The organism is Nocardioides secundeburneus (assembly GCF_039939255.1).
Lineage (GTDB): Bacteria > Actinomycetota > Actinomycetes > Propionibacteriales > Nocardioidaceae > Nocardioides.
In genome coordinates, this window is sequence record NZ_JBDUUE010000002.1 from 565,287 (window position 1) to 620,854 (window position 55,568).

General features: G+C 72.7%; 52 protein-coding genes and 1 tRNA gene (2 of these 53 cut by a window edge). 34 read left to right on the forward strand and 19 right to left on the reverse strand.

The features are described 5' to 3' along the window. On the forward strand, nt 1-272 hold the 3' portion of the coding sequence (locus tag ABFT23_RS07720; protein WP_347893886.1) for a MarR family winged helix-turn-helix transcriptional regulator. 49 nt of this gene lie to the left of the window's left edge; 272 of the gene's 321 nt are visible here — the last part of the coding sequence; its start codon lies off the left edge, out of view; it ends in the stop codon at nt 270-272. Between the two features lie 27 nt (nt 273-299). Here ABFT23_RS07720 and ABFT23_RS07725 read toward each other — a convergent pair whose 3' ends face one another. Genes ABFT23_RS07725 through ABFT23_RS07735 form a run of 3 tightly spaced genes read right to left on the reverse strand, consistent with a single transcriptional unit; the run spans nt 300 to nt 2,700 of the window. Beyond that, the gene (locus tag ABFT23_RS07725; RefSeq protein ID WP_347893888.1) at nt 300-758 is read right to left on the reverse strand and encodes an Lrp/AsnC family transcriptional regulator; all 459 of its coding nucleotides are present in this window, start codon (nt 756-758) and stop codon (nt 300-302) included. 2 nt (nt 759-760) lie between these two features. After that, nucleotides 761-1,186: a universal stress protein gene (locus ABFT23_RS07730; protein WP_347893890.1), complete on the reverse strand. Its 426-nt coding sequence runs from the start codon at nt 1,184-1,186 to the stop codon at nt 761-763. Continuing rightward, the gene (locus ABFT23_RS07735) at nt 1,183-2,700 is read right to left on the reverse strand and encodes an APC family permease (RefSeq protein WP_347893892.1); all 1,518 of its coding nucleotides are present in this window, start codon (nt 2,698-2,700) and stop codon (nt 1,183-1,185) included. The genes ABFT23_RS07730 and ABFT23_RS07735 overlap by 4 nt, the downstream gene beginning before the upstream one ends. A 199-nt stretch (nt 2,701-2,899) precedes the next feature. Between ABFT23_RS07735 and ABFT23_RS07740 the strand changes: the two genes are divergently transcribed. Genes ABFT23_RS07740 through ABFT23_RS07755 form a run of 4 tightly spaced genes read left to right on the forward strand, consistent with a single transcriptional unit; the run spans nt 2,900 to nt 8,356 of the window. Then, entirely contained in the window at nt 2,900-4,330 is a 1,431-nt protein-coding gene (locus ABFT23_RS07740; protein WP_347893893.1) for a gamma-aminobutyraldehyde dehydrogenase, read from the forward strand. 14 nt (nt 4,331-4,344) lie between these two features. Beyond that, entirely contained in the window at nt 4,345-5,559 is a 1,215-nt protein-coding gene (locus tag ABFT23_RS07745) for a saccharopine dehydrogenase family protein (protein WP_347893895.1), read from the forward strand. Next, nucleotides 5,556-6,935, forward strand: coding sequence for a flavin monoamine oxidase family protein (locus ABFT23_RS07750; RefSeq protein ID WP_347893897.1), 1,380 nt, complete (start codon nt 5,556-5,558; stop codon nt 6,933-6,935). The genes ABFT23_RS07745 and ABFT23_RS07750 overlap by 4 nt, the downstream gene beginning before the upstream one ends. After that, nucleotides 6,935-8,356, forward strand: coding sequence for an NAD(P)/FAD-dependent oxidoreductase (locus ABFT23_RS07755; RefSeq protein ID WP_347893899.1), 1,422 nt, complete (start codon nt 6,935-6,937; stop codon nt 8,354-8,356). The genes ABFT23_RS07750 and ABFT23_RS07755 overlap by 1 nt, the downstream gene beginning before the upstream one ends. Before the next feature lie 17 nt (nt 8,357-8,373). Here ABFT23_RS07755 and ABFT23_RS07760 read toward each other — a convergent pair whose 3' ends face one another. Next, nucleotides 8,374-9,249, reverse strand: coding sequence for an ATP-binding protein (locus ABFT23_RS07760; RefSeq protein WP_347893901.1), 876 nt, complete (start codon nt 9,247-9,249; stop codon nt 8,374-8,376). Between the two features lie 39 nt (nt 9,250-9,288). Further along, nucleotides 9,289-9,711 (reverse strand): Rid family hydrolase, encoded by a 423-nt coding sequence (locus tag ABFT23_RS07765; RefSeq protein ID WP_347893903.1) that lies wholly within the window; start codon nt 9,709-9,711, stop codon nt 9,289-9,291. A gap of 88 nt (nt 9,712-9,799) precedes the next feature. On the opposite strand from ABFT23_RS07765, the gene ABFT23_RS07770 reads away from it, so the two are divergent. Continuing rightward, nucleotides 9,800-10,297 carry a MarR family winged helix-turn-helix transcriptional regulator gene (locus tag ABFT23_RS07770; protein WP_347893904.1) on the forward strand — a complete coding sequence of 166 codons (498 nt, stop codon included), beginning with the start codon at nt 9,800-9,802 and terminating at the stop codon, nt 10,295-10,297. Between the two features lie 29 nt (nt 10,298-10,326). After that, nucleotides 10,327-10,707, forward strand: coding sequence for a hypothetical protein (locus tag ABFT23_RS07775; RefSeq protein WP_347893906.1), 381 nt, complete (start codon nt 10,327-10,329; stop codon nt 10,705-10,707). A gap of 27 nt (nt 10,708-10,734) precedes the next feature. Here ABFT23_RS07775 and ABFT23_RS07780 read toward each other — a convergent pair whose 3' ends face one another. After that, complete coding sequence (locus tag ABFT23_RS07780) at nt 10,735-11,835, reverse strand: carboxylate-amine ligase (protein WP_347893908.1); 1,101 nt, start codon at nt 11,833-11,835, stop codon at nt 10,735-10,737. A gap of 149 nt (nt 11,836-11,984) precedes the next feature. Here ABFT23_RS07780 and ABFT23_RS07785 point away from each other — a divergent pair, with 149 nt between their 5' ends. Continuing rightward, nucleotides 11,985-13,214 carry a glucose-1-phosphate adenylyltransferase family protein gene (locus ABFT23_RS07785; RefSeq protein ID WP_347893910.1) on the forward strand — a complete coding sequence of 410 codons (1,230 nt, stop codon included), beginning with the start codon at nt 11,985-11,987 and terminating at the stop codon, nt 13,212-13,214. A gap of 41 nt (nt 13,215-13,255) precedes the next feature. Continuing rightward, nucleotides 13,256-14,605 (forward strand): 4-aminobutyrate--2-oxoglutarate transaminase, encoded by a 1,350-nt coding sequence (gene gabT, locus ABFT23_RS07790; RefSeq protein ID WP_347893912.1) that lies wholly within the window; start codon nt 13,256-13,258, stop codon nt 14,603-14,605. On the opposite strand, the gene ABFT23_RS07795 is transcribed toward gabT, so the two are convergent. Beyond that, nucleotides 14,535-15,212 carry a 4'-phosphopantetheinyl transferase family protein gene (locus ABFT23_RS07795; RefSeq protein WP_347893914.1) on the reverse strand — a complete coding sequence of 226 codons (678 nt, stop codon included), beginning with the start codon at nt 15,210-15,212 and terminating at the stop codon, nt 14,535-14,537. The two genes, gabT and ABFT23_RS07795, sit on opposite strands and share 71 nt — an antisense overlap. A gap of 103 nt (nt 15,213-15,315) precedes the next feature. Between ABFT23_RS07795 and ABFT23_RS07800 the strand changes: the two genes are divergently transcribed. Further along, the gene (locus ABFT23_RS07800; RefSeq protein WP_347893916.1) at nt 15,316-17,217 is read left to right on the forward strand and encodes a hypothetical protein; all 1,902 of its coding nucleotides are present in this window, start codon (nt 15,316-15,318) and stop codon (nt 17,215-17,217) included. 92 nt (nt 17,218-17,309) lie between these two features. On the opposite strand, the gene ABFT23_RS07805 is transcribed toward ABFT23_RS07800, so the two are convergent. After that, nucleotides 17,310-18,149, reverse strand: coding sequence for a helix-turn-helix transcriptional regulator (locus tag ABFT23_RS07805; protein WP_347893917.1), 840 nt, complete (start codon nt 18,147-18,149; stop codon nt 17,310-17,312). Nucleotides 18,150-18,498: 349 nt separating this feature from the next. On the opposite strand from ABFT23_RS07805, the gene ABFT23_RS07810 reads away from it, so the two are divergent. The 4 genes from ABFT23_RS07810 (at nt 18,499) to ABFT23_RS07825 (ending at nt 24,967) form a co-directional block, all read left to right on the forward strand. Then, the gene (locus ABFT23_RS07810) at nt 18,499-19,197 is read left to right on the forward strand and encodes a (2Fe-2S)-binding protein (RefSeq protein ID WP_347893919.1); all 699 of its coding nucleotides are present in this window, start codon (nt 18,499-18,501) and stop codon (nt 19,195-19,197) included. After that, nucleotides 19,194-20,174 carry an FAD binding domain-containing protein gene (locus tag ABFT23_RS07815; RefSeq protein WP_347893921.1) on the forward strand — a complete coding sequence of 327 codons (981 nt, stop codon included), beginning with the start codon at nt 19,194-19,196 and terminating at the stop codon, nt 20,172-20,174. The genes ABFT23_RS07810 and ABFT23_RS07815 overlap by 4 nt, the downstream gene beginning before the upstream one ends. A gap of 37 nt (nt 20,175-20,211) precedes the next feature. Next, a complete protein-coding gene (locus ABFT23_RS07820) occupies nt 20,212-22,422 on the forward strand; it encodes a xanthine dehydrogenase family protein molybdopterin-binding subunit (RefSeq protein ID WP_347893922.1) in 2,211 nt (736 codons plus the stop codon). 211 nt (nt 22,423-22,633) lie between these two features. Further along, nucleotides 22,634-24,967: an MMPL family transporter gene (locus ABFT23_RS07825; protein WP_347893924.1), complete on the forward strand. Its 2,334-nt coding sequence runs from the start codon at nt 22,634-22,636 to the stop codon at nt 24,965-24,967. A gap of 6 nt (nt 24,968-24,973) precedes the next feature. On the opposite strand, the gene ABFT23_RS07830 is transcribed toward ABFT23_RS07825, so the two are convergent. Next, nucleotides 24,974-25,516, reverse strand: a complete 543-nt coding sequence (locus tag ABFT23_RS07830) for a TetR/AcrR family transcriptional regulator (RefSeq protein WP_347893926.1) — start codon at nt 25,514-25,516, stop codon at nt 24,974-24,976. A gap of 95 nt (nt 25,517-25,611) precedes the next feature. Here ABFT23_RS07830 and ABFT23_RS07835 point away from each other — a divergent pair, with 95 nt between their 5' ends. Continuing rightward, entirely contained in the window at nt 25,612-26,634 is a 1,023-nt protein-coding gene (locus ABFT23_RS07835; protein ID WP_347893928.1) for an aldo/keto reductase, read from the forward strand. Nucleotides 26,635-26,751: 117 nt separating this feature from the next. On the opposite strand, the gene ABFT23_RS07840 is transcribed toward ABFT23_RS07835, so the two are convergent. After that, nucleotides 26,752-27,402 (reverse strand): fasciclin domain-containing protein, encoded by a 651-nt coding sequence (locus ABFT23_RS07840; RefSeq protein WP_347893930.1) that lies wholly within the window; start codon nt 27,400-27,402, stop codon nt 26,752-26,754. Nucleotides 27,403-28,205: 803 nt separating this feature from the next. Here ABFT23_RS07840 and ABFT23_RS07845 point away from each other — a divergent pair. After that, nucleotides 28,206-31,754, forward strand: coding sequence for a glycosyl hydrolase (locus ABFT23_RS07845; protein ID WP_347893932.1), 3,549 nt, complete (start codon nt 28,206-28,208; stop codon nt 31,752-31,754). 275 nt (nt 31,755-32,029) lie between these two features. On the opposite strand, the gene ABFT23_RS07850 is transcribed toward ABFT23_RS07845, so the two are convergent. Continuing rightward, nucleotides 32,030-32,105 (reverse strand) — tRNA-Ala (locus tag ABFT23_RS07850). A 193-nt stretch (nt 32,106-32,298) separates the two neighbouring features. Here ABFT23_RS07850 and ABFT23_RS07855 point away from each other — a divergent pair. From ABFT23_RS07855 to ABFT23_RS07865, 3 genes are all read left to right on the forward strand, one after another. After that, nucleotides 32,299-33,105, forward strand: a complete 807-nt coding sequence (locus tag ABFT23_RS07855; protein ID WP_347893934.1) for a siderophore-interacting protein — start codon at nt 32,299-32,301, stop codon at nt 33,103-33,105. A 276-nt stretch (nt 33,106-33,381) separates the two neighbouring features. Then, nucleotides 33,382-35,529 carry a DEAD/DEAH box helicase gene (locus ABFT23_RS07860; protein ID WP_347893935.1) on the forward strand — a complete coding sequence of 716 codons (2,148 nt, stop codon included), beginning with the start codon at nt 33,382-33,384 and terminating at the stop codon, nt 35,527-35,529. A gap of 101 nt (nt 35,530-35,630) precedes the next feature. Next, complete coding sequence (locus ABFT23_RS07865) at nt 35,631-36,476, forward strand: alpha/beta hydrolase family protein (RefSeq protein ID WP_347893937.1); 846 nt, start codon at nt 35,631-35,633, stop codon at nt 36,474-36,476. On the opposite strand, the gene ABFT23_RS07870 is transcribed toward ABFT23_RS07865, so the two are convergent. After that, the gene (locus ABFT23_RS07870; RefSeq protein ID WP_347893939.1) at nt 36,477-36,902 is read right to left on the reverse strand and encodes a pyridoxamine 5'-phosphate oxidase family protein; all 426 of its coding nucleotides are present in this window, start codon (nt 36,900-36,902) and stop codon (nt 36,477-36,479) included. A gap of 25 nt (nt 36,903-36,927) precedes the next feature. Continuing rightward, nucleotides 36,928-38,688 (reverse strand): dolichyl-phosphate-mannose--protein mannosyltransferase, encoded by a 1,761-nt coding sequence (locus ABFT23_RS07875; RefSeq protein WP_347893941.1) that lies wholly within the window; start codon nt 38,686-38,688, stop codon nt 36,928-36,930. Nucleotides 38,689-38,734: 46 nt separating this feature from the next. Here ABFT23_RS07875 and rsmI point away from each other — a divergent pair, with 46 nt between their 5' ends. The 7 genes from rsmI to ABFT23_RS07910 all read left to right on the forward strand — a co-directional run bounded on the left by rsmI (nt 38,735) and on the right by ABFT23_RS07910 (nt 46,352). Beyond that, a complete protein-coding gene (gene rsmI / locus ABFT23_RS07880) occupies nt 38,735-39,601 on the forward strand; it encodes a 16S rRNA (cytidine(1402)-2'-O)-methyltransferase (protein WP_457623127.1) in 867 nt (288 codons plus the stop codon). After that, nucleotides 39,598-40,455, forward strand: coding sequence for an alpha/beta fold hydrolase (locus ABFT23_RS07885; RefSeq protein WP_347893943.1), 858 nt, complete (start codon nt 39,598-39,600; stop codon nt 40,453-40,455). Before rsmI ends, ABFT23_RS07885 begins: the two co-directional genes overlap by 4 nt. After that, nucleotides 40,452-41,285, forward strand: a complete 834-nt coding sequence (locus ABFT23_RS07890; protein ID WP_347893945.1) for a TatD family hydrolase — start codon at nt 40,452-40,454, stop codon at nt 41,283-41,285. Before ABFT23_RS07885 ends, ABFT23_RS07890 begins: the two co-directional genes overlap by 4 nt. A gap of 267 nt (nt 41,286-41,552) precedes the next feature. Beyond that, nucleotides 41,553-42,767 (forward strand): ubiquitin-like domain-containing protein, encoded by a 1,215-nt coding sequence (locus tag ABFT23_RS07895; RefSeq protein WP_347893946.1) that lies wholly within the window; start codon nt 41,553-41,555, stop codon nt 42,765-42,767. Between the two features lie 30 nt (nt 42,768-42,797). Further along, on the forward strand, nt 42,798-43,658 hold the full coding sequence (rsmA, locus tag ABFT23_RS07900) for a 16S rRNA (adenine(1518)-N(6)/adenine(1519)-N(6))-dimethyltransferase RsmA (RefSeq protein WP_347893948.1): 861 nt from the start codon (nt 42,798-42,800) through the stop codon (nt 43,656-43,658). Next, nucleotides 43,658-44,581 (forward strand): 4-(cytidine 5'-diphospho)-2-C-methyl-D-erythritol kinase, encoded by a 924-nt coding sequence (locus ABFT23_RS07905; protein ID WP_347893950.1) that lies wholly within the window; start codon nt 43,658-43,660, stop codon nt 44,579-44,581. The genes rsmA and ABFT23_RS07905 overlap by 1 nt, the downstream gene beginning before the upstream one ends. Next, the gene (locus ABFT23_RS07910; RefSeq protein ID WP_347893952.1) at nt 44,574-46,352 is read left to right on the forward strand and encodes an ABC-F family ATP-binding cassette domain-containing protein; all 1,779 of its coding nucleotides are present in this window, start codon (nt 44,574-44,576) and stop codon (nt 46,350-46,352) included. Before ABFT23_RS07905 ends, ABFT23_RS07910 begins: the two co-directional genes overlap by 8 nt. Here the strand turns inward: ABFT23_RS07910 and ABFT23_RS07915 are convergent, their stop codons facing one another. After that, nucleotides 46,353-46,862, reverse strand: coding sequence for a MarR family winged helix-turn-helix transcriptional regulator (locus ABFT23_RS07915; RefSeq protein ID WP_347893953.1), 510 nt, complete (start codon nt 46,860-46,862; stop codon nt 46,353-46,355). Between the two features lie 47 nt (nt 46,863-46,909). Here ABFT23_RS07915 and ABFT23_RS07920 point away from each other — a divergent pair, with 47 nt between their 5' ends. The 4 genes from ABFT23_RS07920 to ABFT23_RS07935 all read left to right on the forward strand — a co-directional run bounded on the left by ABFT23_RS07920 (nt 46,910) and on the right by ABFT23_RS07935 (nt 49,178). Further along, the gene (locus ABFT23_RS07920) at nt 46,910-47,701 is read left to right on the forward strand and encodes a trans-aconitate 2-methyltransferase (protein ID WP_347893955.1); all 792 of its coding nucleotides are present in this window, start codon (nt 46,910-46,912) and stop codon (nt 47,699-47,701) included. After that, a complete protein-coding gene (locus tag ABFT23_RS07925) occupies nt 47,698-48,087 on the forward strand; it encodes a VOC family protein (RefSeq protein ID WP_347893956.1) in 390 nt (129 codons plus the stop codon). The genes ABFT23_RS07920 and ABFT23_RS07925 overlap by 4 nt, the downstream gene beginning before the upstream one ends. A 141-nt stretch (nt 48,088-48,228) precedes the next feature. After that, complete coding sequence (locus tag ABFT23_RS07930) at nt 48,229-48,492, forward strand: metal-sensitive transcriptional regulator (protein ID WP_347893958.1); 264 nt, start codon at nt 48,229-48,231, stop codon at nt 48,490-48,492. A 203-nt stretch (nt 48,493-48,695) separates the two neighbouring features. Then, complete coding sequence (locus tag ABFT23_RS07935) at nt 48,696-49,178, forward strand: hotdog fold domain-containing protein (RefSeq protein ID WP_347893960.1); 483 nt, start codon at nt 48,696-48,698, stop codon at nt 49,176-49,178. On the opposite strand, the gene ABFT23_RS07940 is transcribed toward ABFT23_RS07935, so the two are convergent. The 4 genes from ABFT23_RS07940 to ABFT23_RS07955 form a co-directional block, all read right to left on the reverse strand. Next, nucleotides 49,175-50,068, reverse strand: coding sequence for an amino acid ABC transporter permease (locus ABFT23_RS07940; RefSeq protein ID WP_347893962.1), 894 nt, complete (start codon nt 50,066-50,068; stop codon nt 49,175-49,177). The genes ABFT23_RS07935 and ABFT23_RS07940 overlap by 4 nt on opposite strands. Continuing rightward, a complete protein-coding gene (locus ABFT23_RS07945) occupies nt 50,065-50,706 on the reverse strand; it encodes an amino acid ABC transporter permease (RefSeq protein ID WP_347893964.1) in 642 nt (213 codons plus the stop codon). The genes ABFT23_RS07940 and ABFT23_RS07945 overlap by 4 nt, the downstream gene beginning before the upstream one ends. Nucleotides 50,707-50,801: 95 nt before the next feature. Further along, nucleotides 50,802-51,686, reverse strand: coding sequence for a glutamate ABC transporter substrate-binding protein (locus ABFT23_RS07950; RefSeq protein ID WP_347893965.1), 885 nt, complete (start codon nt 51,684-51,686; stop codon nt 50,802-50,804). Nucleotides 51,687-51,702: 16 nt separating this feature from the next. Then, nucleotides 51,703-52,488: an amino acid ABC transporter ATP-binding protein gene (locus ABFT23_RS07955; RefSeq protein ID WP_347893967.1), complete on the reverse strand. Its 786-nt coding sequence runs from the start codon at nt 52,486-52,488 to the stop codon at nt 51,703-51,705. Nucleotides 52,489-52,606: 118 nt separating this feature from the next. Here ABFT23_RS07955 and ABFT23_RS07960 point away from each other — a divergent pair, with 118 nt between their 5' ends. The 4 genes from ABFT23_RS07960 to ABFT23_RS07975 are packed head-to-tail and all read left to right on the forward strand — an operon-like array spanning nt 52,607 to nt 55,325. After that, nucleotides 52,607-52,771 carry a hypothetical protein gene (locus ABFT23_RS07960; RefSeq protein WP_347893968.1) on the forward strand — a complete coding sequence of 55 codons (165 nt, stop codon included), beginning with the start codon at nt 52,607-52,609 and terminating at the stop codon, nt 52,769-52,771. After that, a complete protein-coding gene (locus tag ABFT23_RS07965) occupies nt 52,768-53,037 on the forward strand; it encodes a hypothetical protein (RefSeq protein ID WP_347893970.1) in 270 nt (89 codons plus the stop codon). Before ABFT23_RS07960 ends, ABFT23_RS07965 begins: the two co-directional genes overlap by 4 nt. Nucleotides 53,038-53,095: 58 nt before the next feature. Continuing rightward, on the forward strand, nt 53,096-54,571 hold the full coding sequence (gene miaB, locus ABFT23_RS07970; RefSeq protein ID WP_347893972.1) for a tRNA (N6-isopentenyl adenosine(37)-C2)-methylthiotransferase MiaB: 1,476 nt from the start codon (nt 53,096-53,098) through the stop codon (nt 54,569-54,571). Nucleotides 54,572-54,593: 22 nt separating this feature from the next. Then, a complete protein-coding gene (locus tag ABFT23_RS07975) occupies nt 54,594-55,325 on the forward strand; it encodes a Type 1 glutamine amidotransferase-like domain-containing protein (protein ID WP_347893974.1) in 732 nt (243 codons plus the stop codon). Between the two features lie 6 nt (nt 55,326-55,331). On the opposite strand, the gene ABFT23_RS07980 is transcribed toward ABFT23_RS07975, so the two are convergent. Beyond that, nucleotides 55,332-55,568, reverse strand: partial view of a hypothetical protein gene (locus ABFT23_RS07980; RefSeq protein ID WP_347893975.1) — the 3' portion only. The gene runs 36 nt beyond the window's last position; the window shows 237 of its 273 coding nt (coding positions 37-273); the start codon falls outside the window, past its right edge; it ends in the stop codon at nt 55,332-55,334.

Genomic DNA, 55,568 nt, shown 5'->3' on the forward strand with positions numbered 1-55,568 from the left:
GCGCGATGCTGGCCGCCGCCACGACCGTCGAGCTCTCGGTGGTCAAGGAGCACCTCGACATCACCCCCTCGGCCCTCAGCAAGCAGGTGGCCTCGCTCGTCGACGCCGGCTACGTGCGCCAGGAGCGCTCGCGCACCGACACCCGACGCGTCTGGCTCTCGCTCACCCGCGCGGGCGCCACCGCCTACCGCGAGCACGTCGCGGCGCTCCGGGAGATCGTGGCCCTCGAGCCCGTGGCCACCGCCGGTCTCGACGGCGAGCCGGCGTCGTGAGCGCCGGCGCCGGCGCCGGCGCCGTCGTCAGCCGGCGCCCCAGGCGTAGGTCTGCTTGGCCAGCTTGAGGTAGGTGAGCGTCTGCGTGCTCTCGACGCCCGGGATGGTGCGGATCCTCGACGAGAGCAGGTCGAGCAGCTCGTCGTCGTTGCGGGCCACGACCTCGCAGAGGATGTCGAAGCCGCCGGCGACGAGCACGACGTAGATCACGGCGTCGAGCCCCACGAGGGCCTCGGCGACGGGGGGTACCGGACCGCGCACGGTGATGGCGACCATGGCCTGGCGGTGGAAGCCCATCTGCATGGGGTTCGTGACCGCGACGACCTGCATCACGCCGTCGGCGACCAACCGCTGCACGCGCTGGCGGACGGCTGCCTCCGACAGCCCGACCTGCTGGCTGAGCGCGGCGTACGACGTCCGGCCGTCGGCCTGCAGCACCTCGACGATGGCGCGGCTGACGTCGTCGATGGGTGGTTCGGAGGTCACCGTCAGTCCGCAGGCGACGGGGGCGGCACGCACAGCACCGGCCGTGTCGAGAGGTGCAGCAGCTTGTGCGGCGTCGAGCCGAGGATGGCGCCCCGCAGCGGCGACTCGCCCCACGTGCCGACCACGATGACCGCGGCGTCGTGGCGCTCGGCGACCTCGAGCAGCGCGTCGACCGGACGGGCCGAGACGTGCTCGAGCACGGTCTCGACGCCCGCCGCCTCGGCCTCCTCGACGGCGTGGGCGAGCGCGGCGCGGCCCTGCTCCTCCAGCGCCGCCCGGTGCACCGCGGACTCCTCGCCGAGGCCGCCCGGCGGGGTGCTGCCGTGCACCAGCACCAACGGCTCGGCGTAGCGGGTGGCGACGCTGATCGCGACGGTGAGCGCGTGCCGCGCTCCGGGGGACTCGTCGTAGCCCAGGACCACGCTCATGCGCTGACCTCCCGCTCGGGAGCGACGCTCGGTCGTTCGCGCCAGTACCGGGCGTCGGTCACGCGCCACACGAGCATGAGGACGACGCCGACGACGATGATGCCCACGCCGATCACCAGCGGCGGACCCACCCCCAGCCAGGTCTGGCCGCTGTAGGAGTTGGCCGGGTCGGCCATGTCGCCGATCGACTCGACGAGCAGCCAGGCCAGCAGCACCGAGCCGACGACGGGGCCGATCCCGATGAGCAGCAGCGAGGCGAGCGAGCGCGTGAGCTGGCGACGGAAGTAGATCGCGCACGCGATGCCGGTGAGCGAGTAGTAGAAGGCGATCAGCAGCGAGAGCGCGGTGAGGGAGTCGAAGAGCGCGTTCTCGCTGATCGCCGAGATGACGAGGTACCAGGCGATCGCGATGCCGGCGACCCACCACGTCGACACGTCGGGCGTGCGGAAGCGCGGGTGCACGCGGCCGAACGTCTTCGGCAGGGCGTGGCGTCGCGCCATGCTGAGCCCGGTGCGCGAGGCCGGGATGATCGTGGTCTGCGTGGAGGCGATGGCCGCCGTGGCCACGCTGAAGTAGACGACCCAGTCCCAGCTGCCCATCACCTCGGTCGACAGCAGCGCGAAGATGTACTCCTCCTCCCCACTGTTGTCGGACAGGTAGCTGGTGCCGGCGTAGGCCACGACGGCGATCGCGACCGAGACGTAGGTGGTCAGCAGCACGATCGTCGACACGATGCCGGCCTTGCCCGGGGTGCTGCTGGAGTCGGTGGTCTCCTCGGTGAGGTTGACCGCTGACTCCCAGCCCCAGTAGGCGAAGACGCCGAGCAGCAGCCCGCCGGTGAGTGCCGCGCCACCGGCGCCGAACGGGTTGACCCACGACAGCGACGGCGTGATCGAGTCGAGGCTCGAGGTGTCGTTGGCGACGCGGACGAGCGCCACCACGGCGAAGGCCAGCAGCGCGAGCACCTGCGCGACGATGAGTGCGTTCTGCAGGCGGGCCGAGATGTCGGTGCCCCACACGCAGATCATCGTCATCAGCAGGATCAGCAGCACCGACATCGTGCGGACGGCGACCGTGGAGTCGGCGACGCCGTCGAGCCCGACCGTGTAGAGCCCGAACACGACGCCGACCTCGGCCAGCGAGCCGATGACGAGCACGCCGGTCATGGTGATCGCCCAACCGCCCATCCAGCCGAACCACGGCCCCATCGCCCGCGTGACCCAGGAGAACGTGGTGCCGCAGTCCTGGTCGACGGAGTTGAGGTAGTAGAACGCCGAGGCGATGAGCAGCATCGGCACGAAGCTGGCCAGCAGCACCCCCGGGGCGTGGACGCCGGCCAGCAGGGCGATCGGGGCGATCACCGCGGCCAGCGAGTACGCCGGCGACGTGGCCGCGAGCCCGATGACGAGCGCGTCGAAGAAGCCGATCGCACCGGCCTTGAGCGACGGCTGCCCGTCGACGGTGTCGGTGCCTGCGCCCGTGCCGCTGGCGGCCGTGTCGGGGATGTCGGTCATCGCATGCCTCCCTCGCGGGGCCGGCTGGCTCTCGATGGCGTCGCTGCCTGGCGGCCGACCGCGATCATCACACCGCTTTCCGTCGTCCGTGACAAGGGCTGCGACGGAATCCGTTGCCGCCGCGGCCGGACCCTGTCGAATCCACGGTGACGTGAGTAGGGTCGGCAGCACCTGACCGGTCCCACCTCGAGGAGTGCGCATGACCTCCGCGTTCAGCAACGTCGTCGGCGGGCAGCTGGTCCCGTCCGCGTCCGGCGAGACCTACGACGTCGTCGACCCGACCACCGGCGAGACCTACGCGACCGCCCCGCTGTCGGGCGAGGAGGACGTCGACCGCGCCTACGCCGCCGCCGCCGAGGCCTTCACGTCGTGGGGCCGGACGACGCCCCAGGACCGCGCCCGGGCGCTGCTGCGCATCGCCGAGGCGATCGAGGCACGCGCGGACGAGATCAACGCCGTCGAGTGCCGCGACACCGGCAAGCCGCTGCACGTCACCCTGGCCGAGGAGATGCCCTACGCCTCCGACCACTTCCGGTTCTTCGCCGGTGCGTCGCGGGTGCTGCAGGGCTCGTCGGCCGGGGAGTACCTGGCCGACCACACCTCGTGGGTCCGGCGCGAGCCGATCGGAGTCGTCGGGCAGGTGACGCCGTGGAACTACCCGCTGCTGATGATGATCTGGAAGATCGCCCCGGCGCTCGCCGGCGGCAACACCGTCGTCCTCAAGCCGTCCGACACCACCCCCGCGTCGTCCACGCTGCTGGCCGAGCTGTGCCAGGAGTTCCTGCCGCCGGGCGTGCTCAACGTCGTGTGCGGCGACCGCGACACCGGGCGCGCCCTGGTGGCGCACCCGACGCCGCAGATGGTCGCGATCACCGGCTCGGTGCGTGCGGGCATGGAGGTCGCCCGGTCGGCGGCGTCCGACGTCAAGCGCGTGCACCTCGAGCTCGGCGGCAAGGCGCCGGTCGTGGTGTTCGACGACGTCGACGTCGCCAAGGCGGCCGAGGGCATCGCCGGCGCCGGGCTGTTCAACGCCGGCCAGGACTGCACGGCCGCCACGCGCCTGCTCGTGCAGGACGGCGTCCACGACGAGCTCGTCGCCGCGCTCGTCGAGGCCACCCGCGACCTGCCCACCGGCGCGCCCGACGACGAGAGCACCTTCTACGGCCCGCTCAACAACGCGAACCAGCTGGCCCAGGTGAGCGGCATGGTCGACCGGCTGCCCGACCACGCGCAGCTGCAGACCGGTGGCACGCAGGTCGGCGAGCGCGGCTACTTCTACGAGCCCACCGTCGTCTCCGGCCTGCGCCAGGACGACGAGCAGGTGCAGACCGAGATCTTCGGTCCGGTGATGACCGTGCAGCGGTTCTCCGACGAGGCCGAGGCGCTCGGCTGGGCCAACGGCGTGCAGTACGGCCTGGCCTCCAGCGTCTGGACCCGCGACCACGCGCGCGCCGTCCGCGTCTCCAACGCCCTCGACTTCGGCGTGGTCTGGATCAACACCCACATCCCGTTCGTCTCCGAGATGCCGCACGGCGGGTTCAAGCACTCCGGCTACGGCAAGGACCTGTCGATGTACGGGCTCGAGGACTACACCCGGATCAAGCACGTCATGTCCTACACCGGCGAGTGAGGAAGGCCATCAGCATGCGCATCCTGCTGATCGGGGCCGGCGGCGTCGGCGGCGCGTTCGCCGCGATCGCCGCCCGGCGCTCGTTCTACGACGCGCTCGTCGTCGCCGACTACGACGTCGAGCGCGCCCGCCGGGCCGCCGCCGTCGACGACCGGTTCGAGGCCGTGCAGGTCGACGCCTCCGACCCGTCGTCGGTGGCCGGGCTCTGCCGCGCCCACGGCATCACGCACGTGATGAACGCGGTCGACCCGGTGTTCACCATGTCGATCTTCGACGGGGCCTTCGAGGCCGGCGCCGACTACCTCGACATGGCGATGTCGCTGTCGCGCCCGCACCCCGAGACGCCCTACGAGCAGTGTGGGGTCAAGCTCGGCGACGAGCAGTTCGCGAAGGCGTCGGCGTGGGAGTCGGCCGGCCGGCTGGCGCTGGTGGGCATCGGCGTCGAGCCGGGGCTCTCCGACGTGTTCGCACGCCACGCCGCCGACGAGCTGTTCTCCGACATCGACGAGCTCGGCACCCGCGACGGCGCCAACCTCGTCGTCACCGACGACGCCGGCAACGAGATCTTCGCGCCGTCGTTCTCGATGTGGACGACGATCGAGGAGTGCCTCAACCCGCCGGTGGTCTGGCAGGACGGCGCGTGGCACACGACCGCGCCGTTCAGCGAGCCCGAGGTCTTCGACTTCCCCGAGGGCATCGGGCCCATCGAGTGCGTCAACGTCGAGCACGAGGAGGTGCTCCTCATGCCGCGCTGGGTCGACTGCAAGCGCGCGACCTTCAAGTACGGCCTCGGCGAGGAGATGATCACGATCCTCGAGGTGCTGCACACCCTGGGCCTCGACCGCACCGACAAGGTCCGGGTGAAGGGCGTCGAGGTCAGCCCGCGCGACGTCGTCGCGGCAGTGCTGCCCGACCCCGCGACCATCGGCCCGCGCATGACGGGCAAGACCTGCGCCGGCCTGTGGGTCACCGGCACCGGCAAGGACGGCGCGCCGCGGTCGACGTACCTCTACCAGGTCGTCGACAACGAGTGGACCATGCGCGAGTACGGCCACCAGTGCGTGGTGTGGCAGACGGCGCTCAACCCGGTCGTCGCCCTCGAGCTGATCGCCGAGGGCACGTGGTCGGGGTCCGGCGTCCTCGGCCCCGAGGCGCTGCCGGCGCAGCCGTTCCTCGACCGCCTAGCCGACTACGGGGCCCCGTGGGGCCAGCAGGAGCTGACGCCGTGACCGAGCACGCCGAGCACACCGAGCACACCGAGCACACCGAGCACACCGTCGATGTCGTGGTCGTCGGCGCCGGCGTCACCGGCCTGACGGCGGCGACCGAGCTCACCGACCGCGGGCTCGACGTCGTCGTCCTCGAGGCCCGTGACCGGGTCGGCGGCCGGCTGTGGACCGACACCCACGACGACGTGATGCTCGAGCTGGGCGGGCAGTGGGTCTCGCCCGACCAGACCGCCCTGCTCGCGACCCTCGACCGGCTCGGCCTCGACACCTTCGAGCGCTACCGCTCCGGGGCCGGCGTCTACATCGGCCGCGACGGCGTGCGCCGCGAGTTCACCGGAGCGGACTTCCCGGTGGCCGACCGCACGGCGGCCGAGGTCGACCGCATCACCGACCTGCTCGACGGGCTCGCCGCCGCGATGGACCCCGACCGGCCCTGGGAGCACCCGCAGGCGCACGAGCTCGACCGCATCACCTTCGGGGCCTGGCTCGCCGAGCAGACCGACGACGTCGAGGCGCGCGACAACGTGGCGCTCTACATCGGCCCGGCCATGCTCACCAAGCCCGTGCACGCGTTCTCCGCCCTGTCGGCGGTGCTGATGGCGGCCAGCGCCGGCTCGTTCTCGCACCTCGTCGACGCCGACTTCATCCTCGACAAGCGCGTCGTGGGCGGCCTGCAGCAGGTGCCGGTGCGCCTGGCCGCCGCCCTCGGCGACCGGGTGCACACCGACAGTGCGGTCGACCTCGTCGAGTGGTCCGACGACGGCGCCGTCGTGCACGCGGCCGGCCGCACGTGGCGGGCCCGGCGGGTGGTGGTGGCCGTGCCGCCCACCCTCGTCTCGCGCATCCGGTTCCTGCCCAACCTGCCTCCCGTGCACCTGCAGTGGCGCCAGCACCAGTCGTTCGGCATCGTCATCAAGCTGCACGTCACCTACGCCACGCCGTTCTGGCGCGACGCCGGCCTGTCGGGCACGGCCTTCAGCCCCTACGAGGTCGTGCACGAGTGCTACGACAACACCAACCACGGCGACGCCCGCGGCACCCTCGTCGGTTTCGTCTCCGACGAGAACGCCGACGAGCTGCTGCTGCTCGACGCCGCCGAGCGGCGCGAGCGGGTGCTCGGGTCGCTCGCGCGGTTCCTCGGGCCCGAGGCGGCACACCCGGTGGCCTACTACGAGAGCCGCTGGAGCTTCGAGGAGTGGACGGCGGGTGCCTACGCCACCAGCTTCGACGTCGGCGGCCTCACCCGCTACGGCCCGTTCGTGAGACAGCCCGTCGGACCGATCGAGTTCGGCACGAGCGACGTCGCCGGGCTCGGGTTCCAGCACGTCGACGGCGCCATCCGGGTCGGCCGCGACCTCGCCGACCGCGTGCGCTGATGGCCCCGCCGACCCACCCGACGGCCTACGAGCGCCACGCGCCCGACCCGCGGCTGGTCGCGCGGTCGCTGTCGGGAGCGCAGCAGGGCGTGTTCTGGGTCGACGACGTGCCCGACCGCCCGTCGTACGAGCCGCTGACCGCATCGACGACGACCGACCTGCTGGTCGTCGGCGGTGGCTACCTCGGCCTCTGGACGGCGGTGCTCGCCAAGCGCCGCGACCCCGGACGACGGGTGGTGCTGCTCGAGGCGCACGAGGTCGGGTGGGCGGCGTCCGGGCGCAACGGCGGGTTCTGCGAGGAGTCGATCACCCACGGCGAGGAGAACGGCCGCAGCCGGTGGCCCGACGAGTACGACCAGCTCGAGCGCCTCGGCGTCCAGAACGTCGACGCGCTCGAGCGCGACGTCCGCGAGCTCGGCATCGCCTGCGACTTCGACCGGGCCGGCACGCTCACGGTCGCCGTCGAGGAGCACCAGCTGCCGTGGCTCGAGGGAGGTCCGGACGGCGTGCTCGACGCCACCGCCACGCGGGCCCGCATCGACAGCCCGATCTTCCTCGGCGGTGCGCTCGAGGGCGGCACCGCCCTCGTGCACCCGTTCCGCCTGGCCGTCGGCCTGGCGCGCGCGGCCGCCGATCTGGGCGTCGAGGTCCACGAGCACTCCGCCGTGACCGGCCTGCGGTCGGCCCGCGGCGGGGGACCGCTGCAGGTCGAGACCGCGCGCGCCGTCGTCACGGCCGAGAACGTCGTGCTCGCGACCAACGTGTTCCCGTCGCTGCTGCGGCGCAACCGGCTGATGACGGTGCCGGTCTACGACTACGTGCTGATGACCGAGCCGCTCACCGACGCGCAGCTGGCCTCGGTCGGGTGGGCCGGTCGCGAGGGCCTGACCGACCTGGCCAACCAGTTCCACTACGTCCGGCTGAGTGCCGACAACCGCATCCTCTACGGCGGCTACGACGCCGTCTACCACGCCGGCGGTCGGGTGCGCTCGTCCTACGAGGAGCGCCCCGACTCCTACGCCCGCCTGGCCGCGCACTTCCTGGCCACGTTCCCGCAGCTGGAGGACGTGCGGTTCAGCCACCGGTGGGGCGGTGCGATCGACACCTGCACCCGCTTCGCCGCCTTCTACGGCCTCGCGCGCGGCGATCGGGTCGCCTACGCGGCCGGGTTCACCGGACTCGGGGTCGGGGCCACCCGGTTCGCAGCCGACGTGCTGCTCGACCTCCTCGTGGGCGAGTCGACCGAGCGCACCCGGCTCGAGATGGTGCGTCGTCGTCCGCTGCCGTTCCCGCCCGAGCCCGCGGCCGCCGTCGGCATCAACCTCACCCGGTGGTCGCTCGACCGGGCCGACCACCGCCGGGGCCACCGCAACCTGCTGCTGCGGGGCCTCGACGCCGTGGGTCTCGGCTTCGACTCCTAGGCAGGGTCGACAGCGGCCTAGCCCGCGAGGGCGTCGTCGAGGACGAACCACACGGTGGTGCCCACCGCGTCGAGGTCGGAGCCCCAGCGCGACGACAGGGCTGCGACCAGCTGCAGCCCGCGGCCGTGGACGCGAAGCGGCTCCTCGCGCACGTCGACCGAGCCGTCGGTCGGCCGCGCCCCGCGGTGGTTGCCCCGGTCGCGGACCAGGACCGTGAGCACGTCGCCCTCGAGCACCGCGCGGACCTCGGCGGGGGCGCCGGTGTGGATGACGGCATTGGTGACCAGCTCGGACAAGCAGAGCACGGCCGTGTCGGAGCGGTCGTCGTCGACGCCCCACGCCGTCAGCTGCGTGCGCAGGAAGCGGCGTGCGCCGCCGACCGCGCGCGGCTCGCCCTCGACGTCGCAGTCGGCGACGAGGGCGTCGGGGCCCACGGTGGCGTCGGCCAGGGCGCCGTCGAGCCGCTCGGTGCGGGCCTGCGCCGAGCGCAGCTCGCGCACCAGGTCGTCGACCTCGAGGGTGGGGGGTGCCGCCGCGCCGTCGAGGTAGGCCAGGACGGCGCCGAGCACCTGGCCGTGCAGCACCAGCGGCGCGGCCACGAGCCCGGTCGTCGGGCCGTCGACCTGACGGGCCACGAAGTCGGGGAACCTCGGGGCGAGGTCGTCCCACGAGCCGCCGATCGGTGCGCCGCTGCGCACCACGTGGTTGAGCGGCAGGTCGTCGTAGGCGTCGATGTGGCACCAGTCCATGACCGGACCGGTGCGGTCGGAGGCGGTGAAGGCGAGCCGGCGACCGCCACCCTCGACCAGCGCCAGGCCCACGCGCTGCACGCCGGGCTGGTCCTCGACGTCGAGCAGCCACTGACGCACGACGGTGTCTGCCACGACCAGCACCTGCCCAGGGTAGGGCCGGCGGCCGCGGCGGGCCACGGCCTAGGCCGACGGTGGGACGACCGCGGTCACCTTGATCTCGACCCGCATGCCGACGGCGCCGAGCGCCGGCACGCCGATCTCGGTCCACACCGGCGCCCGGTCGCCCATGCGCCGGCGCATCTGCTCGATCATCACGCGGGTGTGCTCGTCGCCGATCTCGTCGGCCGCGGTGGGCACGTGGAAGCTGTCGACCGCGACGACGTCGCGCCAGGTGGCGCCCGCCGTGGCGAGCACCTTCTCGACGTTGTCGAAGGCGCGGACGATCTCGTCGGTGAGGTCGGCGGGGAAGCGGACCTGGTCGTCCCAGCCGCCCTGGCCGGAGATGTGGACGACGTCGCCGATGCGCACCGCCTGCTCGTAGTGCATCTCGGTGCGCTGGAAGTCGCCGAGGCCGGCGGGATGGGAGAACTGGGCGGTGGTCATGGTGGAGCTCCTCCTGAATAGTTCATGCGTGAAGTGAAACCGTAGCACGAGAAACTTCATGCGTGAAGTGAAGGGATAGGGTGTGGTCATGACCGGAGGCAGCGACGACCTGTGGCTCTCGCCCGACGAGAAGGAGGCGTGGACCGGCGCCGTCTCGCTGATGCTGCTCCTGCCCGGCCGGCTCGAGGCCGAGCTGCAGCAGGCCGCCGGGCTGACCCTGTTCGAGTACCTGGTGCTCAGCCAGCTCTCCGAGGCGCCAGGCCGCGAGATCGTGATGAGCGAGCTGGCGTTCCTCGCCAACGGGTCGCTCTCACGGCTGTCCAACGTGATCAAGCGCTTCGAGGGGCGTGGCTGGGTGACCCGTCGTCCCGACCCGGCCGACGGACGACGCACGCTCGCCGCGCTCACCGAGGCCGGTTACGAGAAGGTCGTCGACGCCGCGCCCACCCACGTGCGCTCGGTGCGCGACCACGTGCTCGCGCCGCTCACCGCCACCGACCAGCGTTACCTGGCGAGCATCGCCGCCAAGCTGCGGGTGAGGCCGGTCGACGTGGCCGAGGGCGACCACCCCCACGAGGGGTCCTGACGCAGCAGGTGGTGCCTACCGTGGAGCGCATGAGCTACTCGCTGAGCCGCGTCATGAGCACGGCCACCGCAGCCTACGCCGGGTTCTGCTTCGCCAAGCCCGAGCACCTCGGGCAGGCCATGGGCGCCGGCAAGCACGAGCAGTCGGGCTACGACCTGCTCGCCCACGTGTTCGGCGTCCGCGACCTCGCGGTCAGCGCCTTCGGTGTCCTCGGTCGCTCGGAACGCACGGTCACCACCGCCATGTGGATCCGCATCTGCTGCGACGTCGGGGACGGCCTGGTGCTCGCGGCGCGGGCCGACGACGACGAGACCCGGGCCAAGGTGCTGGGCACGACGCTGACCTGGGGCGCGCTCAACCTGGCGGCGCTCAAGCTCGACCAGCGCCGCGCCCGGCAGACCGCCCCGTAGTACCGCGACCGACGGGCCCGGGTCGCCTCACCGCTGCGCCGACCCGGACGGCGGGGCGGCCGTGCGGCGACGCAGGTCGTCGACGACGTCGTCGAGCGACCCCGACCGGCTGTGGACGGCGCGCTGCCGGACGGCGCCGGTCGCGCCGAGCAGACGCTGGACGCCGTCCTCGACCAGGGCCAGGTCTCCGGCCTCGTCGAGGTAGGGCGAGCAGCACGCGAGGAGGTCCTCCAGCACTGCGGCGGCTCCCACAGGCTCCGCACCCGGTCGGCACGGGTGCAGGAGGCGTCCGTGCAGGCCGTGCCGTGCGGCTCGCCACCGCGCCGCGCGCAGCAGCTCGACCCGCCAGGTCGCCGCCGGCAGTGCGCCGTGCGCCGCGGCCTCGACCAGGCCACGGACCAGCGCCACGACCGCGCGGACGTCGTCGAGGTCGGCCATCACGTCGGCGACCCGGACCTCGACGGTCGGGTAGTCACGCGCCAGGCGGGCGTCGAAGTAGAGCATGTGCTCGTCGCGCGCGGCGCCGCTGGCGACCAGGGCCTGCGCGACCGCGCGGTAACTGGCGGCGTCGCCGAACGGGACGGTCGGGCCGGCGCTGGGCCAGTGCGACCACAGCTCGCTGCGCCACGACGCGTAGCCGGTGTCGCGGCCGTGCGCGAACGGCGAGCTCGCGCTGAGCGCGAGAACGACCGGGAGCCACGGCGCGATCCGGTCGATCACGCGCACGCCCTCGTCGGGGTCGGCGATGCCGACGTGCACGTGCATGCCGCACGTGCCGGCGTCCTCGGTCACGGCGCCGAACCGCTCGACCATGTCGCGGTAGCGGTCGTCGTCGCTGACGCGCCGGTCGTCGTCGGCGGCGGCCTTCTGGACGACGACCGGGGAGGCGACGAGGGAGAGCCCGACCCGGTCGGCGCCGTGCAGCGCCGTCGTCCGCTCGTGGTGCAGCTGGGCGACGACCTCGTCGACCGCGGTGCTCGGCCGGCTCATGATCTCGACCTGGTGGCGGAACAGCTCCTTCTCGGCGCTGCCGCCCGCCGCGCGCAGCACGTCGTCGGCGCGGGCGACACCGCAGCGGGTCGCCGGGTCGACGACCCAGAGCTCCTCCTCCACGCCGACGGTCCTCATCCCGCCATTCGACGCCCCTCGGCACCCCCGCCGATACCTCCGCAGGGGCGATCGGCCATCGGACACGGTGTCCGGCGAAGACGACGGTCGACCGGCGTCCGCCCGCACGGGTGAGTCCGCACGGAGGGCGGCCCCGGTAGACACGTGCGATGACGTCTCGCAGGCCGAAGGTCGTGGCCGTGGTGCAGGCCGGCGGCGCCGGGTCGCGTATGGACGTGCTGACGAGGGAGCGGGCCAAGCCGGCGCTGCCGTTCGCCGGCGTGTACCAGCTGCTCGACTTCGTGCTCACCAACCTGGCGCACAGCGGCATCGACGACGTCTGGCTCTCGGTGCAGTACCACGGTGCGTCGCTGGAGGAGCAGGTCGCCAACGGGCGCCCCTGGAACCTCGACCGCACCGGTGGTGGCCTGCGGCTGCTGATGCCCGAGCCGGGCACGGGCAGCCTCGACGAGGAGGGCTTCGCGACGGGCAACGCCGACGGGCTCTTCCGCATCCGCGACCGCATCCGGACGTCGGGCGCCGACGTGGTCGTCGTCGCGAGCGCCGACCACGTCTACCGCCTCGACCTCGCCGACGTCGTCGCGACCCACCAGGACGCCGGCGCCGAGTGCACGGTGGTCGTCACCGACGTCGACCTCGACGACGCATCCGAGCACGCGGTCGTGGAGGTCGGCGACGACGGCCGGGTGACCGGGTTCGACTACAAGCCCGACGATCCGGAGGGCGGCACGGTCTCGACCGAGGTGTTCGCCTACGACCCCGCCGTGCTCGTCGAGGTGCTGGAGGAGCTGCACCGCGAGCTCGGCGCCGAGGCGCCCGACGGCGACAGCGGCCTCGGCGACTTCGGCGAGCACCTGCTGCCGCGGCTGGTGGGCCGCGGACGGGTGGTCGCGCACCGGCAGCCCGGCTACTGGCGCGACCTCGGCCGGCCCTCGCGCTACCTGAAGGCCCACCTCGACGTGATCGACGACGACCTCGGCGTGCTCGACGTCGACGGCTGGCCGATGCTGACCCAGCAGCCGCAACGTCGCGCGGCCCGCCTCGAGCAGGGCGCCGAGCTCGACGACGCCCTCGTCAGCAACGGCGCCACCGTGGCCGGACGCGTCGTCCGCAGCGTGATCGGCCCCGGCGCCGTCGTCGAGGCGGGCGCCGAGGTGGTGGAGTCGGTCGTGTTCGCCGACGTCGTCGTCGAGCGCGGTGCGCAGGTGCGGCGCACCATCGTCGACACCGGCTGCGTCGTCGGGCGCGACGCCGTGGTCGGCGACCTCGAGCACGACCTCGACGACGACCACGTGACCCTGCTGGGGCGCGACGTCACCGTCGGGGCAGGAGTGGTCCTGCCCGCCGGCGCCCGGGTCGAGCCCGGCGGCACCGCCTGATCCCTTGACGGCGATCAGGCCCCGCCGGTCATGATGACGAGGTGACCGCCACCCAGGACCCGACCACGCAGACCACCGCCCGCCGCCTGACGACGCCGATCCCCGGCCCGCGCTCGGTCGAGCTGATGGCCCGCAAGCACGCGGCGGTCGCCGGCGGCGTCGGGACGACGATGCCGGTCTTCGCGCGGCGCGCCCACGGCGGTCTGGTCGAGGACGTCGACGGCAACGTGCTCATCGACCTCGGCTCGGGCATCGCCGTCACCACGGTCGGCTCGAGCGCACCCCGGGTGGTCGAGGCCGTGCAGGCGCAGGCGGCCGAGTTCACCCACACCTGCTTCATGGTCACGCCCTACGAGGGCTACGTGCGGGTCGCCGAGCGCCTCAACCAGCTCGCGCCGGGCGACCACGAGAAGCGCAGCGTGCTGTTCAACTCGGGCGCCGAGGCCGTCGAGAACGCGGTGAAGATCGCCCGGCACCACACCGGACGCCAGGCCGTCGTGGTCGTCGACCACGCCTACCACGGCCGCACGAGCCTGACCATGGCGATGACGGCGAAGTCGATGCCCTACAAGTCGGGCTTCGGGCCCTTCACGCCCGAGGTCTACCGCGCGCCGGTGTCCTACCCGTTCCGCGACGGCGGCCTCGACGGCGCCGAGGCGGCCGCGCGCACCCTCGACGTCGTCGACAAGCAGGTCGGCGCCGACAACGTCGCGGCCGTCGTGATCGAGCCGATCCAGGGCGAGGGCGGTTTCATCGTGCCCGCGCCCGGCTTCCTCGCAGCGCTCGCCGCCTGGTGCCGCGACAACGGCGCGCTCTTCGTGGCCGACGAGGTGCAGACCGGGTTCGCGCGCACCGGCGCGATGTTCGCCTGCGAGCACGACGACGTCGTGCCCGACCTGCTCGTCACCGCGAAGGGCATCGCCGGCGGCCTGCCGCTCTCCGCGGTCACCGGTCGCGCCGAGGTCATGGACGGCGTCCACGCCGGCGGCCTCGGGGGCACCTACGGTGGCAACCCGCTCGCGTGCGCCGCGGCGCTCGCGGTGATGGAGACGATCGAGGAGGAGGGCCTCGTCGCCCGCGCCCGCGAGGTCGAGGCGCTGCTCGGCGGTCGGCTGCGCGACCTCGCCGCCCGCGACCCCCGGGTCGGCGACGTCCGTGGCCGCGGGGCGATGCTCGCCGCCGAGCTCGTGCGTCCCGGCACCACCGAGCCCGACGCCGCCCTCGCCAAGGCGGTCGCCGGCCGTGCCCACGCCGAGGGCGTGATCGTGCTGACCTGCGGCACCTACGGCAACGTGCTGCGGTTCCTGCCGCCGCTCGCGATCACCGACGCCCAGCTGCACGAGGCGTTCGACGTCCTCGAGGCCGCCTTCGCGGCGACGCCGGGCGAGTAGGGCTCAGGGCCGCGGCGCCGACCGCGCCGCCGCCCTCCCACGTCACGAGCTCGAACCCGTGCGCGAGCGTCGCGGGTCCGTCGTCGGCGAGCACGTCGAGCGAGCCGACGCCGTCCAGGTCGGTGACGCCGGCCTTGACCAGAGCCTCCTTGCGCACCCACAGCCGCGCCAGGTCGGCGGCAGAGGTGGACGCCGGGCGAGCGCCCAGCCACACGGCCTCGGCGTCGGTGAGCACGTCCGGCGGTGCGGTGAGGCCGGGCCGGACCCGCTCGACGTCGACGCCGCACGGGGCGCTCGAGGCGACGGCGGCGACCGCGCCGCGGGTGTGGCTGAGCGTCGCGTGGACCCCGGGGTGCCCGACGACGCGCGGCCGTCCGTGCGGGCCGCCGCACGTGGGGCAGCGCTGCTCGAGCGCGACCTCGTGCGCGGCGACGCCGACGAGCTCGCCCACGACGTCGCGGAGCAGCAGGTGGGCGGCGGCGTAGGCCGCGCGGTCGGCGGCGTCGACCAGCGCGTCGTGCCGAGCCAGCTCGGTGGTGCTCAGCCCCGACGTCGGGACGGCCGCGCCGACGTCGGCGAAGCGCACCACGACGCGGGCCCGGCTCACGGGGCCAGCCTGCCAGGCCCTCGACGTCGTGGTCGGGGGACCGGGCCCGCGGACGGGTCCGCGGGCCCAGGCAGCCGTGGTGCTCGCTCCCTACGGTCGCCCCATGGAGGAGCTCCGGACGTCGCGCCGCGGCCTGCGACGTCGGCTCGGCGAGCGTGGCGTGGCCACGTTCGGCTACCTCGGCGCCGTCTCGGCCGCGGTGCTGCTGGCCCTGGGCGTGACCTCGCAGTACCCCTCCGCCGCCGACCGCCTGGCGCGCTCGTTCGTGTGCGCGGTCGAGTCCGTCGTCCACTTCCCCGACGGCGACCTGTGCGCGGACGACGGCCCCGGCACGCCGGGTGGTCCCGACGACCCGCAGCAGCCGCCGCTCGACCCCGACAACCCCGAGAACCCGGGCTGCGTCGAGGCGAACCCGAGCTCGGGCGAGCTGGACCAGGACGCGGAGACGCTGGTGCAGGTCGGTTGCGTCGAGCTGTACGTGCCGCGCGGGTGCGAGGAGGAGTGGGCGGCCTACCTCGCGGCCGAGGTCGGCCCAGACCGCGAGGACGCGGCCGGGCCGCTGGGCGAGTGCGTGCGCGACGTCTACGACTCGATCGAGACCCCGTGCGTCGTCAGCTCCACCTCGGAGGTCGACAAGACCGAGATGCAGATCCTGTTCATCAAGGTCAGCGCCTCCGACGCCCTGGTCATCGAGAAGCTCGGCGACGGACGGGTGCGGGCGCACCTGCTCCGGGGCACCGAGACGGGTGCGGGCGTGTCGGGCTCGCTCGGCAACGTCAGCTTCGGCTTCGGCGCGGTCTCGGGCTACGAGACCGACAAGACCTACGAGTTCGAGAACGTGCAGAGCGCCCAGTCGTGGATCGACTGGTACCGCGACCTGCGCCACCAGACCGAGATCATCGCCGACAACCGGCCCAACCAGGTCTGCGGCAACCACTGCCCGGTCAACACCTTCGGCTGGGCGGCGGTCAAGGAGGCGATGGCGCGCATCGAGGAGCTGCAGGGCGAGGAGCCGCCGCACCACATCCTGGCCGACGCGACCACCACCAAGACCTCGTTCAAGATCGAGGGCGGCCTGTCGTTCCCGACGCCCGTCGGCGGGTCGAGCGGCGGGTCGAGCGGTGGGGTGCAGCCGACCGCCGGCCCCACGTTCGAGGGCAGCTACACCGGCGAGCTGCAGGTGGAGGACCGCCGCTGGAGCGACGGCACCCAGACCATCAGCTACAAGTCCAGCGACGCCGGCGGGCTGCTGCTCGGCCTGCAGCTCGGCGGCACCGGCCTCGGCAAGCCGAAGGGCGACGGCACCCAGGACGACGTGGGGTCGGGCTCGATCGGCGCCGGCCTGGGCGGCGAGTGGGAGGGCAGCACCACCACGACCGCGGTGTGGGACCCCGAGGGCGAGCTGTCGAAGGTCATCGTCACGCTCGACGACAAGGTGATGCGCACCCTGGCCGAGAAGGGCATCGACATCGGCGCGGTCCTGCCACGCGGCTTCGGGGCCAGCTTCGCCCAGACCTCGCAGGAGGCCGGCGGCAGCTCGGCGGTCACCGAGATGATCCTCGACCTCGAGCAGCACCCCGAGCTGCGCGGCGTCCTGACCCCGGTCGTCGACCGGCTGTTCCCGCGCGACGACGAGGGCGACCTGCAGGGCGGCGAGCTCGACCTGAGCCCCGTCTCGCTCGAGGACCAGCAGGCCCTCGCGCAGGCGATCGACGACAACGCCAACGTCCGCCGTCTCGACTACGGCGTCACCGAGCAGCAGGCCGTCACCGAGCTCGGGGTCGACCTCGGCGGCGTCGACCTGTTCAAGGCGACCTGGACCAGCATCGAGACGGCCACGGACCTCAACGGCTCGTCGTTCGAGGTCATCGACGTCAACGGCGACACGCAGACCCTCGACCCGGCCCCGAAGTGCGACGCCCCTCCCTTCGTCGCCCCGGAGGACTACTGGGAGCACGGCTGGAGCGACCCGCCGACCCCGCACCCGCTGACACCGGCCTGGTGACGGGCCCGGGCAGGTCAGGCGAGCCGGGCGACAGCCGGGTCGTCGGCCGTCGCGCCGGTCACGCCCGCGTCGAGGAACAAGCGGAGGATCGATCAGGACAGCCGCTGGGCCCCGATGACCGCGAGCATCTGCAGCTTCTCGTGGTCCTCCGTGCCGGGGACGGCGGTGTAGACCATCAGCCGGTGCGACTGGTGCGGGTCGAGCAGGGTCTGGCAGTTGAGCTCGATCAACCCGACCTCGGGGTGCACGTAGCGCTTCAGCTCGTTCGGCTTCACGCCGATCTCGTGGGTCGACCACAGCTCGGCGAACTCCTCGCTGAGCGCGCACAGCTCCTCGGCGAGCCCGGCGGCGCGCGAGTCCGGCCCGTGCACGGAGGCGACCGTGCGCAGCCCGGCGGTGTACATGCGCGACATGAACGCGTGGTCCTCCTCCGGGTACAGGTCGCGGGCGGTCGGGTGGGTGAACCAGCGCCAGCCCCGGATGCGCGAGTTCCCGGTGTAGTCCATGGCGTCGCCCAGCAGCGCGACCGCCGGAGCGGTCTGGCGCAGGGTCTCGCCGAGCTCGGTGACGATCTCGGCCGGGGTGTCGTCGAGGCGGTCGAAGATGCGCAGCATGCCCGGGCTCACGTGCGAGCTGGACGAGCCGCGTCGTGGGGGATGGTGGCCGAGCAGCCGGAACAGGTGGTCGCGCTCGTCGAGCGTGAGGTGCAGGCCCTGGGCGATGGCGGCCGCCATCTGCTCCGAGGGCTGGGGGCCGCGCTCGCGCTCCAGTCGCGAGTAGTAGTCGGTCGACATGTGACAGAGCACGGCGACCTCCTCGCGGCGCAGCCCCGACGTGCGTCGGCGCTGCCCGCGGGGGAGGCCGACGTCCTCGGGCTGGAGTGACTCGCGGCGACGACGCAGGAAGTCGGCAAGGCCTGGTCGGTCGATCATCGTGGTCAGCTCGTCCTCTCGGGATGGCGTCAGGGTCCGGCGTTCTGGTCACACAGGTCTATCCACGATCCGGTTACTGAACCACGGATCGTCGATCCCCCTCTCGGGACGACGCGAGCCGCGAGGCGGTGCTCATCCTGGGATCGGGAGTCCCTGGTGGTCGCAGTCAGGTCGACGAAGACTGGGACCTGCCGGCAGCAGTCGCCGCCCCGGAGCCCCCGTGATCGGGTGCGACGAGCCCGCCGGCCCGGTCCGGGCGCGTGCGGTCATCGACCGACGTCGCGCCCGCCGACCGTCTCGGAGTCACGCCCCCGACCGGCCCGGCCGGTCCCGGAAGCAGGAGGACCTCATGGACCCGTCCGACGATCTCGACGCCGGCGCCCCCGCCGGATCACCGGAGACGACCATCTCGACGCCGGCGGCGGGGGAGGAGCGTGGCCGCGAACCGATCGGTCGTGGCGGGGTCTCGCGTCGCGGCGTGCTCGCCGGCGGCGCGGCCGCGTCGGCGGCACTGCCGATGCTGGCCGCGGCGGCCGACGCGCGGGTCGCCGCACCCGCGGCCGAGGCGAGGGCCGCCGCGTCGGTCCGGACCCGGATGCGGGTCAACGGACGGCTCGTGAGCGTCACCGTGGACCCGCGGTCCACGCTGCTCGACGTGCTGCGCGAGCGGCTCGAGCTCACCGGCACCAAGAAGGGCTGTGACCGCGGGGCCTGCGGTGCCTGCACGGTGCACGTCGACGGACGGCGGGTCGTGTCCTGCCTGACGCTCGCCGCGGTCGCCGACGGCACCCGCGTGACGACGATCGAGGGCCTGGCCAAGGGCGAGCGCCTGCACCCGATGCAGCAGGCCTTCATCGACCACGACGGCTTCCAGTGCGGTTTCTGCACGCCGGGACAGATCATGTCGGCCGTCGCGCTCGTCGAGGAGCGTCCGGCGTCCACGGACGACGAGGTCCGCGAACGCATGTCGGGCAACCTCTGCCGGTGCAGCGCCTACCCCTTCATCGTCGACGCCGTGCGTCAGGGCCAGCGGGAGATGCGCCGATGAGGCCCTACGACTACACCCGCGCCGCGTCGGTGCGCGACACGCTCGCCCACGCCGGCCCCGACACCGCCTACCTCGCGGGCGGCACGACGCTGGTCGACCTGATGAAGCTCGAGGTGATGACGCCCAGCCACGTGGTCGACATCAACGAGCTGCCCCTGCGCGGCATCGCCCAGGACAAGGACGGGCTGCGCCTCGGCGCGCTGGAGACGATGAGCGACGTCGCCGCCCACCCCGACGTCCGTCGTCACCACCCGATGCTCGCCGAGGCCCTCGAGCTCAGCGCGTCGGCGCAGCTGCGCACCATGGCCACGATCGGGGGCAACCTGCTGCAGCGCACGCGGTGCGGCTACTTCCGCGACACCTCGACGCCGTGCAACAAGCGCGAACCGGGCTCCGGGTGCTCGGCGCTCGCCGGCATCAACCGCACCCACGCCATCCTCGGCACCAGCGACTCCTGCGTGGCGACGCACCCCAGCGACCTGGCCGTCGCCCTCGTCGCGCTCGAGGCCCGCGTGCACCTCGTCGGCCCCCGGCAGAGCCGCGTCGTCCCGGCCGAGGCGCTGCACGTGCTGCCGGGCCGCACGCCGCACGTCGAGAACGTCCTGCGACCCGGAGAGCTGATCACCGCGGTCTCGGTGCCGCGGTTGGGCGCCCACGCCCGGTCGACCTACCTCAAGATCCGCGACCGCCAGTCCTACGAGTTCGCGCTCTGCTCGGCCGCCGTCGTCCTCGACGTCCGCCGCGACACCATCACCCGCGCCCGGGTCGCCGTCGGCGGGGTCGGCACCCGGCCCTGGCGGCTCGAGCCGGTCGAGCGCGCGCTCACCGGACGACGGATGACCACGACGACGTTCGAGGACGCCGTCCGGCGGGCCGCGGACGGCGCGCGGACGCTCGAGCACAACGCGTTCAAGCCCGCCCTGCTGCGCCGCACGCTGGTCCGCGCCTTCGCCTCGCTGCAGCGACCCGGCTCGTGAGCCCACGCGCCGGTGCCACCTCACCAGAGGAGTCACGATGAACACCTCACCCGTCGGGCGCGAGGTCGCCCGGGTCGACGGCCGGCTCAAGGTCACCGGTGCGGCGCGGTACTCCGCCGACCACAGCGCCCCCGGCCAGGTTCACGCCCATCTCGTCACGTCGACCGTGGCGGTCGGCCGGATCAGGTCGATGGACACCGCCCGGGCCGCGCGGGCCCCGGGGGTGATCGCCGTCTACAGCCCGTTCAACCCGCTGCGCCTCTACGTGCAGCAGGGGATGGGTGAGAGCTACGCCCCCTTCCAGGACCAGAACGTCCGGTTCCGCGGCCAGATCATCGCCATGGTGGTGGCCGACACCGTCGAGCACGCCCGCGACGCGGCCGCGCTGATCACCACCGACTACGAACGAGGCACGGCCCGCACCTCGCTGTCCGACCTCTCGCCCGGCGTGCCCGTGCCGCCCGTCCCCGAGCAGCCACCGGCGTCGGCGACCGTGCTCGAGCCCGGCGTCCCCTCGATCGCGGCGGCGCTCGAGGAGAGCGAGCACGTCGTCGAGGCCGAGTTCCACTCGCCCGCGATGAACCCGTCGGCCATGGAGCCGCACGCCTCCCTCGCGGTGTGGAGGGACGACCAGGTCACCGTCTACAGCGGGGCCCAGATCCCGCAGCTGCAGGCGCTGTCGGTCGCTGCGCGACTGGGGGTGTCGCCGACGTCCGTGCGGGTGCTGACGCCCTTCGGCGGCGGTGCCTTCGGCTCGCGCGTGCTGATGTGGTGGGACACCGCCCTGTGCGCCGCCGCCGCCCGGCAGCTGGGCCGGCCCGTCAAGCTCGTCCTGACCCGCGAGCAGGTCTTCACCGCCGTCGGTCACCGCGGCCAGGTCGACCAGACCGTCCGGATCGGCGCCACGCGCCGCGGCGTGCTGACCGCGATCGAGCACGAGAGCGACGCCGAGATCCCGGCCGTCGGCGGCTGGCGGATGGTGCCTGCGGTCGACACCACCGCCATGCTCTACGCGACGCCCAACCTGCAGATCGACCAGCGCCAGGTGACGCTCGACCTCCCGCCCACCTGCGCCATGCGCGGCCCCAACGAGGCGCCAGGGGCCTTCGCCCTCGAGACGGCGATGGACGAGCTCGCGCACGAGCTCGGCATCGACCCGCTGACGCTGCGGAGGCAGAACTACACGACCGCCGTCCCGGGGACGAGCACGCCGTGGTCGAGCAAGCACCTCGACGAGTGCTATCGGGAGGGCGCGCGCCGGTTCGGGTGGTCGCGCCGCAGCAGTCGTCCCCGCGCGCGGGTGGACGGCGAGTGGCTCGTCGGCATGGGCATGGCGACCGCGATCTACCCCGCCAACCGCAGTCCGCTCGCGGAGGTGCGCATCCGGCTCCGGGACGACGACACCGCCGTCGTCTCGACCGGGACCTCGGACATGGGCACCGGCGCCTGGACGATGCTCGCCATCCTGGGCGCCGACTCGCTCGGCATCCCCCTGCACCGGGTGACCCCCGAGCTCGGCGACTCCGCCCTGCCGATGGGCGCACCCGCAGTCGGCTCGGGGGCCACGGCGGCGACCGCGCCGGCGACGCAGGCGGCGGCGGGCCAGGCGGTCGCGGCCCTGCTGCGCGAGGCGACGACGCACCCGCGATCCCCCTGGGTGGGCCGCGACCCGGCCTCGCTGCGCTACGACCAGGGCCGGATCGAGGGCGACGGCCGTTCGCTCACCTTCGGGCGGTTCCTGCGCACCGTCGGCCTGCCGGCCGTCGAGGCCACGAGCACCGCGCCGCGCGGCCCGGAGGTGGAGCAGTACGAGTTCCACAGCTTCGGGGCCCACTTCTGCGAGGTCCGCGTCAACCGCTACACCGGCGAGCCGCGGGTCTCGCGCTTCACCACCGTCGTCGACGTCGGCCGCGTCGTCAACGCACGGGCCACCCGCAGCCAGATCGTCGGCGGCGTCATCTTCGGGATCGGCCACGCCCTGCTGGAGGACAACCCCCTCGAGGAGGCGACCGGACGCTACGCCGCCACCAACCTGGCCGACTACATGGTCCCGGTCAACGCCGACGTCCCGCCCATCGACGTCCACTGGATCGGCGAGCCCGACACGGTGATGAGCGACTTCGGAGCCCGGGGCGTGGGCGAGCTGGGCACCGTGGGCTCGGCGGCGGCCATCGCCAACGCGGTCTTCAACGCCACCGGCGTCCGGGTCCGTGAGACCCCGATCACGCTCGACAAGCTGATCGGCTGAGCTGACCGGCTGAGCGGAGGGGTGGACCGCGCAGACGGGGATCGACAGGCCGTGGCACGCCGTCCCCACAACCCCCAGGATCGTCACGAACCCGGACAGCACGACCGGCAGTACTCGACTTCCAGACCTCGGCCTGTCCGGTGAACCTCGCGGTCGTCGACGACGACGTCCGTGGGTCGTTCCCCCTCATCTCGAGCACAGGAGACATCTCGTGGCCAACTTCCTCCATCGACTGGGTGCGACGGCGTTCCGCCGTTGGCCGCTGTTCATCCTGGGCTGGGTCGTCGTCGCCCTGGGCGTCGGCGCGTTCGCGGCGACGTCCTCGCAGCCGTTGAGCGACGAGTTCACGATCCCCGGGATCGCCTCGGACGAGGCCGGACAGCTGCAGGCCGAGCTGTTCCCCGACAGCACCAACGCCTTCGACGTGGCGACCGTCCGGGTGGTCGTCGCCGCACCGGAGGGGCAGCGGCTCGACCAGGCGCCCTACGACCAGGCGGTGCGCGACCTCGTCGCCGACCTCGCCGACGGGCCCCAGGTGCCGGCCGAGCTCTCCGACCCGGCCGCCCAGGACGCCATCAACCCGCTGACCACCCTCGCCGGCGCCCCGGGCGAGGGCGCCGCGGCGACCTTCGCGAACGCCACGGCCGATGGACGCATCGGCGTGATCTCCTTCGTCTTCGACGTCGACGTGGTCGCCGACGTCGAGGCCGGCAGCCGCGAGGCGGTGCTCGACGCCCTCGAGGGCGCTCGCGACGACGGGCTGGTGGCCGAGGCCAACGGTCAGGGCATGAACGAGGTCGGACCGCCGGGCGGCACCGCCGAGCTCATCGGCCTCGGGATCGCGCTCGTGGTGCTGGTGCTGACGTTCGGCTCGCTGGTCGCGGCCGGCCTGCCCATCGTGACCGCCGTGCTCGGCGTCGGTCTCGGGCTCGCGGGGGTGACGGCGATGACGGCGTTCGTCGACGTCAACTCCAACGCCCCGACCCTGGCCACGATGATCGGGCTCGCCGTCGGCATCGACTACTGCCTGTTCATCCTGGCCCGCTACCGCGCCGAGCTCGAGCACCACGACGACACGCGGGCCGGGCGCGAGCAGGCCGCCGGCGTCGCCGTCGGCACCGCGGGCTCGGCCGTCGTGTTCGCCGGGCTCACGGTGCTCATCGCGCTGGCCGCCCTCGTGATCGTCCGCATCCCGTTCCTGACCGCCATGGGCCTGGCGGCCGCCGCGACGGTGCTCGTCGCCGTCCTCGTGGCCCTGACGCTCCTGCCGGCCGTGCTCGGCATGCTGGGCACCAAGGCGTTCGGCGGACGGGTCCGCAAGAGGGTGCCGGCCCGCGAGGCCGACGGCCGGGTCGTCAACAACGGCGTCCGCTGGGCCCGGGCCGTCGGCCGTCGTCCGGTGGCGGCCGTCGTCCTGGTGGTCGTCGCGCTCGGGGCGCTCGCGCTGCCGCTGCGCGAGCTCTACCTGGCCTTCCCGACCGACAGCACCGCGCCGTCCGACACGACGGCGCGCCAGGCGAGCGAGCTGCTCACCGAGGGCTTCGGACCCGGTCGCGAGGCCCCCTTCCAGCTCGTCGTCGACGGTCGCGGTGTCGCCGAGGGCGAGCGACGGGCGGCGTTCGCCGAGGTGGCCGACTGGGCGGCCGGCCAGCCCGGCGTCGAGGCCGTGGCCGACACGACGGCGCCGCGGCCCGGACCCGACGGCCAGACGGCGGACGACGCGCCCGTCGGCCCCGGGACGGTCCTGCTGATGGTGCCCGACTACGGCGCCGACGACCCACGGACCCAGGACCTGCTCACCTCGCTGCGCGACGGGGAGTCCGACATCGAGCGGGCCACGGGCACGACCATCGGCATCACCGGGCTGACCGCGATCCAGGCCGACGTGTCGGACCGGCTCTCGGGAGCGTTGCCGACCTACCTGGCGGTCGTCGTCGGGCTGGCCTTCATCCTGCTGATGATCGTGTTCCGCTCGATCCTCGTGCCGCTCACCGCGACGTTCGGGTTCCTGCTCTCGGTGCTGGCCACGCTGGGGGTCACGGTGGCGGTGTTCCAGGAGGGGGCGTTCGGCCTCGTCGAGGGCCAGCCGATCGTCAGCTTCCTGCCGATCTTCCTCATCGGCGTGGTCTTCGGCCTCGCCATGGACTACCAGGTCTTCCTCGTCACCCGGATGCGCGAGGCCCGCGTGCACGGCACCGGCACCGCGGAGGCCGTCGTCGACGGGTTCCGCAGCTCGGCCCGGGTCGTGGCCGCGGCGGCGCTCATCATGACCGCGGTCTTCTCCGGCTTCGTCTTCGAGGACAACGTGATCATCCGCTCGGTCGGGTTCGCGCTCGCCGTCGCCGTCGTCATCGACGCCTTCGTCGTCCGGATGACCCTCATCCCGGCCCTGATGTACCTGCTCGGCGAACGGGCCTGGTGGCTGCCGGCGTGGCTCGACCGGATCCTGCCCGTCGTCGACGTCGAGGGTGAGCAGCTGCAGCGCCGGCTGCACCCGGCCGACGCCGACGAGGCCGAGGTCGTCGACGTCGTCGAGGTGCGCTGAGCCGGGTCAGGCCCGGCGCATCCCCTCCAGGAACACGTGCACCATGCGCGCGTTGAACTCGGCCGGACGACCGGGGACGGGCTGCGAGACCAGGGCGACCGTGGTGATCACGTCGCGGGCCGTGACGTCGTCGCGGACGACGCGCGCGGCGACGGCCCGGTCGAGCAGCCGCTGCAGGGCGGGTTCGAGTGCCGCCATGAAGTGGGCCGGCAGCCCGTCGTAGGCGGCGTCGCCCGAGTGCAGGGCCGCGGCCAGCCCCTGCTTGGTGGCCACCAGGTCGGTGTAGCGCTCGATCCACGCCGTGAGCGCCGTCCAGGGGTCCTTCGTCGTGAGCAGCTGATCGACCGCCGCCACGCACTCGTCGATCTCCTGCTGCAGCACGGCGATGATCAGGTCGGAGCGCCGCGGGAAGTGGCGGTAGAGCGTGCCGACCCCGACCCCGGCGGCGTCGGTGATGCTCTTGGCCGGCGTGTCGACCCCGGTGTGCGCGAACGCCTCCTTGGCGGCCGCGACGACGGCGTCGACGTTGCGTCGGGCGTCTGCACGCACCGGGACCTCCTTGCTAAGCGGAAAGGCTTTCCGTATCGTTCCGGAAACATGTTCCGTTTCACTCACCCTAGAGCACCCACCGTCCGGGAGGACCCATGCAGCACCGCACGCTCGGAGGCACCGGCATCCAGGTCAGCCCGTACGGCCTCGGCGCCCTGATGTTCGCCACCTCGATCGGCAACCGGGACGCGCGCGACTCGGTCCGGGTCATCCATCGCGCCCTCGACGCCGGGATCAACCTCGTCGACACCGCCGACGCCTACGGCGACTCCGAGGACGTCGTCGGCGCGGCGATCGCCGACCGGCGCGACCACGTGGTCGTCGCCACGAAGTTCGCCCGGCCCGTCGGCACCGACCCCAACCAGCAGGGCGCCTCGCGCCGGTGGATCATGACCGCGGTCGAGGGCTCGCTGCGACGGCTCCGCACCGACCACATCGACCTCTACCAGGTGCACCGCCTCGACCCGTCGACCGACGTCGAGGAGACCATCGGGGCCCTGACCGACCTGGTGCAGGCCGGGAAGATCCGGGCGTTCGGCTCGTCCAACACGCCGGCGTCCGACATGGTCGAGGCCCAGTGGGTCTCCGAACGCCGCGGTCTCGGCCGGTTCCGCACCGAGCAGGCGCCCTACTCGCTGCTCAACCGCGGCATCGAGGCCGAGGTGCTGCCCACGGCCCGCCGTCACGGTCTCGGCGTGATCACCTGGGGCCCGCTCGGGCAGGGGATGCTGACCGGCCGGGTGCGCCGCGGCGCACCGACCGACGTCGTCCGGGCCTCGATCTTCCGCGCCTTCGACGACCAGCGCCGCCTCGATGCCGTCGAGTCGCTCGTGCCGCTCGCCGCCGAGGCCGGACTGTCCATGCCGCACCTGGCGATGGCCTTCGCCGTCTCCCACCCCGACGTCTCGAGCGTGCTGCTCGGCGTGCGCACCATGGAGCAGCTCGACGACCTGCTGGCCGGCCTCGACACGGTCCTGCCCGACGACCTGCTCGACCGGATCGACGCGGTCGTCCCGCCCGGCTCCGACGTCGGCGTCCTCGACCAGGCCTACGTGCCCCCGGCGATCGAGCAGACCGCGTTGCGTCGTCTGCCGCACGACCGGCGGTCGGTGGCCTAGCGGCCGCGCGACCCCTCGGCCGGCCCGAGGACGGGCCCGGCGCCCACCTCGCGTGGAGGTGGGCGCCGGGAACGGTGATGCGGGTGCGACGTCGATCAGACCTCGCTCAGACCTCGCTCAGAGGTCGAGCGGGCGCAGGACGCGGTTGATGCCGTGGGCGACCTGCTTGTTGCCGCGGTTGATGTCGAGCAGGCGCGGGATGGCGCGGGGGTCCTTGTCGTTGCGGTCGGCGTCGGCGAGGCGGATCTTGCCGCCGGGGTCGGCGCGGACGCCGAAGCTGGCGCCGGCGGCGGTCTCGACGGAGGCGTTGGCCTTGGCGGCGGCGATGACCTTGGGCGAGGTCAGGGTCTTGCCGGGCACGACGTGGTAGAGCAGGACGGTCTCGAGGGTGTCGATGTCGCCGGTCAGGGCGGCGACACGCTTGAAGACGGCCTTCTCGCGCTGGGGGGCCTTGCCGGTGAGGTCCTTGACGAGGCGGCGGAAGGCGCCGTCGGTGGGCAGGAACACCGTCAGGCGCTGGTTGCCCTTGGTGATGAGGGCCAGGGGGCTGTTCGGCTTCTCGGCCAGGACGGCGAGCACGGCGGCCTCGACGATGTCGAAGTCGTGGGCGTTGGCGTCGAACGCGGTGCCGTCGGCGCCGAGCACCTTGACGAGCGGCTTGCTGCCGGGGGCGGCGGAGGCGTTCGGGGCTGCGGTCAGGCCGATGCCCGCCATCGCGACGGCGCCGGCGGCGAGCGACGCGAGCCGGGCGGTGGTGCGCTGGTTCATCACGGTTGTCCTTCCTCGACGGTGGGCGCCCTCCGCGCCCACACCTCGATGGAGGTTCGAAGGACGTCGCGGCCCGGACGGGTCGGATCTCACACATTTACCGAGAAACTTCGACGCCGCGTCGAGGTACGTGTCGAGGTTCGCCGCCGGACGTCGAGCTCCGGCGGCGGATGGTCGGGAGCGGGTCACCCCGCCGCGATCGGGGGGTGGGTGCGGCGGGGTGACCTCCGGGACGCTACGTCTGCGGGCGACAGTGCGGCCATGCTCGGTCCGGGTGGTTGCCGGCTAGTCACGCGGGGTCGGTGGGCAGGGGGACGCCGGTCGTCGCCCACGGACGGGAACTGCTTCGACCGGGTGCTCGCTGGAGAAGTTTCGGGAGGAGCACTGCCTGGCCGACCCCGCACCGCTTGCGAAGATCAACAAGGGCGACGTGGGATGTTCATGGACTCCTGGGGATTGAGTTCCGGTGGCGGGTTCACGTCGTGGCCTGAAGGCGTGGAAGCGGCGCTCCGGAATGGTCACCGCGGTTCCTCGGTGATGACTTCCGGCCACATCGTTGACGCCCTGTGACCCTGGTCATACATTCGAATGACGCAGTTGTGAATCGTTTCATGACTGAGTTCGCAGGCCATCGGCCTCGACACAGGCAGTGACCCCGGCTGTGGCCGGTCTTGGCAGCGGTCGCCCATCTCGAGAGGAAGTCCCTCATGCCCCAGACCTCGTCGCACCGTGACGTGCCACATTCCTGTCCACCGTCTCGGCGACGCCGAAAGGTCCATCACGGTGCGGCGGCACTCGCCGCGGTGCTCCTCGCTGGTCTCGTCACCTCCGTCCCGGCCGGCTCGGCGGCGATCGCGCCTGCGTTGAGCGCTCCGGTCCAGCCGGCGCTGGCCGACGACGCCATCACGGCCGCCGAGTTCAAGAACCCTGACATGGACCACCGGCCCGCGACCCGGTGGTGGTGGCAGGCCCCCCTGGGCCTCGCGGAGAGCGAGCGCGAGATCCGCGCCATCGCCGCGGCCGGGTACGGCGAGGTCGAGATCGCGTTCTCCGCCGGCGCGTGGGCCGACCAGGCTCAGCGCGACAACCTCCGGGTCGTGCTGGAGACCGCCGAGTCGTTGGGCGTCGAGGTCTCCATGACCATGGGCGCGGCCTGGCCCGTGCAGACCCCCAACACCAGCGTGGGTACGCAGTACGTCCAGAAGGAGCTGCAGTACGGCTACGCCGAGGTCACCGGTGGCCAGACCTTCGACGGCCCGGTGCCTGCCGCGTTCGACCAGCCGACCCTCGCCAAGACCAACAGCAGGCTCGTCGGCGTCTCGGTGGCCAAGGTCCTCAACCGCGGTCCGAAGGTCGGCATCCTGCCCGAGCCCCGGCCGCGGTTCGGCACCCCCTACATCGTGCCGTCGCGCTCGACCGTGCTCGACCAGGCGTCCATGACCGACGTGACCGCACAGGTCGTCGACGGTCGGCTGACCTGGACGGCGCCGGACAACGGCTACTGGATGGTGTTCTCCTACTGGGAGCGCGACGCGGCCAAGCCCGTCACCTCGGCGTTCAACCCCGATGCAGCACGAGCCGCGACCGAGGACCTCGACACGCTGCAGATCGGCCCCGACAACGCCGAGCTGCTCAAGCAGGTCGGCGACACCATGTTCGAGGACTCCCTCGAGCTCAACGCCGACTCCCTCTTCTGGTCCCAGGACTTCCTGGAGGAGTTCGAGGCCGAGTTCGGCTACTCGATGCTGCCCTACCTGCCGCTGATGTACCAGCACGGCATGAGCCGCTACTGGGTGCCGACGGTGCGCCCGACGCCCGATTTTTCGCTCGCCGACGGGTCGAACCAGAAGGTGCTCAACGACTACTACACCTTCATCAACAGCCGCTACATCGCGCGCAGCGAGGTGTTCCAGGACTGGGCCGAGACCTACGACATGGTCTACAAGACCCAGCCCGCGTTCGGTCAGGACCTCGAGCCCATCCGGGCCGCACGCGAGTTCACCCGCGCCGGGTCCGCGGTGGAGGGCGAGTCCTTCAACTCCGGCGACCGCTGGCCCATCGACAGCGGGAGCTGGGCCTGGAAGGAGGCCCTCGATTGGCAACGGGTCCTCACTTCCGGCGTGCACCAGGGTGGCGCCAACCGCGTCACCACCGAGCTGGGCGCCAACCGCGACATCACCTACGAGCTCAACCTGCGCGAGTACAAGGAGATGATGGACAAGGAGTGGGCCGCCGGCTTCTCCAAGCCCGTGCTCCACGGCTTCGCCTACCAGTCGATCGGCTCCACGTGGCCCGGCAAGCAGCGCTTCGGCGACAACACCTCGGAGAGCTGGAACGACAGCTTCCCCCAGTGGGCCGACATGAAGAACCTCACCGACTACTGGGCGCGCGGCACCCAGGTGCTCGAGACCGGCACCCCGCGCACGGACGTCGCGATCTACCGCGACGACTTCCTCACCACCGCGGCGCGCCTGGCCACCGACGACGGCACCCAGCCCGCCGAGCTCTTCAACACCCGCGGGCTCGAGAAGGCCGGGTGGTCGGTGCAGTTCGTCGACCCGATGGGCCTGGCCGAGGACGGCGTCGTCGGCGACGGCGTCCTCTTCCCGCAGGGTCCGTCCTACCGCGCCCTCGTCGTCGACCAGCGCTCGATCTCGGCCGACTCCGCTCGCGCCATCGCCGCCGCCGCGAAGGCCGGCGTCAAGGTCGTCTTCGTCGGCGACCTGCCCGATCGCGACACCACCTTCAGCAGCGGTGCCACAGGCGACCAGCAGGTCCGCACCGCCGTCGCCGAGGCGGTCGCCAGCCCCAACACCGCACGGGTCGAGACCCAGGGCGACGTCGCCCGTGCCCTCGCCGACCTCGGCGCACAGCCGCGCGCGTCGTGGTCGACGGGCGAGCGGGTGCTGACCCAGGTGCGGGAGGTCGACGGCACGACCTACGTCTACCTCTACAACACCTCGCGCGCCGACGTGGACTTCTCGCCCGCGTTCGAGGCCGACGGCGGCGTCTCCCGCATGGACCTCGCCTCGGGACAGATCGTGCCGGCCGACACCTGGAGCACCCAGGCCGGGCGCACCGTCGTCCCGACCCACCTCGACCCCCTCGGCACGGTGGTCTACGCGATCGACGAGGACGCCGACCAGCTGCACGTCGTCTCCTCCACCAACCCCGACGACGAGTTCGTCTACCGCAACGGTGTCATCTCGGTGAAGTCGCCCGACGAGGGCACGCGCACGATCGTGCTGAGCAACGGCGCCACCAAGCAGCTCACCCTGCGCCCGGCGAAGCGGACGCAGGCCAACCAGGGACCGCTGCAGTGGTCGCTGAGCGTCTCCGCGGTCACGGCCGACGGCACGTACAAGACGATCAACGCAGGCCTGCTCAACGCCTACTACCCGCCCTACGACTGGCGCGACATCGCCACGATCAAGAACGAGTCCGGCATCGGCACCTACACCGGCACCCTCACCGTGCCGGCTGACTGGGTCGGGAGCGGCAAGGGGGTCGAGCTCGACCTCGGCCGGGTAGAGGGCACCGCGCGCATCTACGTCAACGACCGCTTCGTCGGCACCCAGATCGACGAGGACAGCCCCTTCGACGCCACCCCGTACCTCGACGCCGGCGTCAACGCGATCAAGGTCGAGGTCCGCACGACCTTGCGCAACGCGGTCACCGCGTTGAAGGGCACGTCGGCCCGCACCCAGGAGTACGGCCTCCGCGGCCCGACGACCTGGACGCCGTACGCCGAGGCCGTCGTGTGGGACCCCGCCACCGACTCGCCGGTACCGACGATGGTCGACTCGACCGTCCGGGTCACCGCTCCACCGCGCAGCAGCTACGGCCAGCGGCCCGCCGTCAGGGTCCGGGTGACCGCGGCCGACGGGAGCACCCCCGCGGGCGTCGTCACCGTGTCGACCCCCGACCGTCAGGTGGCCAGCGAACCGGTCGGACCCGACGGGACCGCCCTGCTCCGCCTCGCGGGACTCCCGGTCGGCACGAGTCGCCTGTCGGCCACGTTCCGTGGCTCCAGCGCGGTCAAGGCCAGCAGCACATCGTTCGCCATCACTGTTGCCAAGGCCACCTCCCGTACCAAGGCGAAGGCCAAGGCGACCGGTCGCAAGGTGCGGCTCTCCGCCACCGTCGTCGCGCCGCCCGGTGCACGCGCCGGCAAGGTCGTCGTCCGCGACCGCGGACGCTGGGTCGGGGTCACCACCACCCGCGCCAACGGCAAGGGAACGCTCGTGCTGCGCAAGGTGCAGCCGGGCCGACACCGCTACGTCCTGACCTTCCAGGGCAACGCCAACGCACGATCGTCGCAGGACGCGATCGTCGTCCGCGTCCGCGGCTAGAGGCGACCAGCACGACCCGCCATGCATCAGCGCCCCCGCCCGGATCCCGGGTGGGGGCGCCTGCACGAGACCGGCCGTGCGCCGTCCCGCCAGCCGACGGCTCGACCTGCGCGACGCGTCTAGGGCGGGCACGAGAGCACCGGTGCAGGGTCCGGGGCGCCGACGACGCACCACCACGCAGTGGCGCACCTGACGATGGCGCAGGGCGTCATCGCGGGCGCTGCGACCCGGGGCCGCTTGTCAGAACGATGTGCGGGCCAGCTGAGCATGTCGGATGGTGGAGCTGAGGGGATTCGAACCCCTGACCTTCTCATTGCGAACGAGACGCGCTACCAACTGCGCCACAGCCCCATCGCGCCTGTCGACGCGAGTCGAAACGGTAGCACCAGGGCCGCCCGAGCCTGAACTCGGCGGCCCCATCGCTCGCCGACACCGCCTGCCGGGCTCGTCGCCGGCGGCGGTGCCTACGCTCGGTCGTGGGCCGTCCGGTCGGCGTCGCGCCGTCCGCTTCCCTCCGTCCCGTCCCGCTACCCGAGGAGTGCCCATGTACGGCGAGGTCGTCTCCACCGAGACCCTGACCCCCCACCTGATCCGTGTCGTCCTCGGCGGGCCCGGACTCGACGGCCTCGTCGCACCGGCCGGTGCTGACAGCTACGTCAACGCGTTCTTCGTGCCGCCGGGCGCGCCCTACGAGGTGCCGTTCGACGACGACGCCGTCCGCGACCTGCCGCGCGAGCAGCGGCCCTACCCCCGGCGCTACACCGTGCGGTCGTGGGACGCCGACCAGCAGCGGCTCACGCTCGACTTCGTCGTGCACGGCGACGTCGGCCGCGCCGGCCGCTGGGCCACCCACGCCCGGCCGGGCGACCGCCTGCAGTTCCGCGGCCCGGCCGGCGACTGGACGCCTTCGCCCGACGCCGACTCCTACCTGTTCGTGGGCGACGAGAGCGCCTTCCCGGCCATCGGCGGTGCGCTCGAGCGCGTGCCGTCGGGGCGGCCCGTGGTCGCGGTGCTCGAGACCGGGTCGGCCGCGGGCGAGCTCGCGCTCTCCTCACCCGGCGACCTCTCGCTCGTGTGGGTGCACCGCGACGGCGCGGCCGACCTCGACACCCTGCTCGTCGACGCCGTCCGCGGCCTCGACCCGCTCCCGGGCGTCGTCGACGCCTTCGTGCACGGCGAGGCGGCCTCGACGCGTGCCGTGCGACGCCACCTGCTCGAGACCGGCGCCGTCGCCCGCGAACACCTGTCGTGCTCGCCCTACTGGCGGCGCGGCCTCGACGACGAGCAGTGGCGCGCGGTCAAGGGTGCCTGGACGCGCGAGGTCGAGGTCGAGGGCGACGTGCCGGCCTGAATCGGCGGGGTTTGGCGTGAACCCAGGACCGGAGGGGTAGCATGGCGGCACGCCGGTGGGTCAGACCGGCGTCCGGCCACCGGCACCACGCCCGTGGCAGCACCACACGCCGCCGGCGACCTCCGCCGGACCCCGCGCCTGCCCCGCGCCGTCGACACCCCTGACCGTGCCGACGTCATCGGGCAGCCCTCGGGTCCAGCCGGTCCCGGCGTATCCCGCGCCGCCCGTCCGCCCCCACCGGACCGGCGTCGCCGCAGACTCCGGAGGAGGAGTTCCTTGGCTCGAGGAGGCCAGCGCGCCAACGGTGCCCGCAACCGTCAGCGCCGCGCACGTGAGCTCGACAACGAGGGGATCATCCCCATCCTCGCCCGCGCCGTGCGCGAGGTCGAGGGAGCCGCCCAGCGCGGCAAGGTCAAGCCCACCAGCCGCACGAAGTTCCAGGTCGTCGCCCAGCTCGCCCGCGAGGAGCGGTCGCGGGTCAAGGCCGACACCGAGATCACCGAGGGCCAGCGCGCCGAGATGCTCAAGCGCCTCGACGGCATCGGCACGATCCTCGCCAAGACCACCGCCCGCGACACCTCGCTCCTCGCGCTGCTGGCCGAGGACGCCGTCCTGTCCGAGGCCGCGCGCGAGCTCAAGCGCGAGATGCTCCTGGCCGGCGGCGCCGAGGTCGACGACGAGCCGGCGCCCACGCCCGAGCCCGCCGCCTCCGCGACGTTCGACCCCGACCGCCAGGTCGTGCCCGCCTCCGTGCTCTCCCACCAGCTCGCCAACCCGTTCCTCAAGCCCGACTTCAGCGGCGTCTCGCGGCCCTTCCACGCCCGCAACCTCGGCGGCTGGGAGCTCATCGAGCCCCTCCTCGAGTCGTTCGAGCGGGCCTCGGGCGGCGCCGTGTCGTGCATGGCGCTGCCCGACGACTCCTCGGTCAAGGCCCCGGCCGGGCTCGAGCTCATGCACCACCAGGCGCAGGTCGTCGCCGCCGCGGCGGCCGGGCACCGCACGTTCCTGCTCGCCGACGAGCCGGGCCTCGGCAAGACCGCGCAGGCGCTGCTGGCCGCGCAGGCCGCCGACGCGTTCCCGCTGCTCGTCGTCGTGCCGAGCGTCGTCAAGACCAACTGGGCCCGCGAGGCCGGCCTCTGGACGCCGCACCGCACCGCCTCGGTCATCCACGGCAACGGCCGCGACGTCGACGGCTACGCCGACATCATCATCGTCAACTACGAGATCCTCGACCGCCACGTCGGCTGGATCCGTCAGCACGGCTTCCGCGGCATGGTGGTCGACGAGGCCCACTTCATCAAGAACAAGACCTCGCAGCGCTCGCAGCACGTGCTCCAGATCGCCGACTCGATCCGCGCCCGCACGCCGCGTCCGCTCATGACCGCGCTCACCGGCACGCCGCTGATCAACGACATCGACGACTTCCGCGCCATCTGGCAGTTCCTCGGCTGGATCGACGAGAAGCTGCCCAAGGCCGACCTGATGGAGCGCCTCGAGGAGACCGGGCTGACGCCCATCGACCCGCCGTTCTACCCGGCCGCGCGCGCGGCCGTGATCGACCTCGGCATCGTGCGCCGCCGCAAGGTCGACGTCGCCTCCGACATCCCCGCCCGCCGCATCGCCGACCTGCCGGTCGAGCTCGAGGGCGAGGAGGGCCGCTCCATCCGGGCCGCCGAGCGCGAGCTCGCCCGCCGCCTGCTCGAGCGCTACGACATGGCGCTGGCGACCCGGCGCTCCGGCGTCGTCGTCGACGGCATCGACCACGAGCTGGTCCGTCGCGTCGCCACCTGGGAGCGCGAGGAGACCGGCGGCGGCATCTCGGGCGACGGCGACAACGTGTTCTCGATGATGCGCCGCATCGGCTCGGCCAAGGCCGGCCTCGCCGCCGACTACGCCGCCCAGCTGGCCCGCAACGTCGGCAAGGTCGTCTTCTTCGCCAAGCACGTCGACGTCATGGACCAGGCCGAGGCCCTGTTCGCCAAACGCGGCCTGCGCTACGCCTCCATCCGTGGTGACCAGACGCCGAAGGTCCGCCAGGCCAACATCGACGCCTTCGTCAACGACCCCGAGGTCGCCGTCGTCGTCTGCTCGCTCACCGCCGCGGGGGTGGGCCTCAACCTGCAGGTGGCCTCCAACGTGGTGCTCGCCGAGCTCTCCTGGACCGATGCCGAGCAGACCCAGGCGATCGACCGCGTCCACCGCATCGGTCAGGACCAGCCCGTCACCGCCTGGCGCGTCATCGCCGCCCAGACCGTCGACACCAAGGTCGCCGAGCTCATCGACTCCAAGGCCGGTCTCGCGGCCCGCGCGCTCGACGGCTCCGACGAGGAGGTCGGCTCGTCGGCCGACATCCAGACCGAGGCGCTGGTGGCCCTGCTGACCGAGGCGCTCGAGGCGCGCGAGGGACCCGAGACGCTCTTCTGAGACGGGCCGGGGCCAGCAATTCCTGGGTTGTCGGTGGCCACGCCTAGAATCCGACGCGTCCCGAGCCGGCCCGTTGCTCCCCGTCGACCAGGAGGTCCCTCATGCGCGCCAAGCTGCTCGCAGGTCTTCCTCTGATCGCGCGCGTCGCCGTCGTGGCGGTGCTCGCCGCCCTGCTCGTCACGGTCACCTCGGGCGCGAGCGGCGAGAAGGCCGGTGGCGTCGTGAGGGCCGAGCTCGACGGGCAGGACGCCCGGGTCACCATGCCCACCGGCGACGCCGAGCCGCGTGGGCTCGCGATCTACTTCCACGGCCAGGGTGGCGGCGTCAACGACCGCATCGACGGCGCCTGGCTCCAGGCCCTGCTGCGGGCCGGCTGGGCTGTCGCGTCGTCGGAGTTCCACGGTGAGGCCTGGGGCAACGAGGCCACCACCGTCGACACCGAGAACCTCACCGAGTGGGCCGAGGAGCAGGCGGGCGTGCCGGCCACGCTCTACGTCTCCGGCTCGATGGGCGGCGCCACGTCGCTCAACGCGATCCTCCACGGCGACCCCGACGTCGTGCAGCCCCAGTGCTGGTACGGCGCCAAGCCGGCCATCGCGCTCACCAAGATGGGCCGGGTCAAGGGCGCCAACCGGTTCATCGCCGACGCCTACGGCGGCCCCGCCCCGGTCGACCGCGACCCGGTCAAGAACCTCGACGAGCTCCCGCAGCTGCTCTACCGCGTCGTGGCCTCACCGCAGGACGAGCAGGTCGGGCTGCGCGACAACGCCGGCGCCATGATCTCCACGCTCACCCAGCGTGGCTACGAGGTCACCTACCGCCTCGTCGTCGGCTCCCACGAGGACCCCTCCCACTTCGACCCCGCCGACCTCGCCCAGTTCGGCGAGTACTGCCTCGGCGACGGCGAGTCGCCGACGTCCGACGAGCCGCCGGCCGCAGCCGAGTAGCTACCCCTCGACGAGCGCCGCCTGCCCCACGAACCGGGTCACGGTGATCTGCAGCGCCACCCGCTCGGGGTTGGGGCGCGGCTCGCGGTAGCGCGCGGCGTAGCGCTCGCACGCCCGCGCCACCGACGCCGGGTCGTGCCTGACGACGGCGACACCCTCGAGCGACGACCAGCGGGCGCCGTCGACCGACGTCGCGGTGACCAGCCCGCCCTCGGGGCCGGCGTCCAGCAGGTTGCGCACCTTGCGCGAGCCGCCGCCGCTGATCACCCAGGCGCACTCGCGCTCGTGGTCGAGCGCGACCCCGACCGGGACCGAGTGCGGGCGCCCGTCGGGGCGCAGGGTGGTGAGCACCGCCAGGTGCCGCTCGGTCCAGAAGTCCAGCAGGAGCGGGGGGAACGAGCCCCAGGTCGGGGTCCACGACGGCATGGGGCCGACCCTACGGGGCCGGCCCTCAGATCCATCGGGAGAACCACATGCGGTGCAGCCAGGCGCTGCGCGGGAGCTCGGAGAACGACAGGATCGGGTAGAAGTAGGCGAAGTTCAGCACCACGAGCACCGCGAAGGCGCCCGCGACGACGACGCCGGTGGTGCGGCGCGCGCTCGGACGTCGCGAGGGCCCGATCAGCCGGCCGAGCACCAGCGCGATCGTGAGCACGATGAACGGCAGGCACGCGATCGCGTAGAAGTAGAAGATCGGCCGGTCGTCGTACATCAGCCACGGCAGCCAGGTCGTCAGGGTGCCGACGATGCCGACCCCGAACCGCCAGTCGCGGGCGCCGAGCCACAGCAGCCCGCCGGCTACCAGGGCCACCGCGCCGCCCCACCACAGCAGCGGCGTTCCGATCAGCAGCACCTGCTGGTAGTAGCAGCCGGAGTTGTCGTCCTCGGTGCACTGAGGGTTGGGGCGCGCGTCGAGGTCGGTGGCCGCGCCGACGGGACGGTTGATCAGCAGCCAGCCCGACGGCTGTGACTGGTACACGTGCGAGCTGCAGTTCAGGTAGTGGGTGTGGAAGGTGAAGACGTCCTGGTGGTAGTAGTACAGCGAGCGCAGCGACTGCACGACCTCGCCGAGACCCGAGGCGTCGGGCTCGGTGGCGGTGGGCCACGTGGCGGCGTCGTCGCTGAGGTTGTCGGGCGTCTTCTCGCCGTCCTCGCCCGTGGTGCAGCCGTTGTCCTCGTAGAAGCCGGTGTACTGCGTCGACGACAGCGACTGCTCGTACTCGTTCGCGTGCACGAGCCAGCCGGTCCACGACACGACGTAGACGAACCCGGCCACGAGCACGAGCTGCACGAACGCCGGGAACCCGTCGACCAGCGCCGAGCGCAGCACCGCCCAGCGGACGCCGAACGAGCGGCGCGCGCCCGCGCTCCACAGCCAGACCAGCAGGCCGAACGCGGCGAGGGGGTACATCGCCGTCCACTTGGTGCCGATCGCGAGGCCGAAGCAGACGCCGGCGGTGAGCAGCCACGGGCGGAACAGCAGGCCGCGCACCGGCCCCCAACCGGACGTCGCGTCGGCGTCGTCGACCGGCCGGTCGCCGGCGAGGCGGGCCAGCCGGCGGCGGTACCAGTCGCGGTCGTTGACGATGGCGGCCACGCCGCACAGCAGCCAGAACGCCAGGAAGATGTCGAGCAGCGCGAGCCGTGACAGCGTGAAGTGCAGGCCGTCGAAGGCCAGCAGCAGACCGGCGAGCAGGCCGAGCACGGTCGAGCCCGTGAGCCGGCGCGCCAGGCGGCACATGACGAGCACCATGAGCGAGCCGACGACCGCGGCGGAGAAGCGCCAGCCGAAGGGGTCCATGCCGAACAGCTGCTCGCCGACGGCGATCATCCACTTGCCGGCCTCGGGGTGCACCTCCATCGACGGGCCGTCGCCCCAGATGCCCTGGGTGTTGCCGGCCATGATGGCGTCGTTGATGTCGAGGCCGTCGACCTTGTCCTGGTAGTTGCGCACGTAGCCCTGGTTGAGCAGGCCCCAGGCGTCCTTGGCGTAGTAGGTCTCGTCGAAGGCGAACCGGTCGGGCTCGCCGAGGCGCCACAGCCGCATGCCGAACGCCATCAGCGTCAGGGCCAGCGCGGCGCCCCACGACGTCCACCGGTCGTCGAGGGAGCGGAGGCGCGTGCGGGTGCGCTGCCACGCGGTCGGCACCGGCTGTCCGGACGCCGTCGCCGAGAGCCCGGTCTCCTCCGGGGTCTCCTGCAGCGACGTCACGAGCCCGAAGCCTACGTTCCGCGACCAGGGCTGAGAGGATCGAGGCGTGAGCAGCACGGAGGACCCCGGTAGGGACGTCGACGGGGGAGTGCTGGTGCTGGCCGCGACGCCGATCGGGCGGGTGGCCGACGCGCCGCCACGGCTCGCCGACGAGCTCGCGAGCGCCGACGTGGTCGCCGCCGAGGACACCCGGCGGCTCAAGCGGCTCACCACCGACCTCGGCGTCACCGTCGCCGGGCGGGTCGTGTCCTACTTCGAGGGCAACGAGCAGCAGCGCACCCCAACCCTGCTCGAGGCGCTGCTGCAGGGGCAGCGGGTCCTGCTCGTCACCGACGCCGGCATGCCGAGCGTCTCCGACCCCGGCTACCGGCTCGTGGCCGCCGCGGTCGCGGCCGGCGTCCACGTGACCGCGGTGCCGGGCCCGTCGGCGGTGCTGACGGCGCTCACCGTCTCGGGGCTGCCCGTCGACCGGTTCTGCTTCGAGGGCTTCCTGCCGCGCAAGGCGGGGGAGCGGTCGCGGCGGCTCGCGGGGCTGGCCGCCGAGCAGCGCACGATGGTCTTCTTCGAGGCCCCCCACCGCACCGCCGCGACCCTGGCCGCGATGGCCGAGGCGTGGGGCGGCGAGCGGCCGGGTGCCGTGTGCCGTGAGCTGACCAAGACCCACGAGGAGGTCCGCCGCGGCGGCCTCGCCGAGCTCGCGGCGTGGGCCGAGGCCGGCGTCCGGGGCGAGGTGACGCTCGTCGTCCAGGGGGCCGAGGAGGTGCGCCTCGTCTCGACCGACGAGGCCGACCTGCGCGCCGCCGTCGCCGAGCGGGAGGATCAGGGCATGAGCCGCAAGGACGCGATCGTCGAGGTGGCCCGCCTGGCCGGCGTGCCGAAGCGCGAGGTCTACAACCTGGTGCACGGCGCATGACGGCGACGCCTGCCCGGATCACGGAGTTCTCCCGCGGCGGGCTGACCTTCGACGTGCTCGACGAGGGGCCCCTCGACGGCGACGTCGTCGTGCTGCTGCACGGGTTCCCCGAGCGCGCCACGTGCTGGCGGCTCGTCGCGCCGCTGCTGCACGCCGAGGGCTACCGCACCCTCGCCCCCGACACCCGCGGCTACTCGCCCCGCGCTCGGCCGACCCGTCGCCGCGACTTCCGCATGGGCGAGCTCGTCGCCGACGTCGTCGCGCTCGTCGACGCCGTCGGGCGGCCCGTGCACCTCGTCGGCCACGACTGGGGCGCCGCCGTCGGCTGGCTGGTCGCGGCGCAGCGGCCCGACGTCGTCCGCACCTGGACGGCGGTGTCGGTGCCGCACCCGCGGGCCTTCGTCGCCTCGTTCGTCCGGTCGTCGCAGGCCCTGAAGTCCTGGTACATGCTCGCGTTCGCCGTGCCGCGGCTGCCCGAGCGGCTCGCGACCCGCTCGCCACGGCGGTTCGACGCACTCCTGCGGCGCGCCGGCATGACGACGGCCGACGTCGAGCGCTTCCGTGCCGAGGTCGTCGACGACGGCGCCCTGCCCGGTGGGCTCGGCTACTACCGCGGGATGTTCCTGCCCGACGCCTCGCTCGACCGGCCCTACGTCGAGGTGCCGACCACGATGGTGTGGAGCGACGGCGACGCTGCCCTCGGCCGCACGGGCGTCGACCTCACCGCCCGGTGGGCGAGAGGCCCCTACGAGCTCGTGGTGCTCGAGGGCATCAGCCACTGGGTGCCCGCGCACGCCCCCGAGCCGCTCGCGGCGGCGATCCTCGACCGGGTGCGCTCGGTGGAGGCGGCATGAGCGAGCGTCCGCCGGCCCCCGAGCCGCTGCCGCACCCGGTCGTCGACAACCACTGCCACCTCGACATCGCCCGCGACGACGAGCCCGTCGACCCGACGGCGGCCATCGCCGCCGCCGCGGCGGTCGGCGTCCCCCGCATCGTGCAGATCGGCTGCGACCTGCCGGGCGCGCGCTGGGCGGTGGAGGCCGCGGCCACGCACGACGCGCTCGTCGCCGGCGTGGCGCTGCACCCCAACGAGGCGCCCCGCCTCGCCGACGCCGGCCGGCTCGACGAGGCGCTCGACGAGATCGAGCGGCTCGCCGGCGCGCACGACAAGGTGCGGGCGGTCGGCGAGACCGGGCTCGACACGTTCCGCACCGGCGAGGAGGGACGCGCGGCGCAGGAGCACTCCTTCCGTGCGCACATCGACATCGCCAAGCGGCTCGACAAGACGCTGGTCATCCACGACCGCGACGCGCACGACGACGTCCTGCGGATCATCGACGACGAGGGTGCGCCCGAGCGCTGGGTGATGCACTGCTTCTCCGGTGACGCCGACTTCGCCCGCGCCTGCCTCGACCGCGGCGCGCACCTGTCGTTCGCCGGCACGGTGACGTTCAAGAACGCAGCGCCCTTGCGCAACGCGCTCGTGGTCACCCCGCTCGACCGGGTGCTCGTCGAGACCGACGCTCCCTACCTCACCCCGACCCCGCACCGGGGGCGCACCAACGCCTCCTACCTGGTGCCGCTCACCGTCCGGGCGATGGCCGACGTGCGCGGCGACGACCTCGAGACCCTCTGCGCCGCCATCGACGCGAACACCGAGCGGGCCTTCGGCGGCGGCTGGTAGGCCCGTCGTGGGGCGGGAGCGACTGTCGTGACCGATGTGACGAACGAGGCGTGACGCTGACCACGTGGGAGTCCAGAACCGGCCCGGCGAGTTTGCATTCCGTCGGCGGTCGCTGGTCTTCTGGTGCGGTTGGCCGGGATCGGGAAGACCCGTCCGGCGCGCGTCGGGACCTCGTCCCGACACCCGGCGAACGGGTCCCGAGACGGGTCCCGCGCGGCCCGGGGTGCCGGTCGCCCGAGGCCCGGGGAGCACGACGTTCGGAACCAGATGACCGCCGATGAGCACCCGACCCACACCCCTGAGAGCGCTGGCGTCCCGACCGCGCTGACCGCCGAGAGCGGTTCTTCCTTCTTCGCCCGGGCCGCGCGCAGCCGCCTGGTCCTGGGCGGCCTGGTGGCCCTCGTGGCCGCCGCCGTGGCCGGCACCACCGTCGGCTACGCCTCGCTGCGCGACGACGTCACCGTGACCGTCGACGGCGAGGCCCGCGACATCTCGACCTCTGCCGACACCGTCGCCGACGTGCTCGACGACGAGGGCATCGAGATCGGTGAGCACGACCTCGTCGCTCCCGGGCTCGACGAGTCCATCGAGGACGGCACGCGGATCAGCGTCCGCTACGGCCGCCCGATCACCCTGACCGTCGACGGCGAGGAGTCGACCCACTGGGTCACCGCCACCGACGTCGACTCAGCCCTGGGCGAGATCGGCACCGCCTACACCAACGCCCGCCTCGACCTCGACCGCGGCACGCCCATCGAGCGCGGCGGCGTCGCGCTCGAGGTGGTCACCTCGAAGCAGGTCGTGCTCCGCCTCGCCGGACGCAAGCCGGTCAAGACGTGGGTGCGTGCCCTCACCGTCGAGGACGCCCTGCGGCAGTCCGGCGTCTCGCTCGACAAGCTCGACCGGGTCGAGCCGGCCCGCGAGACCGCGCTCGCCAGCGGCACCAAGATCGTCTACACCGACGTCCAGTGGACCCGCAAGAAGGTCGACGGCGAGGCCATCGGCTTCGACACCGTGGAGCAGGACGACGACTCGATGATGCAGGGCGAGACCGAGGTCGAGACCGAGGGCCGAGAGGGTGCGCGCGACGTCGTCTACCGCGTCGTCCGCGTCAACGGCAAGGTCACCAAGCGCGTCGTGCTGCGCCAGAGCGTCACGCGCGAGCCGGTCGACGAGGTCGTCCGCGTCGGCACCCAGGAGCCTGAGCCCGAGCCGGCGCCGGCCGACTTCAGCGGTGGCGACACCGTCTGGGACCGCCTCGCCCAGTGCGAGTCCGGCGGCAACTGGGCCATCAACACCGGCAACGGCTACTACGGCGGCCTGCAGTTCAACCTCGGCACCTGGCAGGCCTACGGCGGCAGCGGCCTGCCGAGCGACAACTCGCGCGAGGCCCAGATCGCCGTCGCCGAGCGTCTGCGCGACGCCACCGGCGGCTACGGCTCGTGGCCCGGCTGCGCGGCCAAGCTCGGCCTGCCCCGCTGACCCGGAGCGCCCGCAGATAGCCTGACCCGCATGACATCGGCCGTTCCTGGGAGTCCTCGACTCCTGGGGGCGGCCGACGTGCGTCGACTGGCCGACGAGCTCGACCTGCGTCCGACCAAGCAGCGCGGGCAGAACTTCGTTATCGACGGCAACACGGTGCGGCGCATCGTGGCCTCCTCCGGCATCGGGCCCGACGACGTCGTGGTCGAGGTGGGCCCTGGGCTCGGCTCGCTCACCCTGGCGCTGCTGGAGGTGGCACGCCGGGTCGTCGCCATCGAGGTCGACGACAAGCTGGCCTCGCGGCTGCCGACCACGATCGCCGAGCACGCCCCCGACCAGGTGGCGGCGTTCGAGCTCGTGCTCGCCGACGCGATGCGGGTCACCGAGCTGCCCGGCCCGGCGCCCACCGCGCTCGTGGCCAACCTGCCCTACAACGTGTCGGTGCCCGTGCTGCTGCACCTGCTCGCGCTCCTGCCCAGCCTCGAGCGCGGCCTCGTGATGGTGCAGGCCGAGGTGGCCGACCGGCTCGCGGCCGCGCCCGGCTCGAAGACCTACGGCGTGCCGTCGGTCAAGGCCGCCTGGTACGCCGACGTCCGACGCGCAGGTTCGATCGGACGCACTGTCTTCTGGCCGACGCCCAACGTCGACTCGGGCCTGGTCGCCTGGACCCGCCGCGAGCCGCCGTCCACAGCGGCGACGCGCGAGCAGGTCTTCGCCGTCGTCGACGCCGCGTTCGCCCACCGCCGCAAGGCGTTGCGTGGTGCCCTGCGCACCCTCGCCCCCGCCAGCGACGTCGACCGCGCCCTCGCCGGCGCGGGCGTCGACCCCCTCACCCGCGGCGAGATGCTCGACGTCGAGCAGTTCGCCCGCATCGCCGAAGGACTCACCTGATGATCGTCGGCACCCAGCCGGTCACCGTCCGCGCCGCCGCCAAGGTCAACCTGCACCTCGGTGTCGGCGCCCCCCGCGACGACGGCTTCCACCCGCTCACGACCGTCTACCAGGCGGTCGGGCTGTGCGACGACGTCACGGCGCACCACGACGACGAGCTGAGCGTCGAGCTCGGCGGCACCGACTGGATCGACCTGGCCAGCGTGGCCGCCGACGAGGACAACCTGGCCCACCGCGCCGCCGTGCTGCTCGGCCGGCACCACGGCCGCGACCTCGCGGCCCGGCTCGTGGTCGAGAAGGCGATCCCCGTCGCCGGTGGTCTCGCCGGCGGCTCGGCCGACGCCGCGGCGGCCCTCGTCGCGCTCGACCGGCTCCACGACCTGCGCACCAGCGACGACGACCTCCTGCGCCTGGCCGCCGAGCTCGGCAGCGACGTCCCGTTCTCGCTCATCGGCGGCACCGCACTCGGCACCGGACGCGGCGAGATCGTCGAGCCGGTGGCCGACGTCGGCACCTGGTGGTGGGTGATCGTCCCCGATCGCGACGGCCTCTCGACGCCCGAGGTCTACCGCCACTTCGACCGGCTCTTCCCCGACGCCGACCCGACGCCGCCGTCGGCCGAGGCGCTGCTCTCGGCGCTGCGCACCGGCCAGCCGGTGAGCCTCGCACGCAGCCTGCACAACGACCTCCAGGAGCCAGCGATCGACCTGCGACCCGACCTCGGGCGACTCATCGACCACGGCGAGTCGGAGGGTGCGCTGCGCGGCCTGGTCTCCGGCTCGGGGCCCACGGTCGTGTTCCTGTGCGAGTCGGCCGACCACTCACGCGACCTCGCCGGTGCCCTGATGCGCAGCGGCAGCCCCGTCGTCCTCGTGGCGAACGGTGCGGTCGCCGGAGCCCACGTGGTGCCCGACCATGTCTGAGACCACCAACCTGCTCAACCTCCAGGGCGTGTCGAAGTCCTACGGCGTCCGCCCCCTGCTCAGCGACGTCTCGCTGGGCATCGGCGCCGGCGAGCGCATCGGCATCGTCGGGCGCAACGGCGACGGCAAGACCACGCTGCTCGAGGTGATGACCGGCATCGAGGAACCCGACACCGGCCGCGTCTCGCGCAGCCGCGGCCTGCTCGTCGGCTACCTGCACCAGGGCGACGAGCTCGACGACACCCACTCGGTGCGCGAGGCCGTGCTCGGCGGGCGGGCCGACCACGAGTGGGCCGCAGACGCGACCATGCGCGGCATCGTCACCGAGCTGCTCGCCGGCGTCACCCTCGACCGCGCGGTGCACGGGCTCTCCGGTGGTGAGCGCCGTCGCTGTGCCCTGGCCGCGCTGCTGCTCGGCGACCACGAGCTGATCGTGCTCGACGAGCCGACCAACCACCTCGACGTCGAGGCCGTCGCCTGGCTGGCCGAGCACCTGCGCCGCCGGCCGTCGGCGCTGGTCGTGGTCACGCACGACCGCTGGTTCCTCGACGCCGTGTGCCAGTACACCTGGGAGGTGCACGACGGCGCCGTCGACGTCTACGAGGGCGGCTACGCGGCCTTCGTGCTCGCCAAGGCCGAGCGCTCGCGACAGGCCGACGCCACCGAGCAGCGGCGTCGCAACCTGGCGACCAAGGAGCTCGCTTGGCTGCGCCGCGGTGCTCCAGCCCGCACGGCCAAACCCAAGTTCCGCATCGACGCCGCCAACCGGCTGATCGAGGACGTCCCCCCGCCGCGCGACCGCCTCGAGCTGCAGCGCTTCGCCACCCAGCGCCTCGGCAAGGACGTGATCGACCTCGAGCACGTCGACCTCACCCGCGGTGAGCGACGGCTGCTCGCCGACGCGACGTGGCGGCTCGGCCCGGGTGACCGGGTGGGCATCGTCGGCGTCAACGGCGCGGGCAAGACGTCGGTGCTGAAGCTGGTCTCGGGTTTGCTGGCGCCGTCGTCCGGACGGGTCAAGCACGGCAAGACCGTCGCGCTGGCCCACCTGACCCAGGACCTCGACGACGTCGACCCCGATGGCCGGGTGCTGCCCACCGTCGAGGGCATCCGGCGGGTGACGGCCGTCGCCGGCGGCGGCGAGATCACCGCGACGTCGATGCTCGAGCGCTTCGGCTTCACCGGCGACCGGCTCACCGCCCGCCTGGGCGACCTCTCCGGTGGCGAGCGACGCCGGTTCCAGCTGCTCAAGCTGCTGCTCACCGAGCCCAACGTGCTGCTGCTCGACGAGCCCACCAACGACCTCGACATCGAGACCCTCACCGTGCTCGAGGACTTCCTCGACGGCTGGCCGGGCACCCTGCTCGTGGTCTCGCACGACCGCTACTTCCTCGAGCGGGTCACCGACTCGGTCTGGGCGCTGCTCGGCGACGGCCAGCTGTCCATGCTGCCGCGCGGTGTCGACGAGTACCTGGAGCGTCGTGCGGCGCAGCCGGCCTCCACCACGCCGACGTCGTCCGCGGCCGCCGTCGAGCAGGCCCGTGCCAAGACCGGCTCGGCCGAGGAGCGGGCCGCACGCAAGACCCTCGCCCGCCTCGAGAAGGCCCTCGAGCGCCTCACCGAGCGCGAGACCGCGCTCAACGCCGACCTCGCCGCCCACCTCAGCGACTACGAGAAGCTGGCCTCGCTCGGCGCCGAGCTCGACGCCGTCCGCGCCGAGAAGGAGACCCTCGAGCTGGAGTGGCTCGAGGCCGCCGAGCTGCTGGACTAGCTACCCCGCCTCGTCGCCGAAGGGGGCGAGGAGGGTGCGGAGCAGGACGGCGAGCCGAACCTGGTCGCGTTGCGGCAGGCCGGCGAGCAGCACTCGCTCGGCGTCGAGGAGGGCCTCGAAGGCGCCGTCGACGCACGCCTGCCCCTCGGGCGTCAGCCGCACGAGGACGCCGCGCCGGTCGGTCGGGTCGGGGTTGCGCTCGACGAGTCCGCGCGAGGTGAGCCGGTCGACGCGATTGGTCATCGTGCCGCTGGTCACGAGCGTCTCGCGCAGCAGGCGACCGGGGGAGAGCTCGTAGGGCGCGCCGGCGCGGCGCAGGGCGGCCAGGACGTCGAACTCCCACGACTCGATGCCGTGGGCGCTGAAGGCCCGGCGGCGGGCGAGGTCGAGGTGGCGCGAGAGCCGGGAGATGCGCGAGAAGACCGCGACGGGCTCGAGGTCGAGGTCGTCGCGCTCGCGCGCCCACGCCTCGACCAGGTCGTCGACCTCGTCCCTCGTCCCGTCCTGCACCCGCCCTACTCTAGCCATACGTCGAGAATCTTGATATCAAGATTCTCATGACCAAGACATCGCCCACCTGGGACCCGGACCGCTACCTCACCTACGGCGACGAGCGCGGGCGGCCGTTCGTCGACCTCGTCGCGCGCGTCGGCGCCACCGCGCCCGCCACCGTCGTCGACCTCGGCTGCGGTCCCGGCAACCTCACCCGCCTCCTCGCCGAGCGCTGGCCGGGCGCCGACGTCGCCGGCGTCGACAGCAGTGCCGAGATGATCGCCTCCGCGCGGCGTGGCGACGGTGACGTCCGGTTCGAGGTCCAGGACCTCCGGGCCTGGGTCGACGGCGGGCACCGCGTCGACGTCCTCGTCTCCAACGCGACGCTGCAGTGGGTGCCCGGACACCTCGACCTGCTGGCCGACCTCGTCGGCTCGGTGGCCCCGGGCGGCTGGCTCGCCGTCCAGGTGCCCGGCAACTTCGGCGAGCCGAGCCACACCATCCGCGCCGAGCTGGCGGCCGAGGCGCCCTACGCCGAGCACGTCGCCGGCGTCGCCCACCCCTCGAGCCACGACCCCGTCGACTACCTCGACGCCCTGACCGCCCTCGGGTGCGCGGTCGACGTCTGGGAGACGACCTACCTGCACGTGCTCACCGGCCCCGACCCGGTCTTCACCTGGGTCAGCGCCACCGGCGCCCGACCCACCCTCCAGGCGCTCCCGGACGACGTCCGCCCGGCCTTCGAGGCGGAGTTCAAGCGCCGCCTCGCCGAGGCCTACCCCGTCCGGTCCGACGGGACCGTCGTGCTGCCCTTCCGCCGGGTCTTCGCCGTCGCCCGGACCGAGGGGCTCGCATGAGGCTCCACCACGTCCAGGTCGCCTGCCCGCCCGGCGGCGAGGACGCCGTCCGCGCGTTCTACGCCGACACGCTCGGCCTCGTCGAGGTCGACAAGCCCGAGCCGCTGCGCGGGCGCGGCGGCGCGTGGTTCCGTGCCCACGATGCCACCGGCGAGGTCGTCGCCGAGCTGCACGTGGGCGTCGAGGATCCCTTCGTGCCCGCCCGCAAGGCCCACCCCGCCTTCGTGGTCGACGACGAGGCGGCGCTCGACCGTGTGGTGTCCCGGCTGCGCGACGCCGGCCACGACGCCGTCGACACCGAGCGGTTCACCTTCCCGGGCTACGTGCGCGTGCACACCGTCGACCCCCACGGCAACCGGGTCGAGCTGCTCGCGCCCTCGGGGTGATGTCTTGACACCTGTCCGAACCGATGGGGTCGCGCCCGTAACCCCCGGGGGTGTCGCCGCGTTGTGCTTGCGACCTCGACGTCCACCGAAACGCGTCGTGGGACCGCCGCCGAGCTCGGGAGGCACGCACGAGGAGACACCATGGCAGTAGCAGTGAGCGACCGGACCGCGGTCGTCAACCGGGTCAAGCGGGCGCAGGGACAGCTCGCCGGCGTGCTCCGGATGATCGAGGAGGAGCGCGACCTCTCGCAGGTGCTCAACCAGATCAAGGCCGTCTCGAGCGCGCTCGACCGCGCCGGCTTCGCACTCGTCGCCGCCGAGTGGCGCTCGAGCATCGACCACGCCGGCGGGGTCACCGACGAGCAGCTCGAGCACCTGGAGAAGCTGGTCATCGGTCTGTCCTGATGGCGCTGTGTTTGATGGCGCTCGCTCCGCTCGCGCGTCGCGCGCCGCTTTTCAGGCCGTCTCGGCACACGCCGAGCGCACGCTCCGCTCGTACCTCGCTCCGCGCACCCTCGACGCGCACCGAGACGCCCTCGCGGCGCGCCGGTCTCGCGGGCTGGCGGTGGCCCTGACGACTGAAGTTACCGTGCGGTAATGTTGGCCGCATGAGCCAGGTCCTCTCCCTGTGGCGCACGGCCAGCGGCCTGCCCGTCGTCGGCGACGTCGTCGGCAAGCGCGTGTTCTCGCTGCTGTTCAGCCAGAAGGCGCCCTACTTCGCCTCGATCCGACCGCGCTTCGTCGAGATCCGCCCCGACTACGCCGAGCTGGTCATCCCGAAGCGGCGCGGCGTGCACAACCACCTCGGCACCGTGCACGCCATCGCGTTGTGCAACGGGCTCGAGGCCGCCATGGGGGCGCTCGCCGAGGCCACGATCCCGGCCGACAAGCGCTGGATCCCCGAGGGGATGGACATCCGCTACACGGCCAAGGCGACCAGCGACATCACCTGCAGCGCCGAGACCGACCCCGAGCAGTGGGCCGGCGACGACCCGCACGTCGACGTCCGGGTCAAGGGCGTCCGCGACGACGGCACCGTCGTCATCGAGGGCGTCATCAAGCTCTACGTCACCCCGCGCCCGACGACCTAGCCGATGCTGCCGGCGCCTCCAGCGGCCTTCACCGCGGCAGCGTCGCCGCTGGTCGTCGTCGAGCGGCTCAACCGTCGCTCGACCCAGACCGCGATCTTGGACAGCGTGTAGTTGACGACGATGAAGAGCACCCCGATGACGAAGAGGACCTGGATGGGGTTGTCGAGCGTCTGGTAGAGCCGCTGTCCGGTGCGGAGCGTCTCGGTGTAGAGCGCGACCAGGGCAGCGAGCGAGGTGTCCTTGAGCACCACGACGAGCTGGCTGATCAGTGCCGGCAGCATCACGCGGAACGCCTGGGGAAGCAGGACGAGGCGCATGGTCGTGCGCTCGGACATGCCGACGGCCAACGCGGCCTCGCGCTGCCCGGACGGCAACGACTGCACACCCGCTCGCAAGATCTCGGCGATGATGACCGAGTTGTAGAGCGTCAGCCCGATGACGAGGTACCACAGCCCGTCGTCACCCGGCAGGAACCCGATGTCGATGCCGAGCTCCTCGAACGCGCGCCAGACGAAGACGATGGTGATGATCACCGGCAGTCCGCGGAAGAGCTCGATGAAGCCCACGATGGGCACGCGGCCCGCGCGGCCGGTCAGCATCCGCGCCGTGCCGAGGAGGATGCCGACGACGATCGAGGCCGCGATGGCGAGCCCGGCGGCGGTCAGCGTGGCGACCACGCCTTGGCCGATCAGCTCCCAGACCCTCGGGAACGTCTCGTCGGAGGGGTCGATCAGGGGAGCCCAGAGCTCGCGCTCGAACTGACCGCGCTCGTCGAGGCGCCGCACGGCGACGGCCACGAGCGCGAGGATCAGCAGGAGCCCGACGACCGTGGCGATGCGGGCGCGCCGGCGGGCGCGGGGGCCGGGCTCGTCGTACAGCACGGAGGTCATCGGACGATCGCCACCTTGCGCTCGAGGACCCCGAGCAGCGCGCCGGCGCTCAGGGTGATGATGAGGTAGCCGACGGCGACGCCGAGGAGCACCGGGATGTAGGAGTAGCCCTGGGCGCTGGTCAGGTCGCGGCCCACGCTGTAGAGGTCGCGTCCGACGCCGAAGGCGCCGACCACCGCGCTGTTCTTGAACATCGCGATGATGACGCTGCCCACCGGCGGCACCGACGTGCGCAGCGCCTGGGGCATGATCACCGAGCCCAGGTTCTGGGTGAAGGTGAGCCCGATCGCCCGGGCGGCCTCGGCCTGGCCGGCCGGCACCGAGTTGATGCCGGCGCGGATCGCCTCGCAGACGAAGGCGGAGGTGTAGAGCACCAGCCCGGCGACGCCGAAGAAGTAGAACGACTGGTTGATGCCGATCTCGGGCAGCCCGAAGGCCATGAAGAAGAGCACGACGGTGAGCGGGCAGTTGCGCAGCACGTTGACCCACGCCGTGCCGAACGCGCGCAACGACGCCACGGGCGAGACCCGGAACGCCGCGATCAGTGCTCCGAGCACGAGCGAGCCCACCATCGCCCAGAGGCAGATGCCGAGTGAGCGGAGGAAGCCCGACCAGTACAGGTCGAGGTTCTCGGTCACCGCTTCCACGGGACTCCTTCGGGGTCAGGGGACGTGGGGGACGAGGTCTCGTCCCCCACGTGCCCGGGGTCGTGAACCGGCTGGACCGGTGAGGATCAGGAGCAGGGGGCGGGCTCGGGGAGCTCGGGCGTCTCGGCTCCCTCGACCTGTCCGGCCGTCGACTCCCACGCCTCGACGTAGGCGTCCTGGTTGTCCTGCAGCGTCTGGTTGATGAACTCGCAGAAGGCCACGTCGCCCTTCTCGATGCCGATGCCGTACGGCTCCTCGGTGAACTGCTCGCCCACCAGCTTGAACTCGCCGTCGGACTCGCTGACGAAGCCGGCGAGGATCACGTTGTCGGTGGTGACGACGTCGACCTGGCCGTTGCTCAGCGCGTCGGCGCACTTGTCGTAGACGTCGAAGAGCACGAGCTGGTCGTCGGAGGCGAGGTACTCCTTGATCTGCTCCGACGGCGTCGAGCCCGTGACCGAGCAGACCTTCGCGTCGGGGTTGGCCGCGAGGTCGTCAGGACCGTTGATGGCGTCGTTGTCCGACAGCACCATCAGCATCTGGCCGGCGTTGTAGTACGGGCCGGCGAACGTGATGCGCTGGGCGCGCTCCTCGTTGATGGTGTAGGTCGCCACGACCATGTCGACCGTGCCGTCCTCGATCACCTGCTCGCGGATGTCGGACGGCGTCTCCTCCCAGGTGATGTTGTCCTCGGAGATGCCCATCGCACCGGCGATGATCTTGGCGACCTCGACGTCGAAGCCCTCGGGGGCGTCGTCGAGCCCCTGGAGGCCGAAGCCGGGCTGGTCGAACTTGGTGCCCACCGTCATCGAGCCCTGCTCGCTGAGCTCGGCCATCGTGGTGCCGGCCTCGAACTCGGCGTCCTCGACGACCTCCGGGTCGCTGCCGCCGTCGTCGTCGCTACCGCAGGCAGCCAGGGATCCGGCCAGCGCCATCACCGCGGCCGCTGCCTTGAACCTCGTGAACCGCATCCACTTCTCCTTGGTTTCAGTGTTTGAGGATCTTGCCGAGGAAGTCCTTGGCCCGATCGCTCTGGGGGTTGGTGAAGAACGACTCGGGATCGTTCTCCTCGGCGATGGCGCCGTCGGCCATGAAGACGACACGGTCGGCGGCGGTGCGGGCGAAGCCCATCTCGTGGGTGACCACGATCATCGTCATGCCCCGCTCGGCGAGGTCGACCATGACGTCGAGGACCTCCTTGATCATCTCCGGGTCGAGCGCGGAGGTCGGCTCGTCGAAGAGCATGACCTTCGGCTCCATGGCCAGGGCGCGGGCGATGGCGACGCGCTGCTGCTGACCGCCGGAGAGCTGGGCGGGGTACTTGGCGGCCTGGTGCCCGACACCGACGCGATCGAGCAGCTCCTGGGCCTTCGCGACCGCCTCGGCCTTCGGCTTCTTGCGGACCTTGATCGGCCCGAGCGTGACGTTCTCGAGGATCGTCTTGTGCGCGAAGAGGTTGAACGACTGGAAGACCATGCCGACCTCGGCGCGCAGCTGGGCGAGTGGCTTGCCCTCCTCGGGGAGGGGCTGGCCGTCGAGCGTGATCGAGCCGCTGCCGATCGTCTCGAGGCGGTTGATCGTGCGGCACAGCGTCGACTTGCCCGAACCGGAGGGCCCGATCACGACGACGACCTCGCGCTGCTTCACGGACAGGTTGATGTCCTTGAGCACGTGGAGGTCGCCGTACCACTTGTTCACGCCCTCGAGCACCACGAGCGGCTCGCCCGTCGTGCCCCCTGCGCCGGGCTGTGCGCCCACGTCCTGCACCGTCATGGGCGCAGACCCTAGCCGTACCCGGTCCGTTCGGGCTATCACCACCCCGCCCTGACGGGTCCGGTCGTGACAACCGTTACGCGCCCGAGGCCATGGGCGCCTCACTACGCTCGACGCCATGGGCGACGAGGACGACGAGCGCGGGCGCGGTTCGCGCGTCCCGCCGATCGCGGTGCCGGGCGCGTTGTTCGTGGTGCTGTCGTTCGTGACCCGCGACGTCTGGGCGCTCTACGCCGGCGGCGCCCTGCTCGCGCTGGCCTCGCTGCAGTGGACCCGTCGGTGACCGTGCTCCTGCGCGACCTCGGGGTCGGCTGGCTGGCCGGGTTCGTCGTCGCCCTGCTCTGGTACGCCGTCGACGGTCGGCACGGCGACTCGGTCACGACGTGGGGCGGGGCGGCCCTCGTCGCGCTGCCCTTCGGGCTCGCCACGGGCCTGCTCTGGTCGGCCCGGTCGGCGGCGTGGCGCCACCTCGACCAGCGGGCGCGGACCGGCGGGCTCGCCGTCCTGATGGTGCTGGCCGCCGGGCTGCTGCTGGCGCTGCTGCTCTGAGGCGGCGGCCCGTCGCGGTTCACGCCCGGAGGCCGTCGCGCCGTAAACTCGGTCCGCCATGAGCGCCACGTCCGAGACCCGCACCTACGAGGTCCGCACCTACGGGTGCCAGATGAACGTCCACGACTCCGAGCGGCTCAGCGGGCTGCTGGAGGACGCGGGCTACTCCGCGGCGCCCACGGGCGAGCAGGCCGACGTCGTCGTCTTCAACACCTGCGCGGTGCGCGAGAACGCCGACAACAAGCTCTACGGCAACCTGTCGCACCTCGCGCCGGTCAAGGCGGCCAACCCCGACCTGCAGATCGCCGTCGGTGGGTGCCTGGCGCAGAAGGACCGCGCCACGATCACCGAGAGGGCCCCCTACGTCGACGTCGTCTTCGGCACCCACAACATCGGGTCGCTGCCGGCGCTGCTCGACCGCGCGCGGTCGCAGCAGGAGGCGCAGGTCGAGATCCTCGAGTCGCTCGAGGTGTTCCCGTCGACGCTGCCGACCAAGCGCGACAGCGCCTACGCCGCCTGGGTCTCGGTCTCGGTCGGGTGCAACAACACCTGCACGTTCTGCATCGTGCCGGCGCTGCGCGGCAAGGAGAAGGACCGTCGTCCCGGCGACGTGCTGGCCGAGGTGCGCGCACTCGTCGCCGACGGCGTCAGCGAGGTCACGCTGCTCGGGCAGAACGTCAACGCCTACGGCGTCGAGTTCGGCGACCGGCAGGCGTTCAGCAAGCTCCTGCGGGCCTGCGGCGACGTCGACGGCCTCGAGCGGGTGCGGTTCACCAGCCCGCACCCGGCCGAGTTCACCGACGACGTCATCGAGGCGATGGCCGAGACGCCCAACGTCATGCCCCAGCTGCACATGCCGCTGCAGTCGGGCTCCGACCGGCTCCTGCGGGCGATGCGCCGCTCCTACCGCCGCGAGAAGTACCTCGGCATCATCGAGCGCGTGCGCGCCGCGATGCCCGACGCCGCCATCACCACCGACATCATCGTGGGCTTCCCGGGCGAGACCGAGGAGGACCACCAGCACACCCTCGACGTCGTCCGCGAGGCCCGGTTCGCCGGTGCCTTCACGTTCCAGTACTCCAAGCGTCCGGGCACGCCGGCCGCGACGATGGACGACCAGGTGCCGGCCGACGTGCTGCGCGACCGCTACGACCGCCTCGCCGCGCTGGTCAACGAGGTCGCGTGGGCCGAGAACAAGCGGTTGGTCGGACGCACCGTCGAGCTGATGGTGGCCGAGGGCGAGGGCCGCAAGGACACCGCCACCCGTCGCCTGTCGGGGCGTGGTCCCGACAACCGGCTCGTGCACTTCGCGGCCCCCGACGGCGGCGTCCGGCCCGGCGACGTCGCCACCGTCGAGATCACCCACGCCGCCCCGCACCACCTGGTCGCCGATCGGGTGCTGTCGACCCGGCGCACCCGGTCGGGCGACGCGTGGGAGGCCCGCACCCAGGCGCCCGCGCCCGCGGGCGTGGGGCTCGGCATGCCCACGATCGGCGTCCCGGCGCAACTGCCGGACGCCCCGGCCTGCCGCTGAGCCGAACGGATAGCGTGCGGGGGTGACCTCGGGCATCCCCACCATCCTGGCCACCTCGGGTGGCGTCGTCCCCGGCCGGCGCACCCGGTGGGCCGCCGGGCCGCTGACCCGCCACGCCGTCGACCTCGCCGGCGTCGACGGTCGTGCGCCCAAGGTCTGCTACGTCGGCACCGCCGGCGGCGACGCAGCCGACGGCGTGCGCAACTTCTACGACATCGCGGCGCTCGAGGGCTGGCACGGCTCGCACCTGCAGCTGTTCACGATGCCCAACCACGCCGACATCGCCGGCCACCTGCTCGAGCAGGACGTCGTGTGGGTCTTCGGCGGCAGCGTCGCCGGACTGCTCGCCCTGTGGGAGCTGCACGGCGTGGGCGAGGCGATGCGCGCGGCCTGGCAGGCCGGGGTGGTGCTGACGGGCGTGAGCGCGGGCTCGATCTGCTGGCACGTCGGTGGCACCACCGACTCGTTCGGGCCCGAGCTGCGCGCGATCGACAACGGGCTGGCGTTCCTGCCCTACTCCAACGGCGTGCACTACGACTCCGAGGCCGAGCGGCGTCCGCTCTACCACCGGCTGGTCGCCGACGGCACCCTCCCGGCCGGCTACGCCACCGACGACGGCGCCGGGCTGCTCTACCGCGGCACCGAGATGGTCGAGGTGCTCACCGAGCGCGACCGGGCCCGCGGCTACCTCGTCGAGCGCGGACCCGACGGCGCCGCCGTCGAGACGACGCTCGACGTGCGCCGGCTCGGGTAGCCGCACTCAGGCCGGCGACTCCTCCTCGGGCTCGACGTCGGACGACGAGTCCCCCTTGGTCGCCTCGGTGGAGGTGTCCTCGCCCTCCTTGACCTCGAGCGGCACCTCGCCGGTCTCGGGGTTGTCCTCCGGGTCGAGGTCGCGCGGGACCGGGTCGCCGTCGGTGGCCTCGCCGTCGACGCCGTCGCTCTGCGGCATCGCGTCGACACCGCCGGGGTTGGGCTCACCCGGCTCGATCACGGC

What these genes read in the sequence shown, in the direction of transcription:
- ABFT23_RS07730 (WP_347893890.1), bottom strand. Translation starts at nt 1,186, where the DNA reads ATGAGCGTGGTCCTGGGCTACGACGAGTCCCCCGGAGCGCGGCACGCG.
- ABFT23_RS07735 (WP_347893892.1), bottom strand. Translation starts at nt 2,700, where the DNA reads ATGACCGACATCCCCGACACGGCCGCCAGCGGCACGGGCGCAGGCACC.
- ABFT23_RS07740 (WP_347893893.1), top strand. Translation starts at nt 2,900, where the DNA reads ATGACCTCCGCGTTCAGCAACGTCGTCGGCGGGCAGCTGGTCCCGTCC.
- ABFT23_RS07745 (WP_347893895.1), top strand. Translation starts at nt 4,345, where the DNA reads ATGCGCATCCTGCTGATCGGGGCCGGCGGCGTCGGCGGCGCGTTCGCC.
- ABFT23_RS07755 (WP_347893899.1), top strand. Translation starts at nt 6,935, where the DNA reads ATGGCCCCGCCGACCCACCCGACGGCCTACGAGCGCCACGCGCCCGAC.
- ABFT23_RS07765 (WP_347893903.1), bottom strand. Translation starts at nt 9,711, where the DNA reads ATGACCACCGCCCAGTTCTCCCATCCCGCCGGCCTCGGCGACTTCCAG.
- ABFT23_RS07770 (WP_347893904.1), top strand. Translation starts at nt 9,800, where the DNA reads ATGACCGGAGGCAGCGACGACCTGTGGCTCTCGCCCGACGAGAAGGAG.
- ABFT23_RS07775 (WP_347893906.1), top strand. Translation starts at nt 10,327, where the DNA reads ATGAGCTACTCGCTGAGCCGCGTCATGAGCACGGCCACCGCAGCCTAC.
- ABFT23_RS07780 (WP_347893908.1), bottom strand. Translation starts at nt 11,835, where the DNA reads ATGAGGACCGTCGGCGTGGAGGAGGAGCTCTGGGTCGTCGACCCGGCG.
- ABFT23_RS07785 (WP_347893910.1), top strand. Translation starts at nt 11,985, where the DNA reads ATGACGTCTCGCAGGCCGAAGGTCGTGGCCGTGGTGCAGGCCGGCGGC.
- ABFT23_RS07800 (WP_347893916.1), top strand. Translation starts at nt 15,316, where the DNA reads ATGGAGGAGCTCCGGACGTCGCGCCGCGGCCTGCGACGTCGGCTCGGC.
- ABFT23_RS07805 (WP_347893917.1), bottom strand. Translation starts at nt 18,149, where the DNA reads ATGATCGACCGACCAGGCCTTGCCGACTTCCTGCGTCGTCGCCGCGAG.
- ABFT23_RS07810 (WP_347893919.1), top strand. Translation starts at nt 18,499, where the DNA reads ATGGACCCGTCCGACGATCTCGACGCCGGCGCCCCCGCCGGATCACCG.
- ABFT23_RS07815 (WP_347893921.1), top strand. Translation starts at nt 19,194, where the DNA reads ATGAGGCCCTACGACTACACCCGCGCCGCGTCGGTGCGCGACACGCTC.
- ABFT23_RS07820 (WP_347893922.1), top strand. Translation starts at nt 20,212, where the DNA reads ATGAACACCTCACCCGTCGGGCGCGAGGTCGCCCGGGTCGACGGCCGG.
- ABFT23_RS07835 (WP_347893928.1), top strand. Translation starts at nt 25,612, where the DNA reads ATGCAGCACCGCACGCTCGGAGGCACCGGCATCCAGGTCAGCCCGTAC.
- ABFT23_RS07840 (WP_347893930.1), bottom strand. Translation starts at nt 27,402, where the DNA reads ATGAACCAGCGCACCACCGCCCGGCTCGCGTCGCTCGCCGCCGGCGCC.
- ABFT23_RS07855 (WP_347893934.1), top strand. Translation starts at nt 32,299, where the DNA reads ATGTACGGCGAGGTCGTCTCCACCGAGACCCTGACCCCCCACCTGATC.
- ABFT23_RS07865 (WP_347893937.1), top strand. Translation starts at nt 35,631, where the DNA reads ATGCGCGCCAAGCTGCTCGCAGGTCTTCCTCTGATCGCGCGCGTCGCC.
- ABFT23_RS07870 (WP_347893939.1), bottom strand. Translation starts at nt 36,902, where the DNA reads ATGCCGTCGTGGACCCCGACCTGGGGCTCGTTCCCCCCGCTCCTGCTG.
- ABFT23_RS07885 (WP_347893943.1), top strand. Translation starts at nt 39,598, where the DNA reads ATGACGGCGACGCCTGCCCGGATCACGGAGTTCTCCCGCGGCGGGCTG.
- ABFT23_RS07890 (WP_347893945.1), top strand. Translation starts at nt 40,452, where the DNA reads ATGAGCGAGCGTCCGCCGGCCCCCGAGCCGCTGCCGCACCCGGTCGTC.
- ABFT23_RS07895 (WP_347893946.1), top strand. Translation starts at nt 41,553, where the DNA reads ATGACCGCCGATGAGCACCCGACCCACACCCCTGAGAGCGCTGGCGTC.
- rsmA (WP_347893948.1), top strand. Translation starts at nt 42,798, where the DNA reads ATGACATCGGCCGTTCCTGGGAGTCCTCGACTCCTGGGGGCGGCCGAC.
- ABFT23_RS07905 (WP_347893950.1), top strand. Translation starts at nt 43,658, where the DNA reads ATGATCGTCGGCACCCAGCCGGTCACCGTCCGCGCCGCCGCCAAGGTC.
- ABFT23_RS07910 (WP_347893952.1), top strand. Translation starts at nt 44,574, where the DNA reads ATGTCTGAGACCACCAACCTGCTCAACCTCCAGGGCGTGTCGAAGTCC.
- ABFT23_RS07920 (WP_347893955.1), top strand. Translation starts at nt 46,910, where the DNA reads ATGACCAAGACATCGCCCACCTGGGACCCGGACCGCTACCTCACCTAC.
- ABFT23_RS07925 (WP_347893956.1), top strand. Translation starts at nt 47,698, where the DNA reads ATGAGGCTCCACCACGTCCAGGTCGCCTGCCCGCCCGGCGGCGAGGAC.
- ABFT23_RS07930 (WP_347893958.1), top strand. Translation starts at nt 48,229, where the DNA reads ATGGCAGTAGCAGTGAGCGACCGGACCGCGGTCGTCAACCGGGTCAAG.
- ABFT23_RS07935 (WP_347893960.1), top strand. Translation starts at nt 48,696, where the DNA reads ATGAGCCAGGTCCTCTCCCTGTGGCGCACGGCCAGCGGCCTGCCCGTC.
- ABFT23_RS07940 (WP_347893962.1), bottom strand. Translation starts at nt 50,068, where the DNA reads ATGACCTCCGTGCTGTACGACGAGCCCGGCCCCCGCGCCCGCCGGCGC.
- ABFT23_RS07950 (WP_347893965.1), bottom strand. Translation starts at nt 51,686, where the DNA reads ATGCGGTTCACGAGGTTCAAGGCAGCGGCCGCGGTGATGGCGCTGGCC.
- ABFT23_RS07955 (WP_347893967.1), bottom strand. Translation starts at nt 52,488, where the DNA reads ATGACGGTGCAGGACGTGGGCGCACAGCCCGGCGCAGGGGGCACGACG.
- ABFT23_RS07960 (WP_347893968.1), top strand. Translation starts at nt 52,607, where the DNA reads ATGGGCGACGAGGACGACGAGCGCGGGCGCGGTTCGCGCGTCCCGCCG.
- miaB (WP_347893972.1), top strand. Translation starts at nt 53,096, where the DNA reads ATGAGCGCCACGTCCGAGACCCGCACCTACGAGGTCCGCACCTACGGG.